Source organism: Streptococcus oralis subsp. dentisani, assembly GCF_002096335.1.
GTDB classification, from domain to species: Bacteria; Bacillota; Bacilli; order Lactobacillales; family Streptococcaceae; genus Streptococcus; species Streptococcus oralis_Z.
Window position 1 is genome coordinate 1 of record NZ_NCUW01000025.1, and the last position, 57671, is coordinate 57671.

The window sequence follows — 57671 nt, forward strand, 5'->3', positions numbered from 1 at the left end:
GCACTTGAAACGACGCTTTTTCAGGAGAATTCTAGTCGTTTCAAGGTAAGGAGCCTTAGAAGTTTTTTGAAAGTCATATTTCTTCATTTGCTTTCGGGTCTGTTTAGAATATTTGTTGAGATCATATTAAGTGAATAAATATTCTGTGTAATATCACCTATCTTTCTTTGGTGATGGAGCGGTCAATGTAGTCAACAATTTGCATGTTCTCATTGCTTAAATGAATGAAATGTCTTCTCATATCCTCAGACTTAAGAATGCTAAATAAGGATTTCATGATGTCGTTGTCTGGGTTATTTCTTTTGCAAGGCATGGTGACTTGAATAACCTTACTCTCTTAAAAATTGTTGGAGAGTAGTAACTGTATTTCCTCTTTTTTGTGATTTTTATTCTATAACGTTCAATCAATCTGATCATGTAGTTTAGTGCATAAACATTCACAGAAAATTTCTTTGAATGCTGTGCGAAATTTTGAACTGGTTTTCGGTATTCATAGATTTTAACGTTATCCGAATAAGTTTCTTGCGTAGTAAAAGACCCCAAAAGTTAGATTTCCTTGTCTAACTTTTGGGGCGCAGTTCACTTTAAGCGCTGACTATTTATAATATAAAAAAATCAACTGGAAATATGGAATTTTCTTTTTTAGAAAGATAGACCTAAATTTCTACTAATCAAAACCAGTAGGGCTAATAAGCTAAAAGCGATACCATTAACGATCATATGAAGTAAGATCGACATCTCTAGACGTTCTGTCTTATAGGCTGTCCAAGTCAGAACCGTAGACATCCCTCCATAAATAATCACAGAGGGTAGATTAGTTGGTGTATGGAGTAAGGCAAAGACAATTGCCCCAACAACAAAGCCAATTTTTTCCTTACCACGGAAGATTTTTTTAGGAATAATCCCCCGACACAAGATTTCCTCACAAATAGGAGCAATCAAGACTAGCAAGAAAAAAGTTGAAATCAAGGAACTGTTTTGAACAAAACCATTAATGGCTGATTGATTGCTGGTTGTCGTCTCATTCATCATGCGAAGCAAAGATGAACCAAACAAGTTGGTAGCAAAAATTACTAGATAACTCAACACCAGGCGAGCCAAGTCTTGAGCCTTAAAAAAGGATAAATTAAAGCTGGCAAGCTTGGTTTTTCGAGCGCTAATGATGAATATAGCCAAAACAACAATGGCTAAGGTGCCGACTAAGAGTCCTGACTGTAAAAGTGGAAATTGTTTAACGGCCAACCAAGCAGCTAGTCCTATGGGAACTTGCGATAGAATAAAAGCCGCTAAAAGGATGAGGACCCACATTCCTCTGTTTAAAACCTCTTGCCAGATTGTCTTTTCTTTCATGTTGTACCTCCTTATAATAAAAAGGGGGAATTCGCCTTTTTCTATTATACCATTTATAGCGCCATACTGATATAGTTAAGGATAAACAAGGCATCCAAAATCCAAATCATCACGTGCACATCCTTGGCTTGACCTTTGACAAGTTTTGTCAAGGTGTATGTCAAGAAACCAACAGCAATCCCTTGTGTGATAGAGTAGCTGAATCCCATAAAGATAGAGGTGAAGAAGGCAGGAACCGCTTCAGCCATATCATCCCAAGGAATATTTTTCAAGTTAGAAAGCATCATGATTCCGACAATGATTAAAATTGGTGCTGTTGCAGCTGTTGGAACAATCGCTAGAAGTGGGCTAAAGAAGCTAGATAGGGCAAAACAGATCGCAACAACTAGGGCTGTCAAACCAGTACGTCCACCAGCACCGATACCCGCCGCAGACTCAACATAGGTCGTAACGTTTGAAGTACCTGCAATGGCACCTACTGAAGTTGCCACCAAGTCTGAGTAAAGAGCCTTGTCCAATTTAGCTGACTCATGATTTTCCCCACTTGTCGCAACGATACCAACTTTTTCACCAGTACCGATAAGCGTACCTATTGTATCAAAAATATCAGTTAGTGAGAAGGCAAGAATAGCCATCAAGGTTTCTGGTAAACGTGAAGTGTTTGATATCAAAGATCCTAAACCTTCTGAACCAAGAGCAGCACCAAACAAAGTTCCTAGATCATTAACCGCTGATGAAAGGTTGTTGCTAGCAAAGTCAATCCCTGACAATTTCACAACACCAACAGCGATGGCAAGAACAGTCGTTGTAAGGATAGATAGAATGATTCCACCTTTAATTCCTTTAACAACAAAGAAGATAGTAATAGCCAGACCTGCAAGAGCCACCAATACTGCTGGAGTATTGAAGTCTACCAAACCTGGAACGGCTGCTGAGTTTGCAGTAATTGCAGCTTGAGCCTTGTCTGCTCCTTCACCTGCTACAGTATAAGTACCCGGATCAATCGAGAATTTCAAGAAACCAGCATTCTTAATCCCCACATAGGCAAGGAAAACACCAATACCAGCTGAAATGGCAGAACGGAGCGTTGTAGGAATGGATTCGATGATCATTTTACGAATATTTGTCAAGGTAATAATCAGTGAAATAATTCCACAAATGAAGACCATACCAAGAGCTTCTTTCCAAGTATAGCCCATCCCAAATACAACTGTAAAGGTAAAGAAGGCGTTCAATCCCATACCTGGTGCTTGTGCATACGGCAAATTAGCATAGAAAGCCATCATCAAGGTACCGACTACAGAACCGATAATCGTTGCCAAGAATACACCTTGTACAGGCATGCCAGTCTGTGAAAGCATTTGTGGGTTTACAAAGAGAATATAGCTCATTGCAAAGAAAGTTGTTAAACCAGCAAGCACCTCTGTACGGACATCTGTCCCGTGCTCTTTTAGTTTAAATAGTTTGTCCATTATAAATCTCCTTTTGTTTTTTTACGAACAATATGAGTATTATATCATTTATCATTCACCTTTTCAATATGTTTGTTTGATTTATTTAACAAAATGAAATGTTTATTTTTTGTTTTGAGCCTGTTTTTCTTCTTTCTTTTTGATATAATAGTAGACATCTTATCTGGAATGTACTAGGAAGGTTTATATGACTAAAAAAATTATCGCAGTCGATTTGGACGGAACCCTGCTCAATGGTGAAAGCAAGCTCTCCGATTTTACCAAAAAGACAATCAAAAAAATTACTGAAAAGGGACACCATGTTGTTATCACAACAGGCCGTCCGTATCGTATGGCAAAAGACTTCTACCGCGAACTCGAGTTGCATACTCCCATGATTAACTTTAATGGTTCCCTCACCCATTTACCCGGGCAGACTTGGGCGCATGAGAAGTGCTTGACCTTGGACAAAAAATACCTCTTGGATATGGTCCAACGCAAAGAGGATATCCAAGCTGACTTTATTGCAGGAGAATACCGTAAGAAGTTTTATATCACAGCTCCTAATGAAGAAATCGCAGATCCCAAATTATTTGGTGTGGAAAATTTCCAACCCGAAAATCAATTCAAGCCTGAACTGGTGACCAAGGACCCCAACTGCATCCTCTTGCAAACAAGAGCTGAGGACAAATACGCCCTAGCTGACGAGATGAATCGCTTTTACCAGCACCAACTAGCGATCAATACCTGGGGAGGCCCCCTCAATATCCTCGAATGTACACCCAAAGGAGTCAACAAAGCCTTTGCCCTCGAATATTTGCTCAATGTGATGAATCGTGATAAAAAAGACTTAATTGCCTTCGGCGATGAGCAAAATGATAGAGAAATGCTGGCTTTCGCAGGCAAGGGATATGCTATGAAAAACGCTAACCCTGCTCTTCTTCCATATGCAGATGAACAACTTCCTCTGACCAACGAAGAAGATGGTGTTGCAAAAACACTTCAGGATTTGTTCTTGTAATGTATACTGGTGGCTGGCAAAAACTCCATTTGAGGAGAAGAGCCAGCAACTTCCTATGATAAAACGTATAATATCAAGGATTTCAATACCTGATCTTATGCGTTTTTATAATTTGGAAGTCTTTTTGTCAAGGAGTTTTGTGTTTTTTTCACAGTCTAGTCAACTGGTCAATCGATTGTTTATGAATTCACATTCAAACTCGTGGAAAAGGCTTTCATTTGTGATATAATACACATAAAATAGACAAGAGAGCTCAGCGAATGTGACTCTATTTGACACAAAAATCAATCCAGTCTATTTATCTCTGTTCTCAGAAAATATCAAGGAGGATAGCTATGAAAGCTGTTGTTGTAAATCCAGAAAGCACTGGTGTTGTCATTGAAGAAAAAGTACTCCGCTCACTTAAAACTGGGGAAGCACTTGTTGAAGTGGAATATTGTTGAGTTTGCCACACTGATCTTCACGTTGCTCATGGGGACTTCGGTCAAGTACCTGGTCGTGTTCTAGGACATGAAGGTATCGGTATCGTCAAGGAAGTTGCTCCAGATGTTCAAAGCCTTAAAGTTGGTGACCGTGTCAGCATTGCTTGGTTCTTCGAAGGCTGCGGTACTTGCGAATACTGTAAACTGGTCGCGAAACTCTCTGCCGTACGGTGAAAAATGCTGGATATTCAGTAGACAGTGGTATGGCAGAACAATGTATCGTAACAGCGGATTATGCTGTTAAAGTTCCAGATGGACTTGATCCAGTCCAAACTTCTTCAATCACATGTGCTGGTGTAACAATCTATAAAGCCATTAAAGAAGCAAAAGTTGAACTAGGACAATGGATAGTCTTCTATGGTGCTGGTGGTCTTGGTAACTTAGCCGTTCAATACGCCAAGAAAGTATTCAACGCTCATGTTATCGCAGTTGATATCAACAACGACAAACTGGCTCTTGCAAAAGAAGTAGGCGCAGAAATCGTTATCAATGGACTAGAAGTTGAAGACGTTCCAGAACTTATCAAAGAAAAAACAAATGGAGGAGCTCATTCAGCTGTCGTAACTGCTGTGTCTAAAGTTGCCTTCAATCAAGCTGTTGATTCCGTTCGTGCTGTTGGTCGCGTAGTAGCTGTTGGTCTTCCTTCTGAAATGATGGATCTTAGCATCGTAAAAACTGTTCTAGATGGAATTCAAGTGATTGGTTCTCTTGTTGGAACTCGTAAAGACTTGGAAGAAGCCTTCCAATTCGGGGCAGAAGGTCTGATAGTACCCGTAGTTCAAAAACGTCCAGTAGAAGATGCTGTAGCTATTTTCGATGAAATGGAAAAAGGTCAAATCCAAGGACGTATGGTACTGGATTTTACACACTAAGTTAATGATAAAATTGGGAAACGAAAGATTGCTCACTTGCAGTCTTTCGTTTTGTTTTCAATTTATTTTCAAAAAGACAGCCCATTTTCATTGTTTTTATATTAAATTTTAGTTCTTTACTTGAATACATCTTTAAAAATTCTTTATATATTAACATTTTGTAAATAGATTTTCATTGAAAATTAACACATATCTATAAGAAATGGTTGCTTTTTGTTTGAAAACGGTTTATACTTAAAGTTAGGCTTAAAGTTTTCTTAAACATTCAGTCAAACATTTTATAAGGAGGAATGACAATAATGAGTATCGGAATCATTATTGCGAGCCACGGCGAATTTGCTGCGGGTATTCATCAGTCAGGATCTATGATCTTTGGTGAACAAGAAAAGGTTCAAGTTGTAACCTTTATGCCAAACGAAGGTCCAGATGATTTATACGCTAAGATCAATAACGCTGTTGCTGCATTTGACGCAGAAGATGAGGTTCTAGTCTTGGCTGACCTTTGGAGTGGATCTCCATTTAACCAAGCTAGTCGCGTGATGGGAGAAAATCCAGAACGTAAATTTGCCATCATCACAGGACTGAACTTACCGATGTTGATCCAAGCCTACACAGAGCGCCTGATGGACGCGAATGCAGGTGTGGAAAAAGTCGCTGCGAATATCATTAAAGAAGCCAAAGATGGCATCAAAGCTCTTCCAGAAGAGCTTAACCCAGTTGAGGAAGTTGCAAGTGCTGCAGCTGCTCCAGTTGCCCAAGCTGCTATTCCAGAAGGAACTGTTATCGGTGACGGTAAACTGAAGATCAACCTTGCTCGTCTAGACACTCGTCTCCTTCACGGACAAGTTGCAACCGCTTGGACACCAGATTCAAAAGCAGACCGTATCATCGTTGCTTCAGATAACGTTGCAAACGACGAATTGCGTAAAGAATTGATCAAACAAGCAGCTCCTAACGGAGTAAAAGCCAACGTTGTACCAATCAAAAAATTGATTGAGGTTGCAAAGGATCCTCGTTTTGGTAACACACATGCTCTTATCTTGTTTGAAACACCTCAAGATGCCCTTCGTGCCATCGAAGGTGGCGTGCCAATCAAGACCCTTAACGTTGGTTCTATGGCTCACTCAACAGGTAAAACAATGATTAACAACGTTTTGTCTATGGACAAAGAAGACGTTGCAACCTTTGAAAAAATGCGTGACCTCGGTGTTGAATTTGACGTACGTAAAGTACCAAACGACACGAAAAAAGATTTGTTTGACTTGATTAAGAAAGCAAACGTTCAATAATTTTAATCTGTTTCTATCATTTTTGAAAACAGGATTAAATACTTTATTAAAACTAAATAGAAAAGGAATAAAACCATGTCAGATATTTCAATCATTTCTGCTATCTTGGTTGTAGTTGTTGCCTTCCTTGCAGGTCTTGAAGGTATCCTCGACCAATTCCAATTCCATCAACCAATCGTCGCATGTACCCTTATCGGACTTGCAACTGGTAACCTCGAAGCAGGTGTTATGCTTGGTGGATCTCTTCAAATGATCGCCCTTGGTTGGGCAAACATCGGAGCTGCCGTAGCTCCTGACGCTGCTCTTGCATCTGTTGCTGCAGCAATCATCTTGATCAAAGGTGGAAACTTTACTACTGAAGGTATCGCTGTTGCAACTGCAACAGCTATCCCTATTGCCGTAGCTGGACTTTTCTTGACAATGATTGTTCGTACAATCTCAGTTGTCTTGGTTCACTCAGCTGATGCTGCTGCTAAAGACGCAAACTTTGCTGCCGTTGAACGCGCTCACTACTTTGCTCTTGTTCTTCAAGGTCTTCGTATCGCAATCCCTGCAGCCTTCCTTATCGCTATCCCAGCTTCTGCTGTCCAAGATGCTCTTAAATTGATGCCAGAATGGTTGAACGGTGGTATGGCTGTCGGTGGTGCTATGGTCGTTGCCGTTGGTTACGCTATGGTTATCAACATGATGGCAACTCGTGAAGTATGGCCATTCTTCGCAATCGGTTTCGCTCTTGCAGCGATTTCACAATTGACTTTGATTGCCCTTGGTGTCATCGGTGTTGCCCTTGCCTTCATCTATCTTAACCTTTCTAAACAAGGTGGAAACGGTGGCGGAGGAGCTGCGACTTCTAACGACCCAATCGGTGATATCCTAGAAGACTACTAGAAAGGGGAACAATCATGGCTGAAAAAATTCAATTAACAAAATCAGATCGTCGAAAAGTTTGGTGGCGTTCACAATTCCTTCAAGGTTCTTGGAACTATGAGCGTATGCAAAACTTGGGTTGGGCTTACTCATTGATTCCAGCTATCAAAAAATTGTACACTACTAAAGAAGAACAAGCCGCTGCTCTTGAGCGTCACCTTGAGTTCTTCAACACTCACCCATACGTAGCTGCTCCTATCATGGGGGTTACGCTTGCACTTGAAGAAGAACGCGCTAACGGTGTTGAAATCGATGACGCGGCTATCCAAGGGGTTAAGATCGGTATGATGGGACCTCTTGCTGGTATCGGTGACCCAGTATTCTGGTTCACAGTTCGTCCTATTCTTGGAGCCCTTGGTGCTTCACTTGCTGCATCTGGTAACCTTGTTGGTCCCCTTCTCTTCTTCTTTGGATGGAATGCCATCCGTATGGCCTTCCTATGGTATACACAAGAGTTCGGTTACAAAGCTGGATCTGAAATCACTAAAGACATGTCTGGTGGTATCTTGAAAGACATCACTAAAGGAGCGTCTATCCTTGGTATGTTCATCCTTGCCGTCCTTGTACAACGTTGGGTATCTATCAACTTCACTGTTAACCTTCCTGGTAAACAATTGGCAGAAGGTGCTTATATCAACTTCCCAGAAGGCGCTGTAACAGGTGGAGAATTGAAGGGAATCCTTGGTCAAGCACTCAGCGGATTGAGCTTGGATAGCGTTCAACCACAAACTCTTCAAGGTCAGTTGAACTCATTGATTCCAGGATTGATGGGACTTCTCCTTACTTTCCTCTGCATGTGGTTGCTTAAGAAAAAAGTATCACCAATCACAATCATCCTTGCCCTTTTTGCAGTAGGTATCGCAGCTCGTTACTTCGGTATCATGTAATTTGGATTAATTTTCATTCAAAAGAGGAGTAACTGTTCTGTTTTTGGCGGACTGGCTTCCAGTAGCCAATAATAGAAGTAGAAAATTTCTGCATAGAGAGAACAATTATAGTTCTCTCTTTTTTGATGATAAACTATCAGGACTAGTAGTCCAAAAGCATGTTTAGTTATGGAATGTGGCATGGACCAGCTATTATTTTAGGGTTCACTATATAAGTCTGATTTAGGATGATATTCATCCGTTCCTAAAAGAAAGATGAATACTAGCGTATCCATCTTTTTCTTTTTATGGTAAAATAGAGAAATAATGTGGTGAAAAACCTTGAGGAGTGACCCTATGTCTAATAAAGCTAGTCAGGCAAAAACAGCCATTTGCGGAATTATCAATGTAACCCCAGATTCCTTTTCGGATGGTGGTCAGTTTTTTGCTGTTGAGCAGGCGCTCCAGCAAGCCCGTAAATTGATAGCTGAAGGAGCTAGTATGCTAGATATCGGAGGAGAATCGACTCGTCCGGGCAGCAGCTATGTAGAGATAGAAGAGGAAATCCAGCGTGTCCTTCCAGTTATCAAAGCTATTCGCAAGGAAAGTGATGTCCTCATTTCCATCGATACTTGGAAGAGTCAGGTAGCAGAGGCTGCTTTGGCTGCTGGTGCCAATCTGGTAAATGACATCACTGGCCTCATGGGTGATGAAAAAATGGCTCATGTGGTTGCCAAAGCGGGAGCACAAGTGGTCATCATGTTTAATCCAGTTATGGCTCGACCTCAACACCCTAGCTCGCAGATATTTCCTCGTTTTGGATTTGGACAAGCATTTACAGAGAAAGAGTTAGCTGACCTTGAACAACTACCAGTAGAAGATTTGATGACGGCTTTCTTTGAACGAGCTCTAGCGAGAGCGAATCAAGCTGGGATAGCAAGAGATAAGATCATGTTGGATCCGGGAATTGGATTTGGTCTGACCAAGAAGGAAAATCTGGTCCTTTTACGTGACCTGGATAAACTACACCAGCAAGGCTATCCAATCTTTCTTGGAGTTTCGCGCAAGCGATTTGTTATCAATATCCTTGAGGAGAATGGCTTCGAAGTCAATCCTGAGACAGAAGTCGGTTTCCGCAATCGGGACACGGCTTCGGCTCATGTAACGAGTATCGCTGCGAGACAGGGTGTAGAAGTGGTGCGCGTGCACGATGTAGCTAGTCACAAGATGGCAATTGAAATTGCCTCCGCCATTCGTTTGGCTGATGAAGCGGAAAATCTAGATTTAAAACAATACAAGTAAGATGAACGAAATTCAAAACAATCAGTGGATTGCCCACTATCGGACAGACCAACCGAATTTTGGTTTGGAGAGAATGGTGGAACTCTTGACGCTAAGAGGCAATCCCCATCTCAAACTCAAGGTCATCCATATTGGAGGGACCAATGGTAAGGGCTCTACCATTACTTTTCTAAAAAACATGCTGGAAAAGATGGGGTTGAAAGTTGGAGTCTTTAGCTCGCCTTATCTCATTCATTACACAGACCAGATTAGCATCAATGGGAAATCCATCCCTGAGGCGAGGCTAGAAGCCATGATGGCAGACTATGAGTCTTTACTTGAGGGGGAGAGGGGCCTTGCTTTACAAGGAACGACCGAGTTTGAGATTATCACAGCCCTAGCCTATGATTATTTTGCTGCTGAAAAAGTTGATGTGGCCATTATGGAAGTCGGAATGGGTGGACTTCTGGATAGTACTAATGTCTGTCAACCCATTCTGACAGGAATTACGACCATTGGCTTAGACCATGTAGCCCTACTTGGTGATACTTTGGAAGCCATAGCAGAGCAGAAGGCTGGTATTATCAAACAAGGTATTCCCTTGGTGACAGGTCACATTGTTCCAGAAGCCTTGGCTGTTATTGACCGCATTGCAGAAGGGAAAAATGCGCCGAGAATTGCCTATGGGACAGATTATCAGGTTCGCCATCAAGAAAGTGTGGTAACGGGTGAGGTCTTTGACTATACAAGTGCTGTCAGACAAGCTTGCTTCCAGACAGGTTTGCTTGGTTTGCACCAAATAGAGAATGCTGGGATGGCCATAGCTTTACTTGATACTTTTTGTCAAGAAGATGGTCGAGCCTTACCAGCTAATACCTTGGTTGCTCAAGCTTTGGAAGAAACAAGATGGCCAGGGCGTTTGGAGGTCTTGTCTAGTGACCCCTTGCTGATTTTGGATGGGGCCCACAATCCCCATGCTATCAAGGCTTTATTGGGCACCCTGCAAGAACGCTTTGCGGATTATCACAAGGAAATCCTCTTTACTTGTATCAAAACCAAGGCCTTGGAGGATATGCTGGACTTGCTAGAGACGGTGCCGGATAGTCAACTGACTTTAACCCATTTTGACGATAGTCGGGCGACTGATGAGAGCGTGCTGAAAGAGACAGCTGAGTCTAGAAATCTCAATTACCAAAACTGGCAGGAATTTTTAGATCAGAAAATGACAGAAGATGAAGAGAAAAAAACAGTTAGGATTGTCACGGGTTCCTTGTATTTCTTGAGCCAAGTGAGAGCCTATCTGATGGAGAGGAAGAACGAGAATGGATAAACAAAAGATTGAAACGGCTGTAAAAATGATTATCGAGGCCGTTGGTGAGGATGCTAACCGCGAGGGATTACAGGAAACACCTGCTCGTGTAGCTCGTATGTACCAAGAGATTTTTTCAGGTCTTGGCCAAACTGCTGAGGAACATTTGGCAAAATCCTTTGAGATTATTGACGACAATATGGTAGTGGAGAAGGATATCTTTTTCCACACCATGTGTGAACACCACTTCTTGCCCTTCTATGGGAGAGCGCACATTGCCTACATTCCAGATGGTCGTGTGGCAGGCTTGTCCAAGCTAGCGCGTACAGTTGAAGTCTATTCTAAAAAACCACAGATTCAAGAACGTTTGAATATTGAAGTGGCTGATGCCTTGATGGAGTATCTAGGGGCTAAGGGAGCCTTTGTTGTCATTGAAGCAGAGCATATGTGCATGAGCATGCGTGGTGTTCGAAAACCAGGCACTGCAACTTTGACGACAGTAGCTCGTGGCCTATTTGAGACGGATAAGGATCTCCGAGACCAGGCTTATCGTCTAATGGGACTATAAAAGAATCCGCTTTATGCGGATTTTTCTAGAAAGGACTAGTTATGGATCAACTGCAGATTAAAGATTTGGAAATATTTGCATACCACGGCCTCTTTCCAAGTGAGAAGGAATTGGGGCAAAAGTTTGTTATTTCCGCACGCTTATCCTATGATATGACCAAGGCAGCGACAGACTTGGATTTGGCGGCTTCTATCCATTACGGAGAACTTTGTCAGCAGTGGACGACTTGGTTTCAGGAAACCACTGAGGACTTGATTGAAACGGTAGCCTACAAACTAGTTGAACGTACCTTTGAGACTTATCCTCTTGTTCAAGAGATTGAGTTGGAACTCAAAAAACCTTGGGCTCCAGTGCATTTACCGTTGGATACCTGCTCGGTGACCATTCACCGTCGTAAGCAGCGGGCCTTTATCGCTCTAGGAAGCAATATGGGCGATAAGCAGGCGAACTTGGAACAAGCTATCGATAAACTGCGAGCTCGCGGCATCCATATTCTCAAAGAGTCCAGTGTCTTGACGACGGAGCCCTGGGGCGGTGTGGAGCAAGATAGTTTTGCCAATCAGGTGATTGAAGTAGAAACCTGGCTACCAGCACCAGTCTTGTTAGAGACCTTGTTAAGTATTGAGTCAGAAATGGGACGGGTTCGAGAAGTGCATTGGGGACCTCGTTTGATTGATTTGGACTTGCTCTTTGTGGAGAACCAAGTCATTTATACAGACGAACTCATCTTGCCTCACCCTTACATAGCAGAACGCCTTTTTGTTCTTGAACCGTTAGTGGAAATAGCTCCCCATTTTATCCATCCGATCTTAAAGCAACCAATTCGTTACTTGCTTAATCAGTTGGAGCAAGGCGATGCCTAAACTTTCTGAGACCTATAGCAAGTGGAAGAGCATCGGGGAGGGACTGCTTGCTATTATTTTAGGGATTCTTTTGATTCGTTTTGGACAAGTTGTTCCACGGATGGGGTACCAGTTGCTGATGGGCTACTTTTCCTTGTCAGCGGTTTGGCACTTGTTGACTCGCTGGTTTCAGGATAAAAAACGTAGGGAAAACATCCTTGTAACCTTGGCTAAGCTGATGGTTGCGGCTCTCGTATTTGACTCTATCATTTTGCAAGAGCTTGCCCTCTATCTCCTAGTCTTTATCATTGCGAGTTACCAGCTGTTTACGGGCGCCATTAGTCTTGTGACCTGGTCCCTCTATCGAAAAAATGCCATTCATCCTCGGCTTCATCATCTCTTTGATGCTGTATGGATGATAGGATTTGGTCTTTATAGCATCTCACCTTTTCACGATGCGGCGAATTTTGAATTGCTCTTGCTTGGATTTTACTTGCTCATGCTAGGAGCCAGCAGTCTTCGGGACGGTTTCTTTTTTGAGAGGATAGAAAGCAATCCTAAGCTGAAACGGCGAATGCGAATGACCTTACCGATCTTTGTGACGGCTCTGATCCCTATCAGTACCTTACGCAAATTGAATGAGTGGCTGTCAAATCATGAAAGCCAAGAAGGAGAAGTTCATTCAGAAAGAAAAAACGACCAGACGGTTGATCTGGAAGTTTTTGTCCATACTTCAGAAACCTCTTTTTTCCTTGCCATGGGACATGTGGATATTTGTTATCAGGAGAGGGTTATTTCCTATGGTTCGTATGATCCCCACTCAGAGCGTTTATTCGGCATGGTTGGAGACGGTGTTTTGTTTAAAGCCGATCGGGAAAAATACATTGAACTTTGTAAGAGGGAAAGTCAGAAGACCTTGTTTGCTTATGGTCTGAGTTTGACAGACCGACAGAAAGCTGCTATCCAAGATCGTTTGGCAGAGATAGAAGATTTGTTAATTCCTTGGGAGCCAAGCTCGCAGTTGATGAAAAGAAGAGAGGGCGAGGTCAAGCATACCTACTCCTACCAACTGCAACAGGAAGCAGATGCGACCCTCTATAAATTTAGCTCATCTGAGTTTAAGACCTACTTTGTTCTCAGTACCAATTGTGTCTTGCTGGCAGACTCAATCGTGGGAAAAGCTGGGACTGATATATTGAGTCCCCAAGGTTTCATCGTACCAGGTACTTACCAGGATTACCTTGACTTAGAGTATACAAAACCCAATGGTCTGGTTGTTAGTCGCTCCATTTATTAGAAAAATAAAACTCTAGTTCCTCAGTAGTTTGCGCCGAGAAGCTAGAGTTTTTAAAAAAGGTCATTTTCTTCAGGAAGGAGGATGGTTTCTTTCCCGTCCATGTCTAAAACAAGAATCCGAGGAGGGTAAAGAGGGTCGAAGGGATGATTAAAATCAAAGTCGATACTAGTCGGCAGATGCTGACTAGAGAAATGGAAGGTGATGGTTCCCTCATTATTGAGCAGTTGAAATTCGAGTTCTTCTTCTAATTCAAAGACGTTTTTCAAAAAATGATCGATAATAAACCATAAAGAGTCAATGACATCATCAGGCAAGCTGGTCACAACGCCAAAACTGGCCGAACGTCTCTGGGTATTTGTAAAAGCCATAGCCTCTCCCTCCTTTTTTTCTTATCATACAGCAAACTGATTTAAAAATCAAGAAAAGTTTCTTCCTTTTTTTAAAATGTGAGTATCAAATGAAATTTTTTCAAAGTTTCTCTAAAAAATACTTGAAAGTGTTTACAATAAGTGATAAAATGGAGTAAACAGATGCGTGAAAGCGAAATTTTCAATACAGAAAGGAAACGGAATGAACACAGACGATACAGTAACGATTTATGACGTTGCTCGTGAAGCGGGTGTTTCCATGGCAACTGTTAGCCGTGTAGTGAACGGAAATAAGAATGTCAAAGAGAATACTCGTAAAAAAGTTCTAGAGGTGATTGATCGTCTTGACTACCGTCCAAATGCGGTAGCGCGTGGATTGGCCAGCAAGAAAACCACTACAGTTGGTGTTGTGATTCCAAATATCACCAATGGCTATTTTTCAACCCTAGCCAAGGGGATTGATGATATTGCAGAGATGTATAAGTACAATATCGTCCTTGCCAACAGTGATGAAGACGATGAAAAAGAAGTTTCAGTAGTTAATACTCTCTTTTCAAAACAGGTTGACGGAATTATTTTTATGGGCTATCACTTGACTGAAAAGATTCGTTCAGAATTTTCCCGTTCTCGGACACCAGTTGTCCTTGCAGGGACGGTGGATATCGAACACCAGTTGCCAAGCGTTAATATTGACTACAGACAAGCAACGATTGACGCAGTGAGCTACCTTCTCAAAGAAAATGAGAAAATTGCTTTTGTGAGTGGACCACTTGTTGATGATATCAATGGCAAGGTTCGTTTGGTTGGTTATAAGGAAGCGTTGAAGAAAGCAGGAATCTCTTATAGCGAGGGCTTGGTATTTGAGTCTAAATACAGCTATAATGATGGTTACACCTTGGCAGAACGCTTGATTTCATCACAAGCCACAGCTGCAGTTGTAACTGGTGATGAATTGGCAGCAGGTGTGTTGAATGGTTTGGCTGACCATGGTGTATCTGTGCCAGAAGAGTTTGAAATCATTACGACGGATGACTCTCAAATTGCACGATACACTCGTCCAAACTTGACAACTATTGCCCAACCTCTTTATGACCTAGGCGCTATCAGCATGCGTATGTTGACTAAGATTATGCATAAGGAAGAGTTGGAAGAACGTGAAGTTCTCTTGCCTCATGGTTTGACAGAACGTCGCTCTACACGAAAACGTAAATAGAAAAAATCAGGAAATCTTCACGATTTCCTGATTTTTTGTTCTAGAGAAGAGGATTAGCCTTCCATATAGTCTTTTAAGGCCTGTCCTTTTAGTTCAGCATTAAGGGCAATTAATAATTTGAGTCGAGCTTTTTGAGCATTGAGTTCTTTGACAAAGAGAACACCAGACTCTTGCAATTGAACCCCTCCCCCTTGGTAAGCGTAGACGGGTTCGGCAATACCATTAAAGCATCGTGAAACCAGGGCGACGGGGATTCCTTTTTGGAGGAGATTTTCCAACTTTTGAGCTGTTTCTTTGGGAACATTTCCAGCTCCAAAAGCTTGAATGACTAAGCCATCCAGTTGTTCTAAGTCTAACATATCGATTAGCTCGTCTGTCATACCTGCATAGGCTGAGATGATGGGAACCAGACCTTGTATGTAATCAAGATCAAAGCGGACTCGTGGTTCGGCTGTTTTGAAGTAGAGGATTTCTTGCTTCATGATGAGACCAAGTGGTCCGTGTGTTGGGGTTTGAAAGGTGCTGACGTTGGTTGTATGAGTTTTGGTAACATACTTGGCTGCATGGATCTCATCGTTCATGACGACCAAAACGCCCTTGTCGGCTGCTTTATCATCGCTGGCAACCCGTAAAGCACTCAGATAGTTATATACACCGTCACTACCAAGTTCGTTAGAACTACGCATAGCTCCTGTTAGAACGATAGGCATGAGCGGGATTTCCATAGTATCAAGGAAGTAGGCAGTTTCCTCTAGCGTATCTGTCCCATGTGTGATGACAACCCCATCGTAGTTGTCTGCTTCCTCTTTAATCTTATGGTAGAGGGCTAGCATGTGTTTGGGTTTGATATGGGGGCTCGGAAGGTTTAAAAAATCGAGCGCATGGACTTCTATTCCTTTAAGAGGATTGGTGACGTGGTTCATGGGATTGTCCTGGCTGGTCACAACAGCGCCTGAAGCGTCTGCCTGCATAGAAATAGTCCCACCTGTATGTAAAACAAGGATTTTCTTAGTCATGATTTACTCACTCTTTCTGAAATGTGGTATAATCATTGTAACACAAAAGGGGGGAATGGGATAGGATGGAAGTCAAAGCTGTTTTTTTTGATATCGATGGAACGCTAGTCAACGATCGTAAGAGTGTTTTGAAATCCACTAAGGACGCGATTAAGATTGTCAAAGAACAAGGGGTGCTTGTTGGAGTGGCGACAGGACGAGGGCCTTTCTTTGTCAAGGAATTTATGGAAGATTTAGACCTGGATTTTGCAATAACTTATAACGGACAATATATCTTTAATAAAGAAAAAGTCTTATTTGCTAGCCCGATTGCCAAGTCAAGCTTGCGTCAATTGGTTGCCTATGCGAAAAAGGAGCGTAAGGAAATTGCTCTTGGAACCGAGCATGCAGTTGTTGGCTCCAAAATTATGTCCTTTGGTCTCGGATCCTTTTCACAGCTGGTTAGCCGTTTTATCCCGACTGTCTTAACAAGAACCGTTAGCCGTTCTTTTAATCGAATGGTTAGCAAGGCAGTCCCTCAAAAGGAAGATGACCTGCTTCGTTTGATTAATGAGCCAATCTATCAAGTGTTAATGCTGATGACTCCTGAAGAATCTGAGAAAGTTGCAAGTGATTTTGAAGATTTGAAATTGACTCGAAGCAATCCCTTCGCTGCAGATATTATCAACCAAGGGAATTCGAAATTAGAAGGTATTCGCCTAGTTGGGAAAGAGTATGGTTTTGACCTCAACCAAGTCATGGCTTTCGGAGATTCGGACAATGACTTGGAAATGTTGGCAGGTGTCGGCATGTCTGTGGCTATGGGAAATGGCAGTAGTAGCGTCAAAGAAGTTGCCAAGCACATTACTGCAAGTAACCAACAAGATGGTATCCACAAGGCGCTCGAGCATTTTGGTGTTTTAGCAGCAGAAAAGGTATTTGTCAGTCGGGACTACCACTTCAATAAGGTCAAAACCTTCCACCACATGATGGATGAACGAACCCAAGAAGAGCCTCGGGCCTGGGATATTGAGGGAGCAACCCACCGTGCAGACTTTAAAATTGAAGAATTAGTGGAGTTTGTTCGCGCAGCAAGTTCTTCAGAGGAAGAATTCCAGCAGTCGCTTGCAAGTATGCATGAGGCGATTGATAAGGCTGCAGAGAAAGTGGTGAAAAAGACACCGGCCCAAAAAGATTTGATTGGGCAAGTCGATGCCTTGATTGATATACTTTACTTTACCTATGGTAGTTTTGTCTTGATGGGAGTGGATCCGGAACGTATTTTTGATATTGTTCATGAAGCGAATATGGGGAAAATCTTCCCTGATGGAAAAGCACATTTTGATCCAGTTACGCATAAAATCTTAAAACCAGATGACTGGGAGGAGAAGTATGCTCCAGAAGCTGCTATTAGAAAAGAAATTCAACGACAAGTCAAGGCTTATGAGCGCCACAAAGAAAAACAGAAATAAGTCATAAAAAAAGGAGCACGGAGCTCCTTTTTTTATAATTACAACGTTTTTTCTCTTTCTCTCACGACCAGCAAGTCGACTTTCGCATGGCGGAGAATGTATTCAGATGAAGAGCCAACCAAGAGGCGTTCAAAGGCATTGAGTCCTGTTGCGCCAACGAGAATCAGGTCAACCCCTTCAGCGTCGGGAATAGTGCGGGCAAGGAGGGTTTTTGGATTTCCCATTTCGATGACGATGTGAATATCAGTCACACCAGCATCTCTTGCGCGCTTTTCGTATTCCTTCATCAGACTTTCAGCGTCGACTTGGAGTTCTTCGTAAACTTCAGCATCAAAGGTAGACACGCTTTGAAGAGCGCGTGTGTCAATAACATGAGCAATGGTGAGCTTGGATTCGTTGCGTAGAGCAGTGTAAACACCCTTGACGAAAGCCAAGTCCGCTTCTTTAGAACCATCAATTGCGACCATAACATTTTGGTAACGTTGTGCCATAATGAAACCTCCTGAAATTTTCTTACTGTTATTGTAACCCTTTTCACTAAAGAAGTAAAGTAAAAAAGTATTTTAGTCGAAAATGTTATCGCCCTCACTATATCTTTATTTATGTTCTACTGAATCTATGCAAGAGAGCAGAGATGAGGAGGTGTCCTTATGGCTTGTATATTTGAAATAGCGGAAAAATCTTTCTCGAAACGATTTTATAGTTGTTTATTGATCCCTCTGGCTCTTCAAATCCTATCTATCTATTTTATGTCAGAATTACTTGCCTTTATTTTTCTGATTTTTATCTACCTAGCTCTAATTCATTTGCTGTTTCAACTGTTTTTGAGTTATGCTATGTTTCGAAATGGAAATGTGGTCTTTCAAAATATCAGTCTCCTTTTTTTGATGTTATATGCTTGCTATTACCCTCTTGCAGGATTTTTCCTAGCAGCACTATCTATAGGATTGTGAACGATATAGTTGATAAACTCTGCTCTCCTTGCTTTTTAGTAAGGTTTTACTATTTTCTGCACTCCTCTCTTTCAGGAAACTTGTCGCAACCTCATTCTAGTGGTATAATGTTACTATCTCGATGAATTGAGGAAACAAGATGAAAGAATATAACAAATCTAGTAAGTTAGAGCATGTGGCCTATGATATCCGTGGTCCTGTTTTGGAAGAAGCCATGCGCATGCGAGCAAACGGAGAAAAGATTTTACGTCTGAATACAGGAAATCCTGCTGAATTTGGTTTTACAGCGCCAGATGAGGTTATCCATGACTTGATAATGAATGCGCGTGATAGCGAAGGTTACTCTGACTCTAAGGGTATTTTTTCGGCGCGTAAGGCTATCATGCAGTATTGCCAACTGAAGAAATTCCCCAATGTGGACATTGATGATATCTACCTTGGAAATGGTGTCAGTGAGTTGATTGTTATGTCCATGCAGGGGTTGTTGGACAATGGTGATGAGGTCTTGGTACCAATGCCAGACTATCCTCTCTGGACAGCTGCTGTCAGCCTAGCTGGAGGAAATGCCGTTCACTATATCTGTGATGAAGCTGCAGAATGGTATCCAGATATTGATGACATCAAGTCAAAAATTACTTCCAATACTAAGGCAATCGTCCTTATCAATCCAAACAACCCAACTGGAGCCCTTTATCCTAAGGAACTCTTGTTGGAGATTATTGAGATTGCACGTCAAAACGATTTGATTATCTTTGCAGATGAGATTTATGACCGCATGGTGATGGACGGATATGTTCATACACCAGTAGCAAGTCTGGCTCCAGATGTTTTCTGCGTCAGCATGAACGGTCTTTCGAAATCCCACCGTATCGCTGGTTTTCGTGTGGGTTGGATGGTCTTGTCTGGACCTAAGACCCATGTTAAAGGCTATATCGAAGGGCTCAATATGCTGTCCAATATGCGTCTTTGCTCTAACGTTTTAGCCCAGCAAGTCGTACAAACTTCACTAGGTGGGCACCAGTCAGTTGATGAATTGCTCCTTCCTGGTGGACGGATCTACGAGCAAAGAAACTTCATTTACAATGCCATTCAAGATATCCCAGGTTTGTCTGCGGTCAAGCCGAAAGCGGGGCTTTATATCTTCCCTAAAATTGACCGCAATATGTATCGCATCGATGATGATGAGCAGTTTGTTCTTAATTTCTTGAAACAAGAAAAGGTTCTTTTGGTTCATGGTCGAGGATTTAACTGGCAAGAACCAGACCATTTCCGTATCGTTTACCTCCCACGTGTGGACGAGCTAGCACAAATCCAAGAAAAGATGACTCGTTTCTTGAAACAGTATCGTAGATAAGGGTTTCATAGGAAAAGCGAGAAAACATTTGCTTGGAGCTATTGACAAAAGTGGGAGAATCAGATAGAATAGTAAAGTATGTTTAGTAACTGATCACTTTATAGCCGGCTAAACGAATACAAAATCTATGAGGAGGTATTCATCGTGAAACGTACTTATCAACCAAGTAAACTTCGTCGTGCGCGCAAACACGGATTCCGTAACCGTATGTCAACTAAAAACGGTCGTCGCGTATTGGCAGCTCGTCGTCGTAAAGGACGCAAAGTTTTGGCTGCATAATCCAAACGAATTCAACAAAGAAGTCAGTAGGAACTCGAGTCTACTGGCTTTTCTTTTTATCTTACATAGTGAATTGTCCATGAAATCGTCCATTTCAACTGAAATTCATAGAGGGCTTATTTAAAAGATTACATATAGAAAAACTCAAAACCAGATATAAGTTACTGATTTTGAGTTTTTGTTTATTCTTTTAAGTGATAAGAGTAGCTAGCGACAACGACATCTTCGTGCCATCTGAGAGCGTATTTCAGTTTGAGGCTCATTTGATTGTGCAGGATATTTTGCCAAGGCTTGTTTGGGATAAACTGTGGGACGAGGACTGTAACGGTATAGTTTTTTTGCTTGGCTTCTTGGGCGATTCGTTTAACATACTTGACGCTAGGGGTGATGATGTCGCGGTAGCTGGTGGTGATATTTTTCAGAGTGATATTTGGGAAGTAATCGGCAAATTCCTGAAGAATTTCTTGGTCTTTTTCAGCCGTTTCTTTAGTAGAAATGTGCATGGCCAACACTTCGTCACCGATACTTTGAGCGTAGTTAATGGCTCCGACACTTACTCGAGTGACATTCCCTACTAGGACAAGGACAAGGTTGCCGTCATAAGTGCGTTTTTCGATTCCATCGTAGAGTCGTAGTTGTTTTGCCACTTTTTGATAGTGACTGTGGATAGACAAAAAGAGGAAGGTTAGAACTAGGATAATTGGGAAGAATGGCCAGATATCACCTAGTCTGAAGAGGAGTAAAATGAGGACAATGGCATAACAAATGATGGCCCCAAGGATATTAGCAAAGGCAGGTTTTAAGAAGTTTGCTCCTTTTTCCTTTTTCCAATGACGAATCATTCCAGTCTGAGATAGGGCAAAGGGAACGAAGACCCCAATCGTATAAAGAGGAATCAAGCGTTCAGTATTCCCATTAAAAATGAGAAGAAGGATCATGGCCCCAAAAGCCAGAGTTAAGATACCATTGGAGTAGCCAAGACGGTCCCCTTTTTCCATAAAGAGATGGGGCATGTACTTGTTTTTTGCCATATTGTAGGCCAGCATAGGGAAGGCTGAAAATCCAGTATTTGCAGCTACAGCTAGAATCAAGGCTGTCGAGAACTGGAAGAGATAATAGCTAGCATGACCAAAAAATGAATCTCCAAGAATGCCCTTGGCCATTTGCGAGAGGATGGTTTCTCCGTGTTGAGGTGTGATGCCCATCCAGTAGTTTAGGAAGGTAATGCCTGCAAAAAGAAAACCTAGAATTAGTGACATGATGGTCAAGGTCTGAGCAGCATTCTTTTCTTTCGGAGCTTTGAAAAAAGGTACTGCATTTGAAATAGCTTCAACCCCAGTTAGAGAGGCTGAACCGCTAGTAAAGGCTCTCAATAGGAGAACGATGGAAAGGTTTGGAACAGTTTGCCCAATGGTTGAAGTCGCCTGATAGTTTAGGGAACCTGTGAATAGTTGAAAAAAACCATAAAGCAGGAGAAAGACAGTGCTGAAGATAAAGAGGTAGACGGGAATCATCAGAGAACTAGCAGATTCTTTTAAACCTCTTAAATTCAAGAGCATGAGCAGGCAGACTAGGAAAATAGAGATATGAAGATTGTAGGGATGGAGGGCAGGGATGGCTGCAGTAATCGCATCAGCTCCAGACGCAACGGATACGGCTACTGTCAGCATATAGTCAACAAGGAGGCTGCCTCCTGCAATCAAGCCTAGTTCGGGGGAGAGATTTTCCCGAGTGACCATATAAGCTCCTCCGCCTTGAGGATAGGCGTGTATGATTTGGCGATAGGAAATGGTCAAACTAGCGAGGAGTAAGAGGACAAAAATACCGATAGGGAGGCTCCACCAAATAGCGAGAGGAGAGAGACTGACTAAAACGAGAATGACTTGTTCAGGTCCATAGGCAATAGAAGACAGGGCATCACTGGATAACATTGCAAGTGCCTGCATTTTTCCTAATAATCCCCCTTCGCCGTCTGTGAGAGACTTGAGTGGCCGACCGATAAAGGTATATTTTAATTTTCTAAACATTTTCTTTTCCTTTGCTGAAAATTTCAATAAGTGTTATTATACTGCTTTGAAAAAAGGCAGTCAAGGGGGAACGATTGGTAGTAGAATATTTTTACAAGCCGAGGGATGCTATTTTTGGTATAATAGAGGGAAGAAAATGAGGTTAGAAGAGATGATTTTTGATACGCACACACACTTAAATGTAGTGGAATTTGCAGGACGTGAGGCAGAAGAAATTACCTTGGCTGCTGAGATGGGTGTGACGCGGATGAATATTGTTGGTTTTGATAAACCGACCATTGAGCGGGCCCTAGAGTTGGCAGATGAGTATGAGCAACTCTACGCAACGATTGGCTGGCATCCGACTGAAGCAGGAACTTACAGTGACGAGGTCGAAGCTTACTTGCTTGAAAAGTTAAAACATCCCAAAGTTGTTGCCTTGGGTGAGATTGGTCTGGACTACCATTGGATGACAGCACCTAAGGAAGTGCAGGAGCAGGTTTTTCGTCGTCAGCTTCAGCTGTCTAAGGACTTGGATTTGCCCTTTGTCGTCCACACGCGAGACGCTTTAGAAGATACCTATGAGATTATCAAGAGTGAGGGTGTTGGTCCTCGTGGTGGGATTATGCATTCATTTTCAGGCTCTCTCGAGTGGGCTGAGAAGTTTGTTGAGCTTGGCATGACCATTTCTTTCTCAGGAGTGGTGACCTTTAAGAAAGCGACGGATATTCAAGAAGTTGCTAGAGAACTTCCTTTGGATAAAATACTCGTTGAGACAGATGCCCCTTACTTGGCACCTGTTCCCAAGCGTGGTCGTGAAAACAAGACAGCCTACACCCGCTATGTGGTGGACTTTATCGCCGACTTGCGTGGGATGACGACAGAAGAATTAGCTGCTGTGACAAGTGCTAATGCAGAGCGTATTTTTGGATTGGAAAAGCGATCATGAAAGAAAAAATTTCCCAAGTCATCGTAGTCGAAGGACGGGATGATACGGCCAATCTCAAACATTACTTTGACGTAGAGACCTATGAGACACGAGGATCGGCTATCAATGACCAGGATATAGAGCGCATTCGTCGCCTGCATGACTTGCATGGAGTCATTGTCTTTACAGATCCTGACTTTAACGGTGAGCGGATTCGTCGCATGATTATGACAGCCATTCCGACAGTGCAACATGCCTTTCTCAAACGGTATGAAGCGGCTCCCAAGTCCAAGACCAAGGGGCGTTCTCTGGGGATCGAACACGCCAGCTATGAGGACCTGAAAACAGCGCTGGCTCAGGTGACAGAGCAATTTGAAAACGAGAATGAGTTTGACATTAATCGTAGTGACTTGATTCGACTTGGTTTCCTAGCGGGAGCAGACAGTCGTAAGCGCCGAGAATATCTGGGCGAACAGCTCCGCATCGGCTATTCCAATGGCAAGCAACTCCTCAAGCGTTTGGAGTTGTTTGGTGTGACCTTGGCAGAAGTGGAAGAAGTGATGGCTAAGTATTCAGTCTAAGGGAGTCAGAAATGAAAAGAGTGATTATTACGGGTGGCAATAGTGGTATTGGCTACCAGGCTGCAAAACAATTAGCTGAAAAGGGATGGTCGGTGACTCTCTTTTGTAGACGGGAAGAAGCTGCCGAGCAAGCTTGTGAGGAAATTCGTCAACAGACAGGAAATCGACATGTAGATTATATCTTGGTTGATCTATCTGATATGAAGAGTGTCAGGAAAGCAGTGGAACAGTATATTCAAAAAGAAGACGTTCTAGACGTTCTAATTAACAATGCAGCTGACTTTGATTTGTCAGTCAAAAAGCCCATCCTGACTAAGGATGGTTTAGAAAAGCAATTTGCGACCAATGTTGCCGCCCCTTTCTTGCTGTCTATCTTGTTGAAAGGTTTGTTGGAAAGATCTGAGAGTGGTCGGATTATTAATATTTCTTCCCAAGGGCTGATGCTTTATCCTTTCATGAAGCTTGATTTTGAAAATTTAGCTGGTCAAAAACATTATAGTTCTGCCAAGACCTATTATCAGAATAAACTGGCCTTGTTGATACTGTCACTTTATATGCGAGAACATTGGAAAGGCATCAAGATTCAGGCAATTCGTGTGACCAATGTCAAAGTAGATATGAGCCGTTACAATCACCTCAACACTTTTATGAAAAATCTGTATAAAATTAAGTCAAGATTTTCGATTAGCCCTGAAGAAATGGCTAAAGTTTACACAGCCTTATCTACAGAAGATTGCTATAAAGGATTTTTGTATGACGAGAAATGCAGGGAAGTAAAAGCAAATGCACCTGCTTACGAAGAAGAGGAGCAAGAAAAACTCTATTTCTTGCTTGAGCAATTGATTTTTTCAAGAGACAATTCCTAAAGAATTAGAAAAATAAATTTCATGGCTTACTTCAATAGTGGAATGAAGTTCAGATATCTAAATCTGTTTGGAGAACTCTGAAAAGTGATAACAATAACTAGATAACCCGAAAATATAAGGGTAATGTGTTACAATAGTAGTAACAGATAATAGAAAGAGAATAGATGAGAATTGCAGATTATAGCGTGACCAAGGCAGTGCTGGAGCGTCACGGTTTTACCTTTAAAAAGTCCTTCGGGCAAAATTTCCTGACGGATACCAATATCCTTCAAAAGATCGTGGATACGGCTGAAATTGATGACCAGGTCAATGTCATCGAAATTGGTCCAGGAATTGGTGCCTTAACGGAGTTTTTGGCTGAGCGTGCGGCAGAGGTCATGGCTTTTGAGATTGACCATCGTTTGGTGCCAATCCTAGCTGATACCTTGCGTGATTTTGACAATGTTACTGTAGTCAACGAGGACATTCTCAAGGTCGATTTGGCGCAACATATCCAGAATTTTAAAAATCCTGATCTGCCAATCAAGGTAGTAGCCAACTTGCCCTACTATATCACAACGCCTATTCTCATGCACTTGATCGAGAGTGGCATTCCTTTTAGTGAGTTTGTGGTCATGATGCAAAAAGAAGTGGCGGATCGCATCTCAGCACAGCCAAATACCAAGGCCTACGGTAGTTTGTCTATTGCTGTGCAGTATTACATGACTGCTAAGGTTGCCTTTATCGTGCCTCGTACGGTCTTTGTGCCAGCGCCAAACGTGGACTCGGCTATCCTGAAAATGGTGCGCCGTCCAGAACCAGCTGTAGCAGTGGAAGACGAGAGCTTCTTCTTTAAGGTTTCCAAGGCTAGTTTCACTCATCGTCGCAAGACCTTGTGGAATAACCTGACAGGTTACTTTGGCAAGGCTGAAGAAGTCAAGGACAAGCTGACCAAGGCTTTGGATCAAGCAGGTTTGTCACCAAGTGTACGGGGTGAAGCTCTTAGCTTGGCAGAATTTGCTCGTCTAGCAGATGCGCTTAAAGGACAAGGACTCTAGGATGCAGGGACAAATCATTAAAGCCTTGGCGGGCTTCTACTATGTAGAGAGTGAGGGGGAAGTTTACCAGACGCGTGCGCGCGGGAATTTCCGTCAAAAAGGCCACACACCCTATGTTGGGGACTGGGTAGACTTTTCTGCCGAGGAAAATTCAGAAGGCTATATCCTCAAGATTCACGAACGGAAAAACAGTCTGGTCCGTCCGCCTATTGTCAATATCGACCAAGCCGTGGTGATTATGTCGGTCAAGGAGCCGGATTTTAATAGCAATTTACTGGATCGCTTCTTGGTTCTTTTGGAGCACAAGGGTATTCATCCCATCGTTTATATTTCTAAAATGGATTTGCTAGAAGATAGGGAAGAATTAAGTTTTTACCAACAAACCTATCGTGCCATTGGTTACGACTTTGTGACTAGTAAGGAAGAGCTCCTGCCCTTGTTAACAGGTAAGGTTACGGTCTTTATGGGGCAGACAGGTGTTGGTAAGTCAACCCTTCTTAATAAAATCGCACCTGACCTCAATCTAGAAACAGGAGAAATCTCTGATAGTCTAGGTCGCGGGCGTCACACTACTCGAGCTGTTAGTTTTTACAATCTCAATGGTGGTAAAATCGCAGACACACCAGGTTTTTCATCGCTAGATTATGAAGTGTCAACGGCTGAAGAGCTGAACCAGGCCTTTCCAGAGATTGCCTCTGTAAGTCGAGACTGCAAGTTCCGTACTTGTACGCATACTCATGAGCCATCTTGTGCAGTGAAACCAGCAGTAGAAGAGGGCATCATTGCAAACTTCCGTTTTGACAACTACCTACAATTCCTCAGCGAAATTGAAAATCGCAGAGAAACCTATAAAAAAGTCAGCAAAAAAATTCCAAAATCAAAATAAGGAGAAACCCATGTCTCAATACAAGATTGCTCCGTCAATTCTGGCAGCAGATTATGCCAACTTTGAACGTGAGATCAAACGCCTAGAAGCAACTGGTGCAGAGTATGCCCATATCGATATTATGGATGGTCACTTTGTACCACAAATCAGCTTTGGCGCAGGTGTGGTCGAAAGTCTTCGCCCCCATAGCAAGATGGTCTTTGACTGTCACTTGATGGTATCAAATCCCGAACACCATTTAGAGGATTTTGCGCGTGCAGGAGCTGACATCATCAGCATCCATGTCGAAGCGACACCTCATATCCATGGCGCTCTTCAAAATATTCGTTCTCTCGGTGTTAAACCTTCGGTTGTCATTAATCCTGGTACGCCGGTTGAAGCTATCAAACACATACTTCACCTAGTTGACCAAGTTTTGGTCATGACGGTTAACCCTGGCTTCGGCGGGCAAGCCTTTCTACCTGAAACCATGGATAAGATTCGTGAGTTGGTTGCCCTTCGTGAGGAAAAAGGTTTGAACTTTGAGATCGAAGTCGATGGTGGGATTGATGATCAAACTATTGTTCAAGCTAAAAAAGCTGGAGCGACCGTTTTTGTAGCAGGGTCTTATGTCTTTAAGGGAGATGTCAATGAACGAGTGCAAACTCTCCGAAAACAACTGGACTAAAGTTGCCGTTTTTGCAGGTGGAGACCGCAGTCATTATCGGACGGATTTTGACTGCTTTGTCGGTGTGGATCGAGGATCGCTCTGGGTCTTGGAAGAAGACCTGCCTCTCGCTCTAGCAGTTGGAGATTTTGATTCTGTCACTGCAGAAGAGCGTCTGTTGATTCAAAAACGTGCCCAGCACTTTGTCCAAGCCCAGCCGGAAAAAGATGATACGGATCTGGAACTAGCACTCTTAACGATTTTCGAAAAGAATTCTCAGGCTCAGGTCACTATTTTCGGTGCCCTTGGTGGTCGCATTGACCATATGTTGGCCAATGTCTTTTTACCTAGCAATCCCAATTTGGCACCCTATATGCGCCAGATAGCGATTGAGGACGGACAAAATGTAATTGGCTATTGTCCAGAAGGGACCAGTCAGCTTCAACCACGTTCAGACTACGACTATCTAGCCTTTATGCCAGTTCGTGATAGTCAGCTGACTATTCTCGGTGCCAAGTATGAGTTGACAGAGGAGAATTTTTTCTTTAAAAAAGTGTACGCTTCTAACGAATATATAGATAGGGAAGTTTCGGTGACTTGCCCAGATGGCTATGTAGTCGTACTGCATAGCAAGGACAGGAGATAGGATGGAGATTTTACTTGTTATTTTATTAGTTGCTAATCTTCTTGGGCTCTTTCTCATTTGGCAAAGGCAGGATAAGCAAGACAAATATCTAGCCAAGAGTTTGGAGGACCAGGCAGATCATCTGTCAGACCAGTTGGATTACCGCTTTGAACAAGCCAGACAAGCCAGCCAGCTAGACCAAAAAGATTTGGAAGTGGCTGTCAGCGACCGCTTGCAGGAAGTGCGAATCGAATTGCATCAAGGTCTAACTCAAGTCCGTCAAGAAATGACAGATAATCTCCTCCAAACCAGAGACAAGACTGACCAACGTCTTCAAGCTTTGCAGGAATCAAATGAGCAACGTCTAGAACAAATGCGACAAACAGTCGAGGAAAAACTAGAAAAGACCTTGCAGACACGTTTACAAGTATCCTTTGAGACAGTCTCCAAACAACTGGAATCTGTCAATCGAGGTTTGGGAGAGATGCAGACGGTTGCCCGCGATGTCGGAGCCCTCAACAAGGTTCTCTCTGGAACCAAGACGCGAGGGATTCTGGGCGAGTTGCTGCTGGGGCAAATCATCGAAGACATCATGACACCAGCCCAGTACGAACGAGAATTTGCAACGGTTGAAAACTCCAGTGAACGTGTGGAATACGCCATCAAGTTACCTGGCCAAGGCGACCAGGAATACGTCTATCTACCAATTGACTCCAAGTTTCCACTGGCAGATTATTACCGCCTAGAAGAAGCCTATGAGGCGGGTGACAAGGACGAAATTGAACGCTGTCGCAAATCTCTCTTGGCAAGCGTTAAGCGTTTCGCCAAGGATATCAAGAGCAAGTATCTATCTCCTCCTAGGACGACCAATTTTGGAGTCTTGTTTGTTCCGACAGAAGGACTCTACTCAGAAATCGTCCGCAATCCGATTTTCTTTGATGATTTGAGACGGGAAGAGCAGATTATCGTTGCAGGACCAAGTACCCTATCAGCCCTGCTCAACTCCCTATCAGTTGGCTTCAAAACCCTCAATATCCAAAAGAGTGCTGACCATATCAGTAAGACCCTTGCTAGCGTTAAGACTGAGTTTGGCAAGTTCGGGGGGATTTTGGTTAAGGCACAAAAACATCTTCAACATGCCTCTGGCAATATTGATGAATTATTAAACCGTCGCACCACAGCTATTGAGCGGACGCTCCGTCACATTGAGTTATCAGAAGATGAGCCTGCGCTTGATCTACTCCATTTCCAAGAAAATGAGGAAGAATATGAAGATTAGTCACATGAAAAAAGATGAGCTGTTTGAAGGCTTTTACCTGATTAAGTCAGCTGACCTGAGACAGACACGAGCTGGGAAAAACTATCTAGCCTTTACCTTCCAAGACGATAGTGGCGAGATTGAAGGAAAACTCTGGGATGCTCAGCCTCATAACGTTGAGGCCTTTACCGCAGGGAAAGTGGTCCACATGCAGGGGCGCAGAGAAGTTTATAATAATACTCCTCAAGTCAATCAAATTACTCTCCGCCTGCCTCAGCCTGGCGAACCAAATGATCCAGCTGATTTCAAGGTCAAGTCACCAGTCGATATCAAGGAAATTCGTGACTACATGTCGCAAATGATTTTCAAAATTGAAAATCCTGTCTGGCAACGTATCGTTCGCAGTCTCTACACCAAGTATGATAAGGAATTCTACTCCTATCCAGCTGCAAAAACCAACCACCATGCCTTTGAAACGGGTTTGGCTTTTCACACGGCAACCATGGTGCGCTTGGCAGATGCCATTAGCGATATCTATCCTCAGCTCAATAAGAGCTTGCTCTATGCCGGGATTATGTTGCACGACTTGGCCAAGGTTCTAGAACTCAGCGGTCCTGATCAGACGGAGTACACAGTGCGAGGCAATCTCATCGGTCATATCGCCCTAATTGATAGCGAAATTACCAAAGCAGTCATGGAGCTTGGCATCGATGATACCAGAGAAGAAGTGGTGCTACTGCGCCATGTCATTCTCAGTCATCATGGCTTACTGGAGTATGGTAGTCCTGTTCGTCCACGCATTATGGAGGCAGAGATCATTCATATGATCGATAATCTCGATGCCAGCATGATGATGATGACAACAGCTCTTGCTTTGGTGGATAAAGGAGAAATGACCAACAAAATCTTCGCCATGGACAATCGTTCCTTCTATAAACCAGATTTAGATTAATAAATTAAGAAAAACGAGTATTTTTTACACAAGAATGTTCGTTTTTTTATGTGAATGTGGTATAATGGATAAAATATCAAAATTAAATGGAATGGTAAATAAAAATGAAATTAAGAAGAAGTGATCGGATGGTTGTCATTTCCAACTATTTGATTAATAATCCATACAAACTAACTAGTCTCAACACCTTTGCAGAAAAGTACGAATCTGCTAAATCATCGATTTCAGAGGACATCGTGATTATCAAGCGCGCCTTTGAGGAAATCGAAATCGGCCATATTCAGACTGTGACTGGAGCAGGTGGTGGCGTTATCTTTACACCATCAATCTCGAGTCATGAAGCCAAAGAAATGATCGCCGACTTGCGTGACAAACTTTCAGAAAGCGACCGTATCTTGCCAGGTGGCTACATCTACCTATCTGATTTGCTCAGTACACCTGCCATTTTGAAAAATATTGGGCGCATCATTGCCAAGAGCTTTATGGACCAAAAAATCGATGCCGTTATGACAGTAGCAACTAAAGGGGTTCCGCTCGCAAATGCAGTTGCCAATGTTCTCAACGTTCCATTTGTCATTGTGCGCCGTGACTTGAAAATTACCGAAGGTTCAACGGTCAGCGTCAACTATGTTTCAGGTTCCAGCGGTGACCGCATTGAGAAAATGTTCCTTTCAAAACGCAGCCTCAAGGCAGGCAGTCGTGTCTTGATCGTGGATGACTTCTTGAAAGGTGGAGGAACTGTCAACGGGATGATCAGTCTCTTGCGTGAGTTCGATTCTGAACTAGCTGGTGTCGCAGTCTTTGCAGACAATGCCCAAGAAGAACGTGAAAAGCAGTTTGATTACAAGTCACTCTTGAAGGTTACCAATATTGATGTTAAGAACCAATCCATCGATGTTGAGATTGGCAATATCTTTGACGAAGACAAATAAGTGATAGAACTAAAGGTTGGAACGATTGTCCCAGCCTTTCTTTGCAAACAGAATAGAAGGATGCTTATGAAAACACCATTTATCAGCCGTGAAGATTTAGAAACAATTGTTGCAGAGTTCCCGACTCCCTTCCACTTGTATGACGAGAAGGGGATTCGTGAAAAAGCAAGAGCGGTCAACCAGGCCTTTTCCTGGAACAAGGGCTTTAAGGAATATTTTGCAGTCAAGGCCACTCCAACCCCAGCCATCTTGAAAATCCTCCAAGAGGAAGGTTGTGGTGTGGACTGTTCTAGTTACGTGGAGCTCTTGATGAGCCACAAACTGAATTTCCCCGGTTCTGAGATTATGTTCTCTTCTAACAACACGCCAGACCAAGAGTACGCCTATGCGCGTGAATTGGGTGCGACCATTAACTTGGATGCTTTTGAAGATATTGAACATCTAGAGCGTGCAGCAGGCATTCCAGAAATCATCTCTTGTCGTTACAATCCTGGCGGTGTTTTTGAACTGGGAACAGATATTATGGACAATCCTGGAGAAGCCAAGTTTGGGATGACCAAGGACCAGCTTTTTGAAGCCTTTGCGATTTTGAAGGAAAAAGGAGCCAAGACTTTTGGGATTCATTCCTTCCTAGCATCCAATACCGTGACCCATCTCTACTATCCAGAGTTAGCCCGCCAGCTCTTTGAATTAGCTGTGGAAATCAAGGAAAAGTTGGGGATTTCACTGGACTTTATTAACCTTTCTGGAGGGATTGGTGTCAACTATCGCCCAGACCAGGAGCCAAATGATATTGCGATGATTGGTGAGGGTGTGCGTAAGGTTTATGAAGAAGTCCTTACGCCAGCAGGTCTTGGTCAGGTTAAGATTTTCACTGAATTGGGGCGCTTTATGCTGGCACCTCACGGAGTTCTAGTCACCAAAGTCACTCATAAGAAAAAAACCTATCGTACCTATCTGGGCGTGGACGCCTCAGCAGTCAACCTCATGCGCCCAGCCATGTACGGTGCCTATCATCATATCAGCAATCTCACGCAACCAGACGGACCAGTGGAGGTCGTAGATGTGGTTGGATCGCTTTGTGAAAACAATGATAAATTTGCAGTGAACCGCGAACTACCTCATACAGAAATCGGTGATTTGCTAGTGATTCATGATACAGGTGCACATGGATTCTCCATGGGTTACCAGTATAATGCCAAACTACGCTCGGCAGAAATCCTCTATACCGAAGAAGGCAAAGCCCGCCAAATCCGCCGTGCAGAGCGTCCTGAGGACTATTTCGCAACCTTGTATGGTTTTGATTTTGAACCGGATCACTAAAAGGGTATGAAAATGAAAGTGAAAAACAGATTGCTTTCTAAAAAATAGACAAAAAACCTTGTTTTTCATCTTACTCATGATATAATAAAACTATAAAACGGTTTCAAGGAAGGTGACGATATGTCTGAAGAAACAATTGACTATGGACAAGTGACAGGAATGGTGCATTCGACAGAGAGTTTTGGGGCGGTAGATGGCCCTGGGATTCGGTTTATTGTCTTTTTGCAGGGTTGTCACATGCGTTGCCAGTACTGTCATAACCCTGATACATGGGCTATGGAAACCAATAAATCACGCGAACGGACAGTAGACGATGTCTTGACAGAAGCCCTTCGCTACCGTGGTTTTTGGGGAGACAAGGGAGGAATCACTGTTAGTGGAGGAGAAGCCCTCTTACAGATTGATTTCCTAATTGCCCTCTTTACCAAGGCCAAGGAAAAAGGAATCCACTGTACCTTGGACACCTGTGCCCTTCCATTCCGTAACAAGCCACGTTATCTCGAAAAGTTTAATAAACTCATGGCGGTGACAGACTTGGTTCTTCTGGATATCAAGGAAATCAACGAAGAACAGCACAAGATTGTAACCAGCCAAACCAATAAAAACATCTTGGCCTGTGCCCAGTACCTATCAGATATTGGGAAGCCTGTTTGGATTCGCCACGTGCTGGTTCCAGGTTTGACGGACAGAGATGAGGACTTGATCGAACTCGGTAAGTTTGTCAAGACCCTCAAAAACGTTGACAAGTTTGAAATTCTACCTTATCACACGATGGGTGAGTTCAAGTGGCGTGAACTTGGAATTCCTTATTCGCTCGAAGGGGTCAAACCTCCAACAGCAGACCGTGTCAAGAATGCCAAGGAATTGATGGATACAGAAAGCTACCAAGACTACATGAAACGTGTTCATGGATAAAAAAGAAGCCTGATGGAGACATCGGGCTTTTGTTATGCATAAAAAGCCTAGCCTTTCAGCTAAGCTTTTTTCTTATTTTCTAGAATGTTGTTTACCAGCATTGCGTTTCTTATGTTTCTTATTAGTCATAATCGCAGTTGCTTGGTTTGGAGTGACATCTTTGCGTCCGTCTCCAGTTGAAAATGAACTTGCTTTTGGTGGATTTTTGGCAAATTCTTCACGAACTTTTTTGCGAAGTTTTGGACGAACAACATAGTTAACGATGAACTGTTGGAGAATCATCATGAAACCACCAACAACCCAGTAAAGGGTCACACTTGCTGGTGCGAAGAAGGAGAAAAAGACAATCATGAGTGGGCTCATGTAAATCATTTTCTTGAGCTGTGCTCTTTGCATCTCGTCTTCTACTCCATGAAGTGAGAGAAGTGATTGGAGATAGTAGAGGATACCAGCGAAGGCGACAAGGAGCAGACTTGGTGAACCAAGATCGATACCCAAGAAGGTAGAGCTAGCTACTCCATCAGTGTATTGGGCTGCAAAGTAGATAGCAGAGAAGAAAGGCATTTGAATGAGGATAGGGAAACATCCTACACCACCGAACATGCTGATGCCGTGTTCTTTCTGAGCTGCAAAGAGAGCTTGTTGGGCTTCTAATTTTTCTTCTTGAGTTGTTGCCTCTTTGAGGCGTGTTTGATGTGGCTCAAGGACATGTTTGAGGGCATTCATCTTTTCAGAGTGAAGCGTTGCCTTCCATGATTGGTAGATACCAAGTGGCAAGATAATCAAACGTACGATAATGGTTACGATAATGATAGCCACACCAAAGCCAAGACCTTTATCAGTAGCGAAGTACTTGATAGCTTCAGCCATAGGTGCTCCGATGGTATTCCAAATCAATCCTGTGGGTTGTCCTGTTGCTTTGTCTACTTGGACACAGCCTGACAAGACAAGTAGCATAGTCACTCCCATAGCAGAGAGGGCAAAACGTTTAATAGATTTCAATGTTTTCATTCCTTCTTTAAAAATTATACCTTTCTATTCTACTGTTTTTTTGTAAAATATACAATAGTTCTAGAGACCTAATTTGCGACTTTGAAGTCAGAATAGGATGAAAAGTTGCTCATTTGTACATCTAGATAGGTAACTTTTGAAAAAGGTGTCGGACCTTTTCGGATTTCTTGGATAAATTTTGCCATAGTGGCGGAGGAATCTGCTTGAGCAAGGATTTCTACTGTTCCATCATCGTTATTCCAGACACGACCAGTGATGCCACCGATTTCAAGAGCTAAAGTATAAACACCCCAGCGAAAACCAACACCCTGCACCCTGCCTTGGGCAATCATTCTAACCTTTTGCATACCAAACCCCTTTGATTGTGTTATAATATTTCTATGACTATTATAACCTCAAAAGCCAATTCAGTGGTAAAAAATGCCAAGAAATTGCATCAAAAAAAATATCGAAAGTCTGCCTATTTGATTGAAGGTTGGCACTTGTTTGAAGAAGCTGTTCAAGCAGGAGTGACGATTGAGAAGATTTTTGCTCTGGAAAGCTATAAGGAACAGTTAGCCGCTTTTCCGCAAACAGTCTGGGTTTCAGAGGAGATTTTGCTAGATTTGGCAGATACGCAAACTCCTCAAGGGATTGTTGCAGTGATTCAAAAAGAAGAAGTGGGACTGCCTGATCTCCATCAGGGCAAGTATCTATTTTTAGAGGATGTTCAAGATCCTGGTAATGTGGGCACCATGATTCGGACGGCGGATGCGGCAGGTTTTACAGGAGTCATTGTTTCAGACAAGTCAGCAGATATCTACAGTCTTAAGACCCTGCGTTCCATGCAAGGAAGTCATTTTCACTTGCCCATCTATCGTCTGCCTCTTGCCACCTTTGTAGAAGAGACAAAGAAGAGCGATTTGCCCATTCTAGCAACGACCTTATCGAGAGATTCAAAGGATTATCGTGAGCTTTCTTCACTAGAGAACTTTGTTTTAGTCATGGGAAATGAAGGACAGGGGATTAGTTCTGTCATGGCTGAGAGTGCTGATCAGCTGGTTCATATAGGCATGAAAGGTCGAGCAGAAAGTCTCAACGTAGCAGTTGCAGCAGGTATATTGATGTTTTATTTCAGCTAATTTAAAAAATCTTTGTTATAATCAAGACATATTTATAGAAAAAGGAGAATCAGAATGAATCAAACGATTATTCAAGAACGTTCAGGTCTCAATCAATTTTACGCTAAGGTTTATGCCTTTGTGGGACTTGGGATTGGTCTATCAGCTCTCGTGTCAGCTTTGATGTTGACAGTCTTTCAGTCCCAATTGGTCTACTTTTTAATGCATGACCGTCTCTGGTTGATGATTGCAACTTTTGCAGAACTTGCTCTAGTCTTTGTTGCAAGTAGCATGGCTGCAAAAAATAGCCCAGCAGCTCTCCCAGTATTTTTAGTTTATTCTGTTTTAAATGGTTTTACCCTTAGCTTTGTCGTAGCCTTCTATACACCTGGGACCGTCTTATCAGCCTTTGTATCCAGTGCCCTTCTCTTCTTTGTCATGGCGGCAATCGGAATTTTCACCAAGAAAGATTTGAGTGGAATGGGCCGAGCTTTGATGGCGGCGCTTGTTGGCCTCATCATTGCCATGGTTGTGAATCTATTTTTAGCCAATAGCTTCTTTGACTACATGATTAGTATTGCCATGGTCTTGGTCTTCTCAGGTTTGATTGCTTGGGACAACCAAAAGATTCGCTATGTTTATGAGCAGTCACGAGGGCAAGTAGCGACAGGTTGGGTCATTTCAATGGCTCTCAGTATCTATCTAGACTTTATCAACCTCTTCCTTAGCATCTTACGTATCTTTGGTCGAAACGATTAATGAATGACAGAGTCAGTGTTCAAAAGAGCACTGACTTTTTCTTATTTACTCTTTTCTTTTCTTGGAAATAGGTGTATAATGCTTTTAACTAATTTTTGAGGAGCTGTTTATGAAGAAAAGTTTTATTCATCAACAAGAAGAAATTTCCTTTGTCAAAAACACTTTTACCCAGTATTTGAAAGATAAGTTAGAAGTTGTTGAAGTTCAAGGTCCTATTTTGAGCAAGGTTGGGGATGGGATGCAGGACAACTTGTCAGGTGTCGAAAATCCAGTATCTGTAAAGGTCTTGCAGATTCCAGATGAAACCTATGAAGTCGTTCACTCACTTGCCAAATGGAAACGCCACACCTTAGCCCGTTTTGGTTTCGGTGAAGGTGAAGGTCTTTTTGTTCATATGAAGGCCCTTCGTCCAGACGAAGATTCGCTTGATGCGACCCACTCTGTTTATGTGGACCAGTGGGATTGGGAGAAGGTTATCCCAAATGGTCAACGCAATATCGCCTATCTCAAAGAAACCGTTGAGAAGATTTACAAGGCTATTCGTCTGACAGAGCTAGCCGTAGAAGCCCGCTATGATATCGAATCCATCTTGCCAAAACAAATCACCTTTATCCATACAGAAGAGTTGGTGGAACGCTATCCAGATTTAACACCGAAAGAGCGTGAAAATGCGATCTGTAAAGAGTTCGGTGCAGTCTTCTTGATTGGTATCGGTGGCGAGTTGCCTGACGGAAAACCTCATGATGGCCGTGCACCTGACTACGATGACTGGACAACAGAGTCTGAAAATGGCTACAAGGGACTGAATGGGGACATCTTGGTTTGGAATGAACCTCTTGGTTGTGCCTTTGAACTTTCTTCAATGGGGATTCGGGTGGATGAAGACACGCTTCGTCGCCAAGTTGCTCTTACAGGGGATGAAGATAGACTTGAGCTGGAATGGCATAAAGCCTTACTTAACGGGCTCTTCCCATTGACAATTGGTGGGGGGATTGGACAGTCTCGAATGGCCATGTTCCTTCTTCGTAAGAAACACATCGGAGAGGTACAAACAAGTGTTTGGCCGCAAGAAGTCCGCGACACTTACGAAAATATCTTGTAGAGAATCGAACCGCAAGGTTCGGTTTTCTTTCTCTTTTTGCCCATAATTTGGTATAATAAACGGTATGAAAATCGTATCAGGAATCTATGGAGGGCGTCCTCTCAAGACGCTAGAAGGAAAGACGACGAGGCCAACATCAGACAAGGTGCGTGGAGCTGTCTTTAACATGATTGGTCCTTATTTTGAGGGCGGTCGTGTCTTGGATCTCTATGCCGGCAGTGGCGGTCTGTCTATTGAAGCTGTGTCAAGAGGTATGTCCAGTGCTGTCTTAGTGGAACGGGATCGAAAGGCCCAGGCTGTCGTCGCTGAAAATATCCAGATGACCAAGGAAGCTTCCAAATTTCAGCTCTTAAAGATGGAGGCTGACCGAGCCCTAGAGCAAGTCGGAGGGACATTTGATCTGGTCTTTTTAGACCCTCCCTATGCAAAAGAACAAATCGTAGCAGATATTGAAAAAATGGCAGAGAGAAATCTCTTCTCCCAAGAGATCATGGTTGTCTGTGAAACCGATAAGTCTGTAGAACTTCCAGAAGAAATCGCCTGCTTAGGCATCTGGAAGGAAAAAGTATATGGGATTAGTAAGGTGACAGTTTATGTCAGATAAAATTGGATTATTTACAGGATCATTTGATCCGATGACAAATGGACATCTGGATATCATTGAACGAGCCAGCAAACTCTTTGATAAGCTCTATGTCGGGGTATTCTACAATCCCCACAAACAAGGCTTTCTCCCTGTTGAAAACCGCAAACGAGCAGTTGAAAAAGCGGTGGCGCATTTAGATAATGTAGAGGTGCTGGCTTCTCATGATGAATTGGTAGTCGAAGTTGCAAGGAGACTGGGAGCCAAAACCCTTGTCCGTGGCTTGCGAAATGCCACCGACTTGCAATATGAGTCTAGTTTTGACTACTACAATCATCAACTGGCTCCAGAAATCGAAACCATTTACCTATATAGTCGCCCAGAGCATCTTTATATTAGCTCTTCAGCCATGAGAGAACTTCTGAAGTTTGGTCAGGAGATTCAGCAATATGTTCCAAACAGTGTTGTGGAGGAATTAGAACATGAAGAAAAAAACTAGATGGCCCTTATATGTCATCCTAGCACTAGTATTGACTTTTTTAGCCTTTGTAGTACCTTTACCTTACTACATAGAAGTTCCAGGTGGAGCGGAAGATATTCGTCGCGTTTTGAAAGTCAATGAAACAGAAGACACAGAAGCAGGAGCTTACCAGTTTGTAACAGTCGGCATTCGACACGCAACCCTGTCGCATCTTGTCTATGCTTGGTTAACACCTTTCACGGATATTAGAAGTGCCAAGGAGACAACGGGTGGCTCTACGGATGCAGAGTTTATGCGGATCAATCAGTTCTATATGCAAACATCCCAAAACATGGCTAAGTATCAAGGTTTGAAGACGGCTGGTAAGGATATCGAACTCAAGTACCTGGGAGTTTATGTCTTAACCGTAACGGATAACTCAACTTTTAAGGGTATTCTGAACATTGCGGATACCGTGACGGCTGTTAATGATAAGACCTTTGATAGTTCCAAAGACTTAGTTGATTATGTCAACTCTCAAAAATTAGGAGATCCAGTCAAGGTAACCTACGAAGAAGACGGAAGAGTTAAGACTGCTGAAGGTAAAATTATCACTCTCGAAAACGGGAAAAACGGGATTGGGATTGGCTTGATTGACCGTACGGAAGTGACCAGTGATGTTCCAATTCGTTTCTCCACAGCTGGTATTGGCGGGCCGAGTGCAGGTCTCATGTTTAGTCTAGCTATCTACACCCAGATAGCAGATCCAGGCCTTCGTAATGGTCGTATCGTTGCGGGAACGGGAACCATTGATCGCGATGGAAATGTGGGCGATATTGGTGGAATTGACAAAAAAGTAGTTGCAGCCTCTCGTCAGGGAGCCAACATCTTTTTTGCCCCTGACAATCCAGTCACTGAGGAAGCAAAAAAAGCAGATCCCAATGCGAAAAGCAACTATGAAACAGCCCTAGAAGCTGCTAAAACAATCAAGACAGAGATGAAAATCGTTCCTGTTAAAACCTTGCAGGATGCGATTGATTACCTTAAAAACAATCCCTAATCCGTAGAAAAATCGAAAACTAGCGCGCAAGCGGATAAGATGGTATAATAGTCAAATGGTTCAATTATTATTCACCCTAAGTAGTCATATACTCTTTATTTATTTGAGTTTTTACCTTTTGAAGGATCTTGTGAGATGGGAAAAGGTGTTAAAAGTAACTGCTGCTAACACAAAAAAAGTTCGTTTGTTGGTGGGTTTCTTTAGTATTGTAATGGGCTACATCTTGAGTTCATTCTTTATCAGTTTGTACCACCTGTGGCAAGAAACACTTAGAGGACTGTTATAAAATCAAAAGTAAAGGAAAAACTATGGAAAAAATTGTGGTTCAAGGCGGAGAGAATCGTCTGGTCGGGAGTGTGACCATTGAGGGAGCAAAGAATGCAGTCTTACCCTTGTTGGCAGCGACTATTCTAGCAAGTAAGGGTAAGACAGTCTTGCAGAATGTACCGATCTTGTCGGATGTATTCACCATGAATCAAGTAGTTCGTGGTCTGAATGCCAAAGTTGACTTTGATGAGGAAGCTCATCTTGTCGAAGTTGATGCGACTGGTGACATCATGGAGGAGGCTCCTTACAAATATGTCAGTAAGATGCGTGCATCGATCGTTGTCTTGGGACCAATCCTTGCTCGTGTAGGCCATGCCAAGGTATCCATGCCAGGTGGTTGCACCATCGGGAGTCGTCCGATCGATCTCCACCTCAAGGGCTTGGAAGCTATGGGGGCTAAGATTAGCCAAACCGCTGGTTACATCGAAGCCAAGGCAGAACGCTTGCATGGCGCTCATATCTACATGGACTTCCCTAGTGTCGGTGCGACACAAAACCTCATGATGGCAGCAACTCTAGCTGATGGTGTGACAGTGATTGAAAATGCTGCGCGTGAGCCAGAAATTGTTGACCTTGCTATCCTCCTTAATGAAATGGGAGCCAAGGTCAAGGGAGCTGGTACTGAAACAATCACAGTGACTGGTGTTGAGGAACTCCATGGTACGACTCACAGTGTCGTACAGGACCGTATCGAAGCCGGAACCTTTATGGTGGCTGCAGCTATGACAGGTGGAGATGTCCTCATTCGAGATGCAGTTTGGGAACATAATCGCCCCTTAATCTCAAAGCTACTTGAAATGGGAGTAGAGGTGACGGAGGAGTCGGAAGGCATCCGTGTCCGTTCTCAACTTGAAACTCTCAAGGCTGTTCATGTAAAAACTTTACCACACCCAGGATTCCCGACAGATATGCAGGCTCAATTTACAGCTCTGATGACAGTCGCAAAAGGGGAATCCACCATGGTGGAAACTGTGTTTGAGAATCGCTTCCAACACTTGGAGGAAATGCGCCGTATGGGCTTGCACTCAGAGATTATCCGTGACACAGCTCGTATTGTTGGGGGACAGGCTTTACAGGGGGCAGAAGTTCTCTCAACGGACCTTCGTGCCAGTGCGGCCTTAATTCTGACAGGTTTGGTAGCGCAAGGTGAGACAGTTGTTGGTAAATTAGTCCACCTTGACAGAGGTTACTACCGTTTCCATGAAAAGTTAGCTCAGCTAGGAGCGAAGATTCAGCGAATCGAGGTAAATGATGAAGAATAAAAACTTACGCTATGTACTCCGTCGCTTACTGTTGATTTTTATCGTACTATTGCTAGGCTTTCTTGCTTTAGGAATCGGCTTGATGGTTGGCTATGGCATCCTTGGAAAGGGACAGGATCCATGGGCTATCTTGTCTCCAGCAAAGTGGCAGGAATTGATTAGCAAATTTACAGGAAATTAGACTGGGAGACCAGTCTTTTTCTAGAGATATAAGGAGAGATATGAACAAAAAAACAAGACAGGCTCTAATAGGATTACTTATATTCTTACTCTTGGCTGCTGGAAGCTACTATATCAAGCAGATGCAGCTGGCACCAAATACCCCCAAAACCAAAGTTAGTCAGAAAAAACAAGCTTCAGAGGCTCCTAGTCAGGAGTTGGCTGAAAGTGTCTTAACTGAGTCAATCAAAAACCAAATTAAGGGTGGTATTGAGTGGAATGGAGCAGGTGCCTTTGTCGTCAACGGCAATAAAACCAATCTAGATGCCAAAGTTTCTAGCAAACCTTACGCGGATAATAAAACAAAACCAGTCGGGAAAGAGACCGTCCCAACGGTTGCCAATGCTCTCTTATCCAAAGCGACTCGTCAGTACAAAAATCGTGAAGAAACAGGCAATGGCTCAACCTCTTGGACTCCGCCGGGATGGCATCAGGTCAAGAATCTAAAGGGGGCTTATACACATGCGGTAGATAGAGGGCACTTGTTGGGTTATGCCTTGATAGGTGGATTAGATGGCTTTGATGCTTCTACTAGCAATCCCAAGAACATTGCAGTTCAGACGGCTTGGGCTAATCAAGCTCAGGCTGAAGATTCGACAGGGCAGAACTACTATGAGAGTTTGGTTAGGAAAGCCTTAGACCAGAATAAGAGAGTCCGTTATCGGGTAACTCTCCACTATGCTACAAATGAGAATTTGGTTCCATCTGCTTCACAAATTGAAGCCAAGTCTTCGGATGGCGAATTGGAATTCAACGTCCTGATTCCAAATGTTCAAAAGGGCATCCAACTTGATTACCGAACAGGTCAGGTCACGGTGACGAACTAGAAAAAACGGAATAAAAATTGCTCCCTTGTCCGTCATTGATAAGGGAGCGATTGTATAAATTAGAAAATAATGTGATTCCTAGACCGATTTATGATATAATGGAACACAAGATACTATTTTAGGAGAAAGACCATGGAAGACCCGAGCAGTCAGGATTTGTTACTGCAATTTGTACTTTTAGTTGTATTGACCTTTTTAAATGCCTTTTTCTCAGCTACAGAAATGGCTATGGTGTCATTAAACCGTTCCCGAGTAGAGCAAAAGGCAGAAGAGGGAGACAAACGTTACGTCCGTTTGTTAAAGGTACTTGAAAATCCTAACCACTTTTTATCAACCATTCAAGTTGGTATCACGTTAATTACCATCTTGTCAGGGGCAAAATTGGCAGATACACTTGGCCAAGTAATCGCATCTTGGATGGGAAGCGGAGAAACAGCTTATGCCATTGCCAGTTTCCTCTCTTTGGCATTCTTGACCTACATCTCTATTGTTTTTGGTGAACTCTATCCTAAACGAATTGCTCTCAATCTCAAAGATGCTTTAGCCATTCGCTCTGTTCCGATTATTATTGGTCTTGGGAAGATTGTCAGTCCCTTTGTCTGGTTGTTATCTGCTTCAACCAATTTGTTGAGTCGTTTAACACCAATGACCTTTGATGATGCGGATGAAAAAATGACTCGAGATGAAATTGAGTACATGTTGACCAAGAGTGAGGAGACCTTGGATGCAGACGAAATCGAGATGTTACAAGGGATTTTCTCTCTAGATGAACTGATGGCGAGAGAAGTCATGGTTCCTCGGACAGATGCCTTTATGGTGGATATTCAGGATGATAGTCAAACCATTATCCAAAGTATTTTAAAACAAAACTTTTCCCGTATCCCAGTTTATGATGGGGATAAGGACAATGTGATTGGGATTATTCACACCAAGGCCCTTCTTAAAGCAGCCTTTGTGGACGGTTTTGACAATATTGTCTGGAAGAGGATCTTACAAGATCCACTCTTTGTCCCTGAAACCATTTTTGTGGATGACTTGCTAAAAGAATTGCGAAATACCCAAAGACAAATGGCCATTTTGCTCGATGAATATGGTGGTATGGCTGGTTTGGTAACTCTGGAAGATCTTCTAGAAGAGATTGTTGGAGAGATTGACGATGAGACGGATAGGGCAGAAATCGAAGTCCATCAAATCGGTGAGGATACCTATATTGCGCAGGGAACCATGAATCTTAACGACTTCAATAACTACTTTGGTGTCGAACTAGAAAGCGATGATGTGGATACCATCGCCGGTTATTATTTGACGGGTGTTGGTACGATTCCAACAACTGAGAAAATTAGTTATGAATTGGTCAGCCAAAACAAGCAGATTGTCCTGACCAATGATAAAGTGAAAAATGGGCGTGTTACTAAGGTAAAAGTTCAAATCACAGAACTAGAATCTGAAGAAGAAATAGAATAAAGGAGCTCGAGACATCGTAAGGTGCTCAAGCTCCCATTTATAAGAAAAAAGACTCACGGGGAGTCTTTTGGTTTACTATAAGGCGGTAGACGGATTTGAACCGACGATCAAGCTTTTGCAGAGCCGTGCCTTACCACTTGGCTATACCGCCTCAACGTTTATTATTATACCTTGAAAATGTTTCTACGTCAATAGTTTCTTAAACGAAAATCCAATTTAGGAAACTTTCCCTTTTTATGACAGACTTTAAAACCGAGAGAGAAAGTCTGAAAATCAGTCTTTACGGGCCGTAAATTTGCCATTCTAATCACCCAGATAGCAAACAAAGAGTGTAGAAATTTGACAGATGAAAGTTTTTTGAGAGTATACGCCTAAATATTCTGAAAATTCGTTTACTTTTTAGATAATATATGATATAATTGATGACAAACCTAAATTTTTTTAAGAGGAGTTAACAATATGAAAAAAAGTAGAGTATTTGTTGCAGCAGGAATTGCCCTATTGGCAACTGGCGTTTTAGCTGCTTGCGGTTCTTCAAAATCATCTGATTCAACAGCGCCAAAAAATTATGGTTATGTTTATTCAGCTGACCCAGAAACGTTGGATTACCTCATTTCAGGGAAACAAAGTACCAAGATTGCCACTTCAAATGGTATCGATGGTCTCTTCACAAACGACAAGTATGGAAATTTAGTCCCTGCAGTTGCAGAAGACTGGTCAGTTTCAAAAGATGGTTTGACTTATACCTACAAGATTCGTAAAGGTGTCAAATGGATGACATCTGATGGCGAAGAATATGCTGAAGTAACAGCCAAAGACTTTGTAAATGGCTTGAAACACGCAGCTGATAAAAAATCAGAAGCTCTTTACCTAGCAGAAAATTCTGTTAAAGGATTATCTGATTATTTAGCAGGTAATACAAAAGACTTTTCTTCAGTAGGTGTGAAAGCAGTTGATGATTATACTCTTGAGTATACTTTGAATCAACCAGAACCATACTGGAACTCTAAGATGGCTTATTCAATCTTCTGGCCATTGAACGAAGAATTTGAAAAATCAAAAGGATCTGACTTTGCTAAAGCGACTGACCCTACATCATTGCTTTACAATGGACCATTCTTGCTGAAAGGTTTGACTGCTAAGTCATCTATCGAATTCGCTAAGAATGAAAACTATTGGGATAAAGACAATGTTCATATTGATAAAGTAACCCTTGCTTACTATGATGGTTCAGACCAAGAGTCTATTGAACGTAACTTTACAAGTGGAGCTTATAGCTATGCCCGTCTTTACCCAACAAGTTCAAACTATTCTAAAGTAGAAGAAACCTACAAGGACAATATCTACTACACCCCATCAGGACCTGGTATTGGTGGTTTGGGTGTGAATATTGACCGCCAAGGTTACAAATACACTTCTAAGACAACTGATGAAGAGAAGACTTCTACTAAGAAAGCTCTTCTTAACAAGGACTTCCGTCAAGCCTTGAACTTTGCCTTTGACCGTACGTCTTACTCAGCTCAAGTAAATGGTAAAGAGGGCGCTCCTCGTGCCGTTCGTAACCTCTTTGTAAAACCTGACTTCGTCTCTGCTGGTGAAAAAACTTTCGGTGACTTAGTGACTGATAAGATGGCAGCTTATGGCGATGAATGGAAGAATGTAAACTTTGCGGATGGTCAAGATGGACTCTTCAACGCCGATAAAGCTAAAGCTGAATTTGCCAAAGCTAAAACTGCATTGGAAGCAGAAGGTGTGAAATTCCCTATCCACTTGGATATCCCAGTAGACCAAACTGCTAAAAACTATATCGCACGTATCCAATCCTTCAAACAATCCGTTGAAACAGTGCTTGGAGAAGACAATGTAGTCATCGATATCCAACAAGTTTCTAAAGATGAGTTTAATAATATCACCTACTATGCGGCGAATGCAGCAGCAGAAGACTGGGATCTCTCAGGTGCCGTTGGATGGAACCCTGACTATGAAGATCCATCAACTTACCTTGATATCTTGAAGACAACGAATGCTGAACAAACAAAAACATACATGGGTTACGAAGGTGCAGATAATGCTGCAGCAGCTCAAGTTGGTTTGAAAGAATACGATAAGCTAGTTGATGAAGCTGCTAAAGAAACAAGCGACTTGAATGTTCGTTATGAAAAATACGCGGCTGCTCAAGCTTGGTTGACAGATAGCTCACTCATCTTGCCAGCTATGTCATCAACTGGTGCTGCACCATTCATTTCTCGTGTTGTGCCATTCTCTGCATCATATAGCCAATCTGGAGATAAAGGCTCAGATGTATACTTCAAGTATATTCAGTTACAAGACAAGGTTGTAACCAAAGCTGACTATGAACAAGCTCGTGAAAAATGGCTCAAAGAGAAAAAAGAATCAAACGAAAAAGTTCAAAAAGAATTGGCTAATCACGTTAAATAAATAACTCTCAAGAGAACTTTCTCTCCATGAGGAGAAGGTTCTTTTGGGATTTTAAAAGGAAACGATATGAAGAAATATATTTTTATGCGTGTACTGCGTTCATTGTTGTCTATTTTCTTGGTGACAACTTTGACCTACACAATTATCTATACGATGGTTCCTCGAAAACTGATTTTCAAGCAGGATACCAACTATAACAAGATTGCAACTACAGCTGATAAGCGGGATGATTATGAAAATACCGTTTATGAGCGGATGGGCTACATTGAGTACTACGATACCAAGGAGTTACAAGAAAGAGCGAGTACAATGGACTCGTCTGTAACAGTGGATGCCAATGATACTAACAAGGCAATCTACGAAAAATACATCAACAAACTTGGAAATGGTTGGACACTTGGTGTATTCTCAGAAAGCGGTCAATTTTATGCTACGCGTGAAATTCCAATTTTTGAACGTGTTTTCAAATTCTATGCCAACTTGATTGATATTGATCATCCAAACAAGATTCAAGACCCTGAAAATCCAAACTTGGAACGTTATCTTCGTTTTGAAAATGACCCTGCTATCGGTTGGTCATTGGTTGGTTCAGGTACAAAACATAAATACCTTTTGTATTTCAACAACCAATTCCCATTTGTACACCAAAACTTTGTGAACATTAACTTGGGTGACTCTTACCCAACTTATGCAAACACACCAGTGCTTCAAGTTATCACACAAGGTCAAGGACAAACTAAAACATCGGAAGTTCAATTCCCTACGGGTAAAAAGACTTCATCTGTTGATATCTATTCTCGTACCTACAAATCTCCAAGTCAAGCAGACGCGCGTGAGGTGGCTAACTATGGTAAGGACGATCCTTACACAGCTACAGAAAGCAATTATCAATACCCATCTATGATTGCAAGTTCAGCGGTTGCTGGTTTGATCGGTTTGATTATTTCTTATGCTATCGCTATTCCTCTTGGATCTGCTATGGCTCGCCACAAAAATACTTGGATTGACAGCTTCTCTACAGGTGCCCTAACCTTCTTGCTTGCTCTTCCAACGATTGCCTTGGTTTACATCGTTCGTTTGATTGGATCATCTATTGGTCTGCCAGACTCATTCCCTATCTTAGGTGCTGGAGATTGGCGTTCTTATGTCTTACCAGCAGTTATTCTAGGCTTGCTAGGAGCACCAAGTACGGCTATCTGGATCCGTCGTTACATGATCGACTTGCAATCTCAGGACTTTGTTCGTTTTGCGCGTGCCAAAGGTTTGTCTGAAAAAGAAATTTCAAATAAACATATCTTTAAAAATGCCATGGTTCCTTTGGTTTCAGGTATTCCTGGTGCCGTAATTGGAGTTATTGGTGGTGCAACATTGACTGAAACAGTCTTCGCCTTCCCAGGTATGGGTAAAATGTTGATTGACTCTGTTAAGGCATCAAACAACTCAATGGTAGTTGGTCTCGTCTTCATCTTTACATGTATTTCTATCTTCTCACTCTTTGTAGGAGATATCTGGATGACGATGCTTGACCCACGTATTAAATTGACAGAGAAAGGAGGCAAATAATGTCAACAATTGATAAAGAAAAATTTCAGTTCGTAAAACGTGACGATTTTGCCTCTGAAACAATTGATGCCCCTGCCTATTCATACTGGGGTTCTGTATTTAGACAATTTCTAAAGAAAAAATCAACAGTCATTATGTTGGGAATCTTGGTTTCCATTATCTTGATGAGCTTTATTTATCCAATGTTCTCAGATTTTGACTTCAACGATGTAAGTAAGGTGAATGACTTTAGCGCTCGTTTTATCAAGCCCAATGCCGAACATTGGTTTGGTACAGATAGTAATGGTAAATCCTTGTTTGATGGGGTTTGGTTTGGTGCGCGTAACTCTATCCTCATCTCTGTAATTGCTACTTTTATTAACCTTGTAATTGGGGTTATTGTTGGTGGAATTTGGGGAATTTCAAAATCTGTTGACCGCGTCATGATGGAAGTTTATAACATTATTTCAAACATTCCATCTCTCTTGATTGTCATCGTCTTGACTTACTCAATTGGTGCTGGTTTCTGGAATTTGATTTTTGCCATGAGTGTGACAACTTGGATTGGGATTGCCTATATGATTCGTATCCAAATCATGCGTTACCGTGACTTGGAATACAACCTTGCTTCTCAAACATTGGGGACACCAACCTTTAAAATCATCGTTAAAAACATCATGCCGCAATTGGTATCCGTTATTGTTTCTACGATGACCTTGATGTTGCCAAGCTTCATCTCTTATGAAGCCTTCCTTTCCTTCTTTGGATTGGGATTGCCTGTAACAGTGCCAAGTCTGGGACGTTTGATCTCAGATTACTCACAAAACGTTACGACCAACGCTTACTTGTTCTGGATTCCATTGACAACCTTGATCTTGGTATCTCTATCTCTCTTTGTTGTTGGTCAAAACCTAGCAGACGCTAGTGATCCACGTACACATAGATAGGAGTAGACATGATAAAAGAAAAAGATGTAATTTTGACTGCTCGTGATATTGTCGTGGAATTTGACGTTCGTGACAAAGTTCTGACGGCTATCCGAGGAGTTTCTCTGGACCTGATTGAGGGAGAAGTTCTTGCCTTGGTAGGCGAGTCCGGTTCTGGTAAATCTGTTTTAACAAAAACTTTTACAGGGATGTTAGAAGACAACGGACGTATTGCCCAAGGAAGTATCGACTATCGTGGACAAGACTTGACAGCTTTGACTTCTAACAAGGAATGGGAGAAGATTCGTGGTGCTAAAATTGCGACCATCTTCCAAGACCCTATGACAAGTTTGGACCCAATCAATACAATCGGTAGCCAAATCACTGAAGTTATCGTTAAACACCAAGGAAAAACAGCCAAGGAAGCCAAAGAGATGGCAATCGACTATATGAACAAGGTCGGAATTCCAGACGCTGAAAAACGTTTTGATGAGTATCCTTTCCAATATTCTGGTGGAATGCGCCAACGTATCGTTATCGCGATTGCCCTTGCATGTCGTCCAGATATCTTGATCTGTGACGAGCCAACAACGGCCCTTGATGTAACCATTCAAGCGCAAATCATTGATTTGCTTAAAACTTTACAAAATGAGTACCACTTTACCATTATCTTTATCACCCATGACCTTGGTGTGGTAGCAAGTATTGCGGATAAGGTAGCGGTTATGTATGCTGGGGAAATTGTAGAATATGGAACGGTTGAGGAAGTCTTCTACGATCCACGTCATCCTTATACTTGGAGTCTCTTGTCTAGCTTGCCTCAGCTTGCTGACGATAAAGGGGAATTGTACTCTATCCCAGGAACACCACCGTCTCTTTATACTGAGTTGAAAGGGGATGCCTTTGCCCTTCGTTCGGATTATGCGATGCAAATTGACTTTGAACATAAAGCACCTAAGTTTTCAGTCACTGATACTCACTGGGCTAAGACTTGGTTGCTTCATGAGAATGCTCCTAAGGTTGAAAAACCTCAGGTCATTGCAGATTTGCATGGCAAGATTCGTGATAAAATGGGCTTTGCTCATCTAGAAGACTAGGAGGAAGGAAATGTCTGAAAAATTAGTAGAAATTAAAGATTTAGAAATTTCCTTCGGTGAAGGAAGCAAGAAGTTTGTTGCGGTTAAAAACGCCAACTTCTTTATCAACAAGGGAGAAACTTTCTCTCTTGTAGGAGAGTCTGGTAGTGGGAAAACAACGATTGGTCGTGCCATCATTGGTTTAAATAATACCAGTAAAGGTGAGATTATCTTTGACGGGCAGAAAATTAATGGGAAAAAATCTCACAAGGAATCATCAGACTTGATTCGTCGTATCCAGATGATTTTCCAGGACCCTGCAGCTAGCTTGAATGAGCGTGCGACAGTTGACTATATCATCTCTGAAGGTCTTTACAACTATCACTTGTTCAAAGACGAAGAAGATCGAAAAGAAAAAGTTCAAAAGATGATTCATGAAGTTGGGCTTTTGAAAGAACACTTGACCCGTTACCCACACGAGTTTTCTGGTGGTCAACGTCAGCGTATCGGGATTGCCCGTGCCCTTGTGATGGAGCCTGATTTCGTTATTGCGGATGAGCCAATCTCTGCCTTGGACGTATCTGTTCGTGCACAGGTCTTAAACTTGCTCAAAAAATTCCAAAAAGAGTTGGGCTTGACCTATCTCTTTATCGCGCATGACTTGTCAGTTGTTCGCTTTATCTCAGACCGTATCGCGGTTATCTATAAGGGAGTTATCGTCGAAGTGGCGGAGACAGAGGAGTTGTTTAACAATCCTGTCCACCCTTATACTCAAGCGCTTCTATCTGCTGTGCCGATTCCAGATCCAATCTTGGAACGCAAGAAGGTCTTGAAAGTTTACGATCCTGATCAACATGATTATGAGACAGACAAGCCGTCTATGGTGGAGATTCGTCCAGGTCACTATGTTTGGGCCAATCAAGCAGAACTTTCTCGTTACAAGGAAGCTCTTAAAAAATAAACAGATTAGGAGAGGACCGAAAGGTCTTCTCATTTTTAATAGAAAAAATCCCCTTTTACTAGCTTGTAAAAGGGGGATTGTATTGTAATTAACGTTTAGACCAGGTACGTTTCATAAAGAGTAGCAAAATTGGGTAAATCTCTAAGCGGCCTGCAATCATTGCAAATGAGAGGAGGATTTTAGAGATGGGACTAAAGATGGCAAAACTAGAGGTTGTACCTAGAATCGGTCCGATATTGTTAAAACAGCTGAAGACCGCACTGGTCACGACTAGAAAATCATTGCTATCAAGACTGACTATAAAGATGAGAGAGAGAATAATCATCATATAGATGGCAAAATACTTGAGAATCTTGTGTTGGGTATCCTTATCAATTACAGTTTTATTAACATGGAGAGTCAAGACACGGTGAGGAGATAAGATGGACAGAATCTGATTTTTTGCGATTTTAGAGAGGATGAGTCCTCTGATCACCTTAAGACCACCTGCAGTTGAGCCAGCTGAACCACCGATTGCCATGAGGAAGAGGAGGATAAACTGGGAGAAGAGAGGCCAGTTGGTGATATCTCCGTAACCAAAACCTGTTGTCGTGATGATGTTGGAAACCTGAAAGAAGGCCATTTCAACACTTTTAGAGACACCTTGGTAGAGGTGGAGCGTATTAAGAGTAATCAAGCCGGTAGAAACTAGGACAATGATTACATATGCTCGTAGTTCTTCATCTCCAAAGAAGGCCTTGACCCGACGGAGCATGAGGAAGTAATACAGGTTAAAATTGACACCGAAAACCAGAACGCCAAAACTGACAAGATAGGTAATCAGGGAACTGCCGTAATGGGCAATTCCATCGTTGTAGACGGTGAATCCCCCGGTTCCCGCTGTTCCCATAGCGATGACAAAGCTATCAAACAAGGGCATACCTGCTAAATAGTAGATGACGACAAAGAGGGAGAAGAGCCCGAGGTAAAGGAGATAGAGGATCTGGGCAGTGTTTTTCAGTTTGGATACAACCTTACCAAAGACAGGACCAGGGACCTCTGCCTTCATCACCTCTAAGTGACTATTCTTAGCATTGTCCATAATGGCAAGCGCAAAGACAAGCACCCCCATCCCTCCAATCAAGTGGGTGAAACTTCGCCAGAAGAGGAGAGAACGACTGAGAACCGAGACATCTGTTAGAATGGTCGCTCCTGTAGTTGTGAAACCAGAACTAATTTCAAAGAAGGCATCAATGACACTTGGGATTTGTCCTGAAAAGACAAAGGGAAGCGCTCCAAAGAAAGACCAGAGAATCCAACAGAGGGCAACGATTAAGACACCCTCCTTGGCATAAATCCGCTGATTTTTCGGTTTTCGTAAAACGCCTAGACCACCGAGAAGGACTAAAATTCCAATCGTAGTAAAAAGAGCTGTAAACACTTGGCTGGATTCTTGATAATAGGTCGCTACACTCACAGGCACTAGGAGTAGAATAGCCTCAATCAAGAGAAGTTTTGAGAGGAGGTAACGAATCATACTTTTATTCATTTTTTACCTCTCAATCAAATCATAAATTTTGGTGATGTTTGGTAGCAGGGTAGTTACCAGTAACTGGTCTCCGACCTCCAGTGTATCCTCTCCAGTAGGGAAGATTGTTTTTCCTTTTCGGATAATAGCTGCGATGAGAACCCCTTTTTTCAATTTTAACTGTGAAAGAGGTTTGGCAGTCATTTTATTAGCTTCCTTGATTTGGAATTGGAGAGTTTCAATTTGTCCGTTTGCTAGATGGTGCATGGCTTGAAGATCTGAGTATTGGGCGTTTACTCGACCACGGATAAAGTGCATAATGGTATCTACCGCGATGCTTTTTGGTGTAATGATACTTGAAAAATCAGGCGCATGGATGATTTCTAGGAGGCTAGTTCGGTTGACCTTGGTGATATTCTTATGGACGCCAACACGGTCAAGGAACATAGAGGTGATGATATTTTCCTCATCAACTCCAGTCAAGGTTGCGACTGCGTCGTAGTGAGGAGCACTTTCTTCTAGTAAGATATCTTTGGCAGTCCCATCTCCCTGAACGATATAGAGATTTGGGAATTTTTCACTAAAGAAACGGGCTCTTTCAGGGTTAATCTCGATGACCTTGGTATCGATACGGCTGTCTTTCAAAATGCCAAGTAGATAATAAGCGATTTTTCCAGCCCCGACGATAAGTAAGCTTTTCACTGCACGCGATTTGAAATAGTTGTGGAAAAGCATCATATCCACACGATTTCCCGTAACAAAAATCCTATCCTTGTCCTGGATAGTGACATCACCACTTGGAATCATGAGTTGATGGTCTCTTTCCATAGCACAGACAATGATGTTGCCAAATTTTTTACGGAAGTCTGAGATTGGCATTTGACAGAGCCCGCTAGAATCTTTGATAACAAACTCCATCAGGCTGACACGACCCCCAGCAAAACGTTCAACTGAGAGGGCATTAGGAAAATCGATGATATTTGAGATGGCACGGGCTGCTAAGAGTTCTGGATTAACGATAAGTGAAAATCCAAGAATATTTTTCTCTTTAAAATAGGCATTAGAGTATTCAGGATTTCGCACCCGAACGATGGTTTCTTTAGCGCCCATTTTTTTAGCCAGTACCGCTGAAATCATATTCACTTCATCGTATTCAGTTAGAGCGATAAAGATATCACACTCTTGGACACCGGCTTGCTCTAAGATAGTAAAGTCGGCACCATTTCCAAGGAGGCCCATGATATCAAAGCGACTGACAATATGGTTCAGTACAGCTTCATTTTGCTCGATGAGGACAACGTCATGTTTTTCTGCAACTAGTGAACGACAGAGGGCAAAACCGACTTTCCCTCCACCAACAAGGACAATTTTCATATAAAAAACCTACTTTTTCATGATGTAACTATCATACCCTTTTTTAGCAAAAAATGCACTTGCCAAGGCGATTTTTAGGGGGAGAAAGGGCTTTTTCAAGTTTTTGAAGATAAATATACTTAACTTCTATAACAGCGTCTCTGACTTGAAGTGATTTTACTCTTTTACTATCCCTTTTCAGAAATGGAATGACCAAACATGAAAATATCATCAAAAAAAGTAAAAAAATCAAATCGTTTCTATTGACATTGATTCTGAAAGTGTTATACTAAGAAAGTAGTTTCGCTGATTTACTTCAAACCTGTTGTGAGGTAAGTTAACGACGCCTTAACCACGCTGTTTGCTGAGCTTGACTCCGGGCAGTGTGGCTATTTTTTTGCAATGATAAAAGGAAGCCAGTCATGACAAATCACATTGTTTTATTTGAACCTCAGATTCCACAAAATACTGGTAACATCGCGCGTACCTGTGCTGCGACCAATTCTCCTCTCCACATCATCAAACCGATGGGCTTTCCCATTGATGATCGCAAGATGAAGCGGGCTGGTTTGGATTACTGGGATAAACTTGAGATTTATTTTTATGACAGTTTGGAAGATTTCATGTCTCAGATGGAGGGAAAACTCTATCTGGTTTCGAAATTTGCTGAAAAGGTTTATTCTGAAGCAGATTTGGCAAGTGGTGGGGATTATTATTTTCTCTTCGGACGTGAGGATAAAGGCTTGCCAGAGGATTTTATGCGTGAACATCCAGAGAAAGCTCTCCGTATCCCTATGAATGACGAGCATGTTCGCAGCCTCAATGTTTCCAATACGGTCTGCATGATTGTCTATGAAGCTCTTCGTCAGCAAAATTTTGCTGGTTTAGAGCTCATTCACACCTATGAAGCGGATAAATTGAAATAAACAAAATGCTTGCACTTGCAAGCGTTTTTTGTTATGATAAAAAGGTCTTCAGGGCAGGGTGTAATTCCCGACCGGCGGTAAATTTGACTAGCTATTTTAGCTTTCTCGTCGTTGTCTTGTCTCGATATACTTTAAGTATTATCTTCGACTGCGACGCCCAGGTAAATCTAAAATATCTTGGCCAAATAAGTCCGCGAGCGCAAGCTGATGTGGTGCGATTCCACAACCGACAGTATAGTCTGGATGGGAGAAGACGAAAGAATAGCTTTGTCTGTTCTGATGAGTTTATAGATAAATTGCAACCGCTTGCTCAAAGGAGTGAGGGGAAACTTTTGGGATATAAAAAGTGAGAATAGATAGAGGGATCCTTTCCAACTTCTTCTGATTTTATAGAAAATTGGAGGAACCTGTTATGACAAACACACGTCGACTTTCGACCATTGCGATTTTATCAGCCATCTCATTTGTGCTGATGTACTTTGACTTTCCGCTTTTACCAGCGGCGTCCTTCCTCAAGATCGAATTTAGTATCTTGCCAATCCTTGTGGGCTTGGTAGTGATGGACTTGCCTGCTGCCCTAGGGATTCTCTTGCTGCGGTCACTCTTGAAATTGCTTCTGAACAGTCAAGGAGTGAATACTTACATTGGGTTGCCAATGAATATCGTAGCCTTGGGAGTTTTTGTGATCGCTTTTGGTTTGATATGGAAAAAGGAACGTAGCACTCTTCGTTTTCTACTAGCATCTCTAGCGGGAACTGTTGGATTGACTGTGGCTATGTTGGTTCTCAACTATGTCTATGCTGTTCCTTTGTACGCGAAGTTTGCCAACTTTGATATTGGAAAAATTATGGGACTTTCCAACTACCTAATGACTATGGTATTACCTTTTAACTTGATTGAAGGTGTAATTTTTGCCATTTCATTCTGGTTGTTGTATGTTCTTTTGAAACCAACCTTAAAACATTATGAGAGATAAACAAACATTTTTAATGAAGGGCAGTTTTGCCCTTTTACTTTTCGTCCTTCTTGGCTATACGGTTAAGTTTTACCCTGAAACGCTGGTCGGTTTTGACCAATCGATTCAGACTGCCATTCGAGGAGACTTGCCAGATTATTTGACAGTTTTATTCCGTGCACTTACGCATTTGATTGATATTCCAGTGATTATCACCTGGGTTGCCATCGCAGCCTTTATCTTTTATCGTAAGCAGTGGAAGATAGAAAGTTTCTTTATGTTGGGGAATCTGGCTTTGGCAGGTCTTTTAATCGTGACCTTTAAAAATATCTACCAGCGCCCACGACCAGCTATCTTACACCTAGTCGAGGAGAAGGGATTTTCCTTCCCAAGCGGCCATTCTTTGGCTGTAACCTTGATGGTAGGTACTTTGATTGTCATTCTCAGTCAACGGATGAAAGATCCAGTCTGGAGAAAAATCGTGCAAATCGTCCTTGGTCTTTACCTAGTCAGTGTGTTGGTATCAAGGGTCTATCTGGGAGTTCACTACCCATCAGACGTCCTTGCCAGTCTCTGTGTGGGTTTGGGAGTACTGTTTATCGAGTTTCCCTTCTATGACAAGCTCCGCTTCCAATGGCGATTTAAAGGTAAGCAGAAGTGAGATAGGTCTTGCAAGAATGGTAAAAATCTGATAAACTAAGTAGTAATTGAATAGAAATCCGTAAGACTAGTAACTCAAGGGAAGTATATCAGGGAGGAGAGCCGTGACTGCAAGCTCTCTATATGAAAGCTGGGTGAATTCACTTGCGCATGGATTTAGAAATGAAGGTCTGACTTGTCAGATGAAACGGATGGTACCGCGTGTCAACGCTCCGAGTGGAGTTTTTGGCATGTGGTTTTCTTTTTATCTACGAGAGACTGATGGAGGAATTATGTCAACTATTGAAGAACAATTAAAAGCGCTTCGCGAAGAAACGCTGGCTAGCTTGAAGCAGATTACTGCTGAAAATGAAAAAGAGATGCAAGATTTGCGTGTCTCTATCCTTGGGAAAAAAGGATCGCTTACTGAAATCCTTAAAGGGATGAAAGATGTCTCTGCTGAGATGCGCCCAATCATCGGGAAACATGTCAATGAAGCTCGTGATGTCTTGACAGCAGCCTTCGAAGAAACAGCTAAGCTTTTGGAAGAAAAGAAAGTTGAAGCTCAACTAGCTAGCGAGAGCATCGATGTGACCCTTCCAGGTCGTCCAGTTGCGACTGGTCACCGTCACGTTCTCACACAAACCAGTGAAGAAATCGAAGATATTTTCATTGGGATGGGGTACCAAGTCGTGGATGGTTTTGAAGTGGAGCAAGACTACTATAACTTTGAACGTATGAACCTTCCAAAAGACCACCCAGCTCGTGATATGCAGGACACTTTTTATATCACAGAAGAAATCTTGCTTCGTACGCACACGTCTCCTGTTCAGGCGCGTGCTATGGATGCCCATGATTTTTCAAAAGGTCCTTTGAAAATGATCTCACCAGGACGTGTGTTCCGTCGTGATACGGACGATGCGACCCACAGTCACCAGTTCCACCAAATCGAAGGATTGGTTGTTGGGAAAAACATCTCTATGGCAGACCTTCAAGGAACGCTTCAATTGATCGTCCAAAAAATGTTTGGTGAAGAGCGTCAGATCCGTCTGCGTCCATCTTATTTCCCATTCACAGAGCCATCTGTTGAAGTGGATGTTTCCTGCTTCAAGTGTGGTGGAGAAGGCTGTAACGTATGTAAGAAAACAGGTTGGATTGAGATTATGGGTGCCGGTATGGTTCACCCACGTGTCCTTGAAATGAGTGGAATCGATGCGACTGTTTACTCTGGCTTTGCCTTTGGTCTTGGACAAGAGCGTGTCGCTATGCTCCGTTACGGAATCAACGATATCCGTGGGTTCTATCAAGGAGATGTCCGCTTCTCAGAACAGTTTAAATAATGATTAGAAAAGTAGAAAAGGCAGATATTGGGGTGTTGGCCAAAATTGCCAAACAAACCTTTCGTGAAACATTTGCGCATGATAATACGGAAGAGCAGTTACAGGAATACTTTGAAGAGGCTTATAGTCTGAGAGTTTTGTCAACTGAGTTGGAAAATCCTGAATCCGAAACCTATTTCATTATGCATGAAGAGGAGATAGCTGGTTTGCTCAAAGTCAATTGGGGAAGTGCTCAGACTGAGAGAGAATTAGAGGATGCTTTTGAAATTCAACGCCTCTATGTGCTACAAAAATTCCAAGGATTTGGACTAGGTAAGCAACTGTTTGAATTCGCTCTTGAACTTGCTACAAAAAATAGTTTTTCCTGGGCTTGGTTAGGTGTTTGGGAGCATAATACAAAAGCTCAAGCGTTTTATAACCGATATGGTTTTGAAAAATTTAGCCAACATAGTTTTATGGTTGGTCAAAAAGTAGATACGGATTGGTTACTGAAAAAGAAATTAAGGTAAGAAGAGGATTCTTCTATTGAAATGATAGGAAAGGAAAAGAACTAGAGTGGCAACTGTCATTCTGGAGAACTAAATTATGCTTGTATCTTATAAATGGTTAAAAGAATTGGTGGACATTGATGTGCCATCACAAGAGTTGGCTGAAAAAATGTCAACTACAGGGATCGAGGTAGAGGGTGT

The 57671-nt window shown here is 42.4% G+C and carries 57 protein-coding genes, 1 tRNA gene, 1 pseudogene and 1 riboswitch (1 of these 60 running past the window's edge); of the genes and pseudogenes, 48 read left to right on the top strand and 11 right to left on the bottom strand.

From position 1 onward, the window contains the following. Window positions 1-642: 642 nt before the first annotated feature. Both B7709_RS01215 and B7709_RS01220 read right to left on the bottom strand, forming a co-directional pair. Window positions 643-1350: a CPBP family intramembrane glutamic endopeptidase gene (locus tag B7709_RS01215; protein WP_084971015.1), complete on the bottom strand. Its 708-nt coding sequence runs from the start codon at window positions 1348-1350 to the stop codon at window positions 643-645. 53 nt (window positions 1351-1403) lie between these two features. Then, complete coding sequence (locus tag B7709_RS01220; RefSeq protein WP_084971017.1) at window positions 1404-2822, bottom strand: NCS2 family permease; 1419 nt, start codon at window positions 2820-2822, stop codon at window positions 1404-1406. Window positions 2823-3009: 187 nt separating this feature from the next. Here B7709_RS01220 and B7709_RS01225 point away from each other — a divergent pair, with 187 nt between their 5' ends. The 10 genes and pseudogenes from B7709_RS01225 to B7709_RS01270 all read left to right on the top strand — a co-directional run bounded on the left by B7709_RS01225 (window position 3010) and on the right by B7709_RS01270 (window position 13555). After that, window positions 3010-3822 (top strand): Cof-type HAD-IIB family hydrolase, encoded by an 813-nt coding sequence (locus B7709_RS01225; RefSeq protein ID WP_084971019.1) that lies wholly within the window; start codon window positions 3010-3012, stop codon window positions 3820-3822. A 335-nt stretch (window positions 3823-4157) separates the two neighbouring features. Next, window positions 4158-5176: pseudogene (gene adhP, locus B7709_RS01230) on the top strand (alcohol dehydrogenase AdhP). 299 nt (window positions 5177-5475) lie between these two features. Continuing rightward, on the top strand, window positions 5476-6465 hold the full coding sequence (locus tag B7709_RS01235; RefSeq protein ID WP_084971021.1) for a PTS sugar transporter subunit IIB: 990 nt from the start codon (window positions 5476-5478) through the stop codon (window positions 6463-6465). 75 nt (window positions 6466-6540) lie between these two features. Continuing rightward, window positions 6541-7353: a PTS mannose/fructose/sorbose transporter subunit IIC gene (locus B7709_RS01240; protein WP_076984815.1), complete on the top strand. Its 813-nt coding sequence runs from the start codon at window positions 6541-6543 to the stop codon at window positions 7351-7353. Window positions 7354-7367: 14 nt separating this feature from the next. Then, window positions 7368-8279 (top strand): PTS system mannose/fructose/sorbose family transporter subunit IID, encoded by a 912-nt coding sequence (locus tag B7709_RS01245; protein WP_084971023.1) that lies wholly within the window; start codon window positions 7368-7370, stop codon window positions 8277-8279. Between the two features lie 336 nt (window positions 8280-8615). Beyond that, window positions 8616-9560, top strand: coding sequence for a dihydropteroate synthase (gene folP / locus B7709_RS01250; RefSeq protein WP_084971025.1), 945 nt, complete (start codon window positions 8616-8618; stop codon window positions 9558-9560). Between the two features lies 1 nt (window position 9561). Next, window positions 9562-10869: a bifunctional folylpolyglutamate synthase/dihydrofolate synthase gene (locus tag B7709_RS01255; protein WP_084971027.1), complete on the top strand. Its 1308-nt coding sequence runs from the start codon at window positions 9562-9564 to the stop codon at window positions 10867-10869. Continuing rightward, window positions 10862-11416, top strand: coding sequence for a GTP cyclohydrolase I FolE (gene folE, locus B7709_RS01260; protein WP_084971029.1), 555 nt, complete (start codon window positions 10862-10864; stop codon window positions 11414-11416). Before B7709_RS01255 ends, folE begins: the two co-directional genes overlap by 8 nt. Before the next feature lie 41 nt (window positions 11417-11457). Beyond that, window positions 11458-12279 (top strand): 2-amino-4-hydroxy-6-hydroxymethyldihydropteridine diphosphokinase, encoded by an 822-nt coding sequence (folK, locus tag B7709_RS01265; RefSeq protein WP_084971031.1) that lies wholly within the window; start codon window positions 11458-11460, stop codon window positions 12277-12279. Next, window positions 12272-13555 carry a hypothetical protein gene (locus tag B7709_RS01270; protein ID WP_084971033.1) on the top strand — a complete coding sequence of 428 codons (1284 nt, stop codon included), beginning with the start codon at window positions 12272-12274 and terminating at the stop codon, window positions 13553-13555. Before folK ends, B7709_RS01270 begins: the two co-directional genes overlap by 8 nt. 50 nt (window positions 13556-13605) lie before the next feature. Here the strand turns inward: B7709_RS01270 and B7709_RS01275 are convergent, their stop codons facing one another. Beyond that, on the bottom strand, window positions 13606-13923 hold the full coding sequence (locus B7709_RS01275) for a DUF960 domain-containing protein (RefSeq protein ID WP_084971035.1): 318 nt from the start codon (window positions 13921-13923) through the stop codon (window positions 13606-13608). 202 nt (window positions 13924-14125) lie between these two features. Between B7709_RS01275 and ccpA the strand changes: the two genes are divergently transcribed. Further along, window positions 14126-15136, top strand: a complete 1011-nt coding sequence (gene ccpA, locus B7709_RS01280; protein ID WP_084971037.1) for a catabolite control protein A — start codon at window positions 14126-14128, stop codon at window positions 15134-15136. A 53-nt stretch (window positions 15137-15189) separates the two neighbouring features. On the opposite strand, the gene B7709_RS01285 is transcribed toward ccpA, so the two are convergent. Beyond that, window positions 15190-16152, bottom strand: coding sequence for an asparaginase (locus B7709_RS01285; RefSeq protein WP_084971039.1), 963 nt, complete (start codon window positions 16150-16152; stop codon window positions 15190-15192). A gap of 65 nt (window positions 16153-16217) precedes the next feature. On the opposite strand from B7709_RS01285, the gene B7709_RS01290 reads away from it, so the two are divergent. Further along, window positions 16218-17603 carry a Cof-type HAD-IIB family hydrolase gene (locus tag B7709_RS01290; RefSeq protein ID WP_084971041.1) on the top strand — a complete coding sequence of 462 codons (1386 nt, stop codon included), beginning with the start codon at window positions 16218-16220 and terminating at the stop codon, window positions 17601-17603. Window positions 17604-17641: 38 nt separating this feature from the next. Here B7709_RS01290 and B7709_RS01295 read toward each other — a convergent pair whose 3' ends face one another. Beyond that, window positions 17642-18094 (bottom strand): universal stress protein, encoded by a 453-nt coding sequence (locus tag B7709_RS01295; RefSeq protein ID WP_061454433.1) that lies wholly within the window; start codon window positions 18092-18094, stop codon window positions 17642-17644. A 601-nt stretch (window positions 18095-18695) separates the two neighbouring features. Between B7709_RS01295 and B7709_RS01305 the strand changes: the two genes are divergently transcribed. Both B7709_RS01305 and rpmH read left to right on the top strand, forming a co-directional pair. Beyond that, complete coding sequence (locus tag B7709_RS01305; RefSeq protein ID WP_084971045.1) at window positions 18696-19910, top strand: pyridoxal phosphate-dependent aminotransferase; 1215 nt, start codon at window positions 18696-18698, stop codon at window positions 19908-19910. A gap of 144 nt (window positions 19911-20054) precedes the next feature. Further along, window positions 20055-20189 (top strand): 50S ribosomal protein L34, encoded by a 135-nt coding sequence (gene rpmH / locus B7709_RS01310; protein WP_000831905.1) that lies wholly within the window; start codon window positions 20055-20057, stop codon window positions 20187-20189. 182 nt (window positions 20190-20371) lie between these two features. Here rpmH and B7709_RS01315 read toward each other — a convergent pair whose 3' ends face one another. Beyond that, window positions 20372-22216 (bottom strand): APC family permease, encoded by a 1845-nt coding sequence (locus B7709_RS01315; protein WP_084971047.1) that lies wholly within the window; start codon window positions 22214-22216, stop codon window positions 20372-20374. 151 nt (window positions 22217-22367) lie between these two features. On the opposite strand from B7709_RS01315, the gene B7709_RS01320 reads away from it, so the two are divergent. The 12 genes from B7709_RS01320 to pflA all read left to right on the top strand — a co-directional run bounded on the left by B7709_RS01320 (window position 22368) and on the right by pflA (window position 33144). Next, window positions 22368-23144 carry a TatD family hydrolase gene (locus B7709_RS01320; RefSeq protein WP_084971119.1) on the top strand — a complete coding sequence of 259 codons (777 nt, stop codon included), beginning with the start codon at window positions 22368-22370 and terminating at the stop codon, window positions 23142-23144. Continuing rightward, the gene (gene rnmV / locus B7709_RS01325; RefSeq protein ID WP_084971049.1) at window positions 23141-23704 is read left to right on the top strand and encodes a ribonuclease M5; all 564 of its coding nucleotides are present in this window, start codon (window positions 23141-23143) and stop codon (window positions 23702-23704) included. Before B7709_RS01320 ends, rnmV begins: the two co-directional genes overlap by 4 nt. An 11-nt stretch (window positions 23705-23715) precedes the next feature. Continuing rightward, window positions 23716-24570 carry an SDR family NAD(P)-dependent oxidoreductase gene (locus B7709_RS01330; RefSeq protein ID WP_084971051.1) on the top strand — a complete coding sequence of 285 codons (855 nt, stop codon included), beginning with the start codon at window positions 23716-23718 and terminating at the stop codon, window positions 24568-24570. A gap of 164 nt (window positions 24571-24734) precedes the next feature. Beyond that, a complete protein-coding gene (gene rsmA, locus B7709_RS01335) occupies window positions 24735-25607 on the top strand; it encodes a 16S rRNA (adenine(1518)-N(6)/adenine(1519)-N(6))-dimethyltransferase RsmA (protein WP_084971054.1) in 873 nt (290 codons plus the stop codon). Between the two features lies 1 nt (window position 25608). Further along, window positions 25609-26493, top strand: coding sequence for a ribosome small subunit-dependent GTPase A (gene rsgA, locus B7709_RS01340; protein WP_084971055.1), 885 nt, complete (start codon window positions 25609-25611; stop codon window positions 26491-26493). A gap of 10 nt (window positions 26494-26503) precedes the next feature. After that, on the top strand, window positions 26504-27160 hold the full coding sequence (rpe, locus tag B7709_RS01345) for a ribulose-phosphate 3-epimerase (RefSeq protein WP_084971057.1): 657 nt from the start codon (window positions 26504-26506) through the stop codon (window positions 27158-27160). Beyond that, window positions 27123-27785: a thiamine diphosphokinase gene (locus tag B7709_RS01350; protein ID WP_084971059.1), complete on the top strand. Its 663-nt coding sequence runs from the start codon at window positions 27123-27125 to the stop codon at window positions 27783-27785. Before rpe ends, B7709_RS01350 begins: the two co-directional genes overlap by 38 nt. Window position 27786: 1 nt before the next feature. Further along, window positions 27787-29043: a DNA recombination protein RmuC gene (locus tag B7709_RS01355; protein WP_084971062.1), complete on the top strand. Its 1257-nt coding sequence runs from the start codon at window positions 27787-27789 to the stop codon at window positions 29041-29043. Then, window positions 29033-29974, top strand: coding sequence for a 3'-5' exoribonuclease YhaM family protein (locus tag B7709_RS01360; protein WP_084971064.1), 942 nt, complete (start codon window positions 29033-29035; stop codon window positions 29972-29974). The genes B7709_RS01355 and B7709_RS01360 overlap by 11 nt, the downstream gene beginning before the upstream one ends. Before the next feature lie 104 nt (window positions 29975-30078). Beyond that, the gene (gene purR / locus B7709_RS01365) at window positions 30079-30906 is read left to right on the top strand and encodes a pur operon repressor (protein WP_002874197.1); all 828 of its coding nucleotides are present in this window, start codon (window positions 30079-30081) and stop codon (window positions 30904-30906) included. A gap of 66 nt (window positions 30907-30972) precedes the next feature. After that, complete coding sequence (locus B7709_RS01370) at window positions 30973-32229, top strand: diaminopimelate decarboxylase (protein ID WP_084971066.1); 1257 nt, start codon at window positions 30973-30975, stop codon at window positions 32227-32229. A 120-nt stretch (window positions 32230-32349) separates the two neighbouring features. Further along, window positions 32350-33144, top strand: a complete 795-nt coding sequence (pflA, locus tag B7709_RS01375; protein WP_001288281.1) for a pyruvate formate-lyase-activating protein — start codon at window positions 32350-32352, stop codon at window positions 33142-33144. Window positions 33145-33216: 72 nt separating this feature from the next. Here the strand turns inward: pflA and yidC are convergent, their stop codons facing one another. Together yidC and B7709_RS01385 are read right to left on the bottom strand one after the other, a co-directional pair. Further along, the gene (yidC, locus tag B7709_RS01380) at window positions 33217-34146 is read right to left on the bottom strand and encodes a membrane protein insertase YidC (RefSeq protein WP_084971121.1); all 930 of its coding nucleotides are present in this window, start codon (window positions 34144-34146) and stop codon (window positions 33217-33219) included. A gap of 77 nt (window positions 34147-34223) precedes the next feature. Beyond that, window positions 34224-34502, bottom strand: coding sequence for an acylphosphatase (locus tag B7709_RS01385; RefSeq protein WP_001174620.1), 279 nt, complete (start codon window positions 34500-34502; stop codon window positions 34224-34226). Between the two features lie 33 nt (window positions 34503-34535). Between B7709_RS01385 and B7709_RS01390 the strand changes: the two genes are divergently transcribed. From B7709_RS01390 to B7709_RS01440, 11 genes are all read left to right on the top strand, one after another. Further along, window positions 34536-35276: a TrmH family RNA methyltransferase gene (locus B7709_RS01390; RefSeq protein WP_084971068.1), complete on the top strand. Its 741-nt coding sequence runs from the start codon at window positions 34536-34538 to the stop codon at window positions 35274-35276. Window positions 35277-35330: 54 nt separating this feature from the next. Next, window positions 35331-36014, top strand: coding sequence for a Bax inhibitor-1/YccA family protein (locus B7709_RS01395; protein ID WP_084971070.1), 684 nt, complete (start codon window positions 35331-35333; stop codon window positions 36012-36014). Between the two features lie 109 nt (window positions 36015-36123). Beyond that, entirely contained in the window at window positions 36124-37116 is a 993-nt protein-coding gene (asnA, locus tag B7709_RS01400; protein WP_084971071.1) for an aspartate--ammonia ligase, read from the top strand. A gap of 64 nt (window positions 37117-37180) precedes the next feature. Next, window positions 37181-37720, top strand: a complete 540-nt coding sequence (gene rsmD, locus B7709_RS01405) for a 16S rRNA (guanine(966)-N(2))-methyltransferase RsmD (protein WP_084971074.1) — start codon at window positions 37181-37183, stop codon at window positions 37718-37720. After that, entirely contained in the window at window positions 37710-38198 is a 489-nt protein-coding gene (coaD, locus tag B7709_RS01410; RefSeq protein WP_084971076.1) for a pantetheine-phosphate adenylyltransferase, read from the top strand. Before rsmD ends, coaD begins: the two co-directional genes overlap by 11 nt. Continuing rightward, a complete protein-coding gene (locus B7709_RS01415; RefSeq protein ID WP_084971078.1) occupies window positions 38182-39219 on the top strand; it encodes a SepM family pheromone-processing serine protease in 1038 nt (345 codons plus the stop codon). The genes coaD and B7709_RS01415 overlap by 17 nt, the downstream gene beginning before the upstream one ends. Before the next feature lie 55 nt (window positions 39220-39274). Continuing rightward, window positions 39275-39505, top strand: a complete 231-nt coding sequence (locus B7709_RS01420) for a DUF1146 family protein (protein WP_084971080.1) — start codon at window positions 39275-39277, stop codon at window positions 39503-39505. Window positions 39506-39527: 22 nt separating this feature from the next. After that, window positions 39528-40808, top strand: a complete 1281-nt coding sequence (murA, locus tag B7709_RS01425; protein ID WP_084971082.1) for a UDP-N-acetylglucosamine 1-carboxyvinyltransferase — start codon at window positions 39528-39530, stop codon at window positions 40806-40808. Beyond that, on the top strand, window positions 40795-40989 hold the full coding sequence (locus tag B7709_RS01430; RefSeq protein ID WP_000977280.1) for a DNA-directed RNA polymerase subunit beta: 195 nt from the start codon (window positions 40795-40797) through the stop codon (window positions 40987-40989). The genes murA and B7709_RS01430 overlap by 14 nt, the downstream gene beginning before the upstream one ends. Before the next feature lie 40 nt (window positions 40990-41029). Further along, the gene (locus B7709_RS01435; protein WP_084971084.1) at window positions 41030-41854 is read left to right on the top strand and encodes a DNA/RNA non-specific endonuclease; all 825 of its coding nucleotides are present in this window, start codon (window positions 41030-41032) and stop codon (window positions 41852-41854) included. A 132-nt stretch (window positions 41855-41986) separates the two neighbouring features. Then, window positions 41987-43318, top strand: a complete 1332-nt coding sequence (locus tag B7709_RS01440; protein ID WP_084971086.1) for a hemolysin family protein — start codon at window positions 41987-41989, stop codon at window positions 43316-43318. Between the two features lie 80 nt (window positions 43319-43398). Here B7709_RS01440 and B7709_RS01445 read toward each other — a convergent pair. Further along, window positions 43399-43469 (bottom strand) — tRNA-Cys (locus B7709_RS01445). 308 nt (window positions 43470-43777) lie between these two features. Here B7709_RS01445 and B7709_RS01450 point away from each other — a divergent pair. From B7709_RS01450 to B7709_RS01470, 5 genes are all read left to right on the top strand, one after another. Beyond that, on the top strand, window positions 43778-45757 hold the full coding sequence (locus tag B7709_RS01450) for a peptide ABC transporter substrate-binding protein (RefSeq protein ID WP_084971088.1): 1980 nt from the start codon (window positions 43778-43780) through the stop codon (window positions 45755-45757). A 66-nt stretch (window positions 45758-45823) separates the two neighbouring features. Continuing rightward, window positions 45824-47320: an ABC transporter permease gene (locus B7709_RS01455; RefSeq protein WP_084971090.1), complete on the top strand. Its 1497-nt coding sequence runs from the start codon at window positions 45824-45826 to the stop codon at window positions 47318-47320. Further along, a complete protein-coding gene (oppC, locus tag B7709_RS01460; protein ID WP_084971092.1) occupies window positions 47320-48246 on the top strand; it encodes an oligopeptide ABC transporter permease OppC in 927 nt (308 codons plus the stop codon). The genes B7709_RS01455 and oppC overlap by 1 nt, the downstream gene beginning before the upstream one ends. Before the next feature lie 8 nt (window positions 48247-48254). Then, complete coding sequence (locus B7709_RS01465; protein ID WP_084971094.1) at window positions 48255-49322, top strand: ABC transporter ATP-binding protein; 1068 nt, start codon at window positions 48255-48257, stop codon at window positions 49320-49322. A gap of 10 nt (window positions 49323-49332) precedes the next feature. Further along, the gene (locus tag B7709_RS01470) at window positions 49333-50262 is read left to right on the top strand and encodes an ATP-binding cassette domain-containing protein (RefSeq protein ID WP_084971095.1); all 930 of its coding nucleotides are present in this window, start codon (window positions 49333-49335) and stop codon (window positions 50260-50262) included. Between the two features lie 88 nt (window positions 50263-50350). Here B7709_RS01470 and B7709_RS01475 read toward each other — a convergent pair whose 3' ends face one another. Together B7709_RS01475 and trkA are read right to left on the bottom strand one after the other, a co-directional pair. Beyond that, a complete protein-coding gene (locus B7709_RS01475; protein WP_084971097.1) occupies window positions 50351-51790 on the bottom strand; it encodes a TrkH family potassium uptake protein in 1440 nt (479 codons plus the stop codon). Window positions 51791-51793: 3 nt separating this feature from the next. Then, window positions 51794-53143, bottom strand: a complete 1350-nt coding sequence (trkA, locus tag B7709_RS01480) for a Trk system potassium transporter TrkA (RefSeq protein ID WP_084971099.1) — start codon at window positions 53141-53143, stop codon at window positions 51794-51796. A 401-nt stretch (window positions 53144-53544) separates the two neighbouring features. Between trkA and B7709_RS01490 the strand changes: the two genes are divergently transcribed. The 6 genes from B7709_RS01490 to pheT form a co-directional block, all read left to right on the top strand. Continuing rightward, window positions 53545-54048 (top strand): tRNA (cytidine(34)-2'-O)-methyltransferase, encoded by a 504-nt coding sequence (locus tag B7709_RS01490; RefSeq protein ID WP_084971101.1) that lies wholly within the window; start codon window positions 53545-53547, stop codon window positions 54046-54048. 40 nt (window positions 54049-54088) lie between these two features. Then, a riboswitch (FMN riboswitch) is annotated at window positions 54089-54307 on the top strand. A 153-nt stretch (window positions 54308-54460) separates the two neighbouring features. Then, the gene (locus B7709_RS01495) at window positions 54461-55024 is read left to right on the top strand and encodes an ECF transporter S component (protein WP_084971102.1); all 564 of its coding nucleotides are present in this window, start codon (window positions 54461-54463) and stop codon (window positions 55022-55024) included. After that, window positions 55014-55664 (top strand): phosphatase PAP2 family protein, encoded by a 651-nt coding sequence (locus tag B7709_RS01500; RefSeq protein WP_084971104.1) that lies wholly within the window; start codon window positions 55014-55016, stop codon window positions 55662-55664. Before B7709_RS01495 ends, B7709_RS01500 begins: the two co-directional genes overlap by 11 nt. A 271-nt stretch (window positions 55665-55935) precedes the next feature. Continuing rightward, complete coding sequence (pheS, locus tag B7709_RS01505; RefSeq protein ID WP_084971106.1) at window positions 55936-56982, top strand: phenylalanine--tRNA ligase subunit alpha; 1047 nt, start codon at window positions 55936-55938, stop codon at window positions 56980-56982. Further along, complete coding sequence (locus B7709_RS01510; protein WP_084971108.1) at window positions 56982-57491, top strand: GNAT family N-acetyltransferase; 510 nt, start codon at window positions 56982-56984, stop codon at window positions 57489-57491. The genes pheS and B7709_RS01510 overlap by 1 nt, the downstream gene beginning before the upstream one ends. Before the next feature lie 76 nt (window positions 57492-57567). Then, window positions 57568-57671: the 5' end (the start) of a phenylalanine--tRNA ligase subunit beta gene (pheT, locus tag B7709_RS01515; RefSeq protein WP_084971110.1), read on the top strand. The gene runs 2302 nt beyond the window's last position; the window shows 104 of its 2406 coding nt (coding positions 1-104); the start codon lies at window positions 57568-57570; its stop codon lies off the right edge, out of view.

Coding starts and splice junctions, on each gene's coding strand:
- B7709_RS01370 (WP_084971066.1), top strand. CDS start 30,973: ATGAAAACACCATTTATCAGCCGTGAAGATTTAGAAACAATTGTTGCA.
- B7709_RS01500 (WP_084971104.1), top strand. CDS start 55,014: ATGAGAGATAAACAAACATTTTTAATGAAGGGCAGTTTTGCCCTTTTA.
- B7709_RS01295 (WP_061454433.1), bottom strand. CDS start 18,094: ATGGCACAACGTTACCAAAATGTTATGGTCGCAATTGATGGTTCTAAA.
- murA (WP_084971082.1), top strand. CDS start 39,528: ATGGAAAAAATTGTGGTTCAAGGCGGAGAGAATCGTCTGGTCGGGAGT.
- rsmD (WP_084971074.1), top strand. CDS start 37,181: ATGAAAATCGTATCAGGAATCTATGGAGGGCGTCCTCTCAAGACGCTA.
- B7709_RS01270 (WP_084971033.1), top strand. CDS start 12,272: ATGCCTAAACTTTCTGAGACCTATAGCAAGTGGAAGAGCATCGGGGAG.
- B7709_RS01235 (WP_084971021.1), top strand. CDS start 5,476: ATGAGTATCGGAATCATTATTGCGAGCCACGGCGAATTTGCTGCGGGT.
- folE (WP_084971029.1), top strand. CDS start 10,862: ATGGATAAACAAAAGATTGAAACGGCTGTAAAAATGATTATCGAGGCC.
- B7709_RS01305 (WP_084971045.1), top strand. CDS start 18,696: ATGAAAGAATATAACAAATCTAGTAAGTTAGAGCATGTGGCCTATGAT.
- B7709_RS01440 (WP_084971086.1), top strand. CDS start 41,987: ATGGAAGACCCGAGCAGTCAGGATTTGTTACTGCAATTTGTACTTTTA.
- B7709_RS01225 (WP_084971019.1), top strand. CDS start 3,010: ATGACTAAAAAAATTATCGCAGTCGATTTGGACGGAACCCTGCTCAAT.
- B7709_RS01255 (WP_084971027.1), top strand. CDS start 9,562: ATGAACGAAATTCAAAACAATCAGTGGATTGCCCACTATCGGACAGAC.
- coaD (WP_084971076.1), top strand. CDS start 37,710: ATGTCAGATAAAATTGGATTATTTACAGGATCATTTGATCCGATGACA.
- B7709_RS01215 (WP_084971015.1), bottom strand. CDS start 1,350: ATGAAAGAAAAGACAATCTGGCAAGAGGTTTTAAACAGAGGAATGTGG.
- B7709_RS01465 (WP_084971094.1), top strand. CDS start 48,255: ATGATAAAAGAAAAAGATGTAATTTTGACTGCTCGTGATATTGTCGTG.
- pflA (WP_001288281.1), top strand. CDS start 32,350: ATGTCTGAAGAAACAATTGACTATGGACAAGTGACAGGAATGGTGCAT.
- B7709_RS01320 (WP_084971119.1), top strand. CDS start 22,368: ATGATTTTTGATACGCACACACACTTAAATGTAGTGGAATTTGCAGGA.
- B7709_RS01415 (WP_084971078.1), top strand. CDS start 38,182: ATGAAGAAAAAAACTAGATGGCCCTTATATGTCATCCTAGCACTAGTA.
- oppC (WP_084971092.1), top strand. CDS start 47,320: ATGTCAACAATTGATAAAGAAAAATTTCAGTTCGTAAAACGTGACGAT.
- B7709_RS01390 (WP_084971068.1), top strand. CDS start 34,536: ATGACTATTATAACCTCAAAAGCCAATTCAGTGGTAAAAAATGCCAAG.
- B7709_RS01245 (WP_084971023.1), top strand. CDS start 7,368: ATGGCTGAAAAAATTCAATTAACAAAATCAGATCGTCGAAAAGTTTGG.
- B7709_RS01285 (WP_084971039.1), bottom strand. CDS start 16,152: ATGACTAAGAAAATCCTTGTTTTACATACAGGTGGGACTATTTCTATG.
- rpe (WP_084971057.1), top strand. CDS start 26,504: ATGTCTCAATACAAGATTGCTCCGTCAATTCTGGCAGCAGATTATGCC.
- rsmA (WP_084971054.1), top strand. CDS start 24,735: ATGAGAATTGCAGATTATAGCGTGACCAAGGCAGTGCTGGAGCGTCAC.
- B7709_RS01385 (WP_001174620.1), bottom strand. CDS start 34,502: ATGCAAAAGGTTAGAATGATTGCCCAAGGCAGGGTGCAGGGTGTTGGT.
- B7709_RS01350 (WP_084971059.1), top strand. CDS start 27,123: ATGAACGAGTGCAAACTCTCCGAAAACAACTGGACTAAAGTTGCCGTT.
- ccpA (WP_084971037.1), top strand. CDS start 14,126: ATGAACACAGACGATACAGTAACGATTTATGACGTTGCTCGTGAAGCG.
- B7709_RS01360 (WP_084971064.1), top strand. CDS start 29,033: ATGAAGATTAGTCACATGAAAAAAGATGAGCTGTTTGAAGGCTTTTAC.
- pheS (WP_084971106.1), top strand. CDS start 55,936: ATGTCAACTATTGAAGAACAATTAAAAGCGCTTCGCGAAGAAACGCTG.
- folP (WP_084971025.1), top strand. CDS start 8,616: ATGTCTAATAAAGCTAGTCAGGCAAAAACAGCCATTTGCGGAATTATC.
- B7709_RS01315 (WP_084971047.1), bottom strand. CDS start 22,216: ATGTTTAGAAAATTAAAATATACCTTTATCGGTCGGCCACTCAAGTCT.
- B7709_RS01450 (WP_084971088.1), top strand. CDS start 43,778: ATGAAAAAAAGTAGAGTATTTGTTGCAGCAGGAATTGCCCTATTGGCA.
- trkA (WP_084971099.1), bottom strand. CDS start 53,143: ATGAAAATTGTCCTTGTTGGTGGAGGGAAAGTCGGTTTTGCCCTCTGT.
- B7709_RS01435 (WP_084971084.1), top strand. CDS start 41,030: ATGAACAAAAAAACAAGACAGGCTCTAATAGGATTACTTATATTCTTA.
- B7709_RS01240 (WP_076984815.1), top strand. CDS start 6,541: ATGTCAGATATTTCAATCATTTCTGCTATCTTGGTTGTAGTTGTTGCC.
- B7709_RS01495 (WP_084971102.1), top strand. CDS start 54,461: ATGACAAACACACGTCGACTTTCGACCATTGCGATTTTATCAGCCATC.
- B7709_RS01490 (WP_084971101.1), top strand. CDS start 53,545: ATGACAAATCACATTGTTTTATTTGAACCTCAGATTCCACAAAATACT.
- B7709_RS01475 (WP_084971097.1), bottom strand. CDS start 51,790: ATGAATAAAAGTATGATTCGTTACCTCCTCTCAAAACTTCTCTTGATT.
- asnA (WP_084971071.1), top strand. CDS start 36,124: ATGAAGAAAAGTTTTATTCATCAACAAGAAGAAATTTCCTTTGTCAAA.
- B7709_RS01455 (WP_084971090.1), top strand. CDS start 45,824: ATGAAGAAATATATTTTTATGCGTGTACTGCGTTCATTGTTGTCTATT.
- B7709_RS01430 (WP_000977280.1), top strand. CDS start 40,795: ATGATGAAGAATAAAAACTTACGCTATGTACTCCGTCGCTTACTGTTG.
- B7709_RS01510 (WP_084971108.1), top strand. CDS start 56,982: ATGATTAGAAAAGTAGAAAAGGCAGATATTGGGGTGTTGGCCAAAATT.
- rnmV (WP_084971049.1), top strand. CDS start 23,141: ATGAAAGAAAAAATTTCCCAAGTCATCGTAGTCGAAGGACGGGATGAT.
- B7709_RS01355 (WP_084971062.1), top strand. CDS start 27,787: ATGGAGATTTTACTTGTTATTTTATTAGTTGCTAATCTTCTTGGGCTC.
- B7709_RS01330 (WP_084971051.1), top strand. CDS start 23,716: ATGAAAAGAGTGATTATTACGGGTGGCAATAGTGGTATTGGCTACCAG.
- rsgA (WP_084971055.1), top strand. CDS start 25,609: ATGCAGGGACAAATCATTAAAGCCTTGGCGGGCTTCTACTATGTAGAG.
- B7709_RS01395 (WP_084971070.1), top strand. CDS start 35,331: ATGAATCAAACGATTATTCAAGAACGTTCAGGTCTCAATCAATTTTAC.
- purR (WP_002874197.1), top strand. CDS start 30,079: ATGAAATTAAGAAGAAGTGATCGGATGGTTGTCATTTCCAACTATTTG.
- B7709_RS01420 (WP_084971080.1), top strand. CDS start 39,275: ATGGTTCAATTATTATTCACCCTAAGTAGTCATATACTCTTTATTTAT.
- B7709_RS01275 (WP_084971035.1), bottom strand. CDS start 13,923: ATGGCTTTTACAAATACCCAGAGACGTTCGGCCAGTTTTGGCGTTGTG.
- B7709_RS01470 (WP_084971095.1), top strand. CDS start 49,333: ATGTCTGAAAAATTAGTAGAAATTAAAGATTTAGAAATTTCCTTCGGT.
- B7709_RS01220 (WP_084971017.1), bottom strand. CDS start 2,822: ATGGACAAACTATTTAAACTAAAAGAGCACGGGACAGATGTCCGTACA.
- folK (WP_084971031.1), top strand. CDS start 11,458: ATGGATCAACTGCAGATTAAAGATTTGGAAATATTTGCATACCACGGC.
- B7709_RS01290 (WP_084971041.1), top strand. CDS start 16,218: ATGGAAGTCAAAGCTGTTTTTTTTGATATCGATGGAACGCTAGTCAAC.